Origin of the sequence: Paenibacillus sp. YPG26, from assembly GCF_023704175.1 — a bacterium.
GTDB lineage: Bacteria > Bacillota > Bacilli > Paenibacillales > Paenibacillaceae > Fontibacillus.
Window position 1 is genome coordinate 15,001 of sequence record NZ_CP084530.1, and the last position, 57,671, is coordinate 72,671.

Annotated in this window: 57 protein-coding genes, 2 rRNA genes and 1 riboswitch (2 of these 60 only partly in view); of the genes, 56 read left to right on the top strand and 3 right to left on the bottom strand. The window is 50.3% G+C overall.

Translation table 11 applies throughout. The features are described from left to right. Together LDO05_RS00060 and rrf are read left to right on the top strand one after the other, a co-directional pair. Positions 1-1,840, top strand: a 23S ribosomal RNA gene (locus tag LDO05_RS00060); it begins 1,089 nt to the left of the window's first position. Between the two features lie 99 nt (positions 1,841-1,939). After that, positions 1,940-2,056: ribosomal RNA gene (gene rrf / locus LDO05_RS00065) — 5S ribosomal RNA — on the top strand. A 141-nt stretch (positions 2,057-2,197) separates the two neighbouring features. Here rrf and LDO05_RS00070 read toward each other — a convergent pair. After that, the gene (locus tag LDO05_RS00070) at positions 2,198-2,722 is read right to left on the bottom strand and encodes a hypothetical protein (RefSeq protein ID WP_251376856.1); all 525 of its coding nucleotides are present in this window, start codon (positions 2,720-2,722) and stop codon (positions 2,198-2,200) included. 227 nt (positions 2,723-2,949) lie between these two features. Between LDO05_RS00070 and LDO05_RS00075 the strand changes: the two genes are divergently transcribed. From LDO05_RS00075 to rsmI, 10 genes are all read left to right on the top strand, one after another. Then, on the top strand, positions 2,950-3,135 hold the full coding sequence (locus LDO05_RS00075; RefSeq protein WP_251376858.1) for a sigma factor G inhibitor Gin: 186 nt from the start codon (positions 2,950-2,952) through the stop codon (positions 3,133-3,135). A 150-nt stretch (positions 3,136-3,285) separates the two neighbouring features. Further along, positions 3,286-4,938, top strand: coding sequence for an aminotransferase class I/II-fold pyridoxal phosphate-dependent enzyme (locus tag LDO05_RS00080; protein ID WP_251376860.1), 1,653 nt, complete (start codon positions 3,286-3,288; stop codon positions 4,936-4,938). Beyond that, complete coding sequence (gene tmk, locus LDO05_RS00085; protein WP_251376861.1) at positions 4,935-5,582, top strand: dTMP kinase; 648 nt, start codon at positions 4,935-4,937, stop codon at positions 5,580-5,582. The genes LDO05_RS00080 and tmk overlap by 4 nt, the downstream gene beginning before the upstream one ends. A gap of 109 nt (positions 5,583-5,691) precedes the next feature. Next, positions 5,692-6,021 (top strand): cyclic-di-AMP receptor, encoded by a 330-nt coding sequence (locus LDO05_RS00090; protein WP_251376862.1) that lies wholly within the window; start codon positions 5,692-5,694, stop codon positions 6,019-6,021. Between the two features lie 59 nt (positions 6,022-6,080). Continuing rightward, entirely contained in the window at positions 6,081-6,524 is a 444-nt protein-coding gene (locus LDO05_RS00095) for a YaaR family protein (protein WP_251376864.1), read from the top strand. 33 nt (positions 6,525-6,557) lie between these two features. Continuing rightward, on the top strand, positions 6,558-7,538 hold the full coding sequence (holB, locus tag LDO05_RS00100) for a DNA polymerase III subunit delta' (protein WP_251376866.1): 981 nt from the start codon (positions 6,558-6,560) through the stop codon (positions 7,536-7,538). A gap of 149 nt (positions 7,539-7,687) precedes the next feature. Next, complete coding sequence (locus LDO05_RS00105) at positions 7,688-8,488, top strand: PSP1 domain-containing protein (protein ID WP_251376868.1); 801 nt, start codon at positions 7,688-7,690, stop codon at positions 8,486-8,488. Between the two features lie 77 nt (positions 8,489-8,565). After that, positions 8,566-8,886, top strand: a complete 321-nt coding sequence (locus LDO05_RS00110) for an initiation-control protein YabA (RefSeq protein ID WP_481857034.1) — start codon at positions 8,566-8,568, stop codon at positions 8,884-8,886. Positions 8,887-8,950: 64 nt separating this feature from the next. Further along, positions 8,951-9,706 (top strand): tRNA1(Val) (adenine(37)-N6)-methyltransferase, encoded by a 756-nt coding sequence (locus tag LDO05_RS00115; protein ID WP_251376870.1) that lies wholly within the window; start codon positions 8,951-8,953, stop codon positions 9,704-9,706. Continuing rightward, positions 9,703-10,590: a 16S rRNA (cytidine(1402)-2'-O)-methyltransferase gene (gene rsmI / locus LDO05_RS00120; protein WP_251376872.1), complete on the top strand. Its 888-nt coding sequence runs from the start codon at positions 9,703-9,705 to the stop codon at positions 10,588-10,590. Before LDO05_RS00115 ends, rsmI begins: the two co-directional genes overlap by 4 nt. Positions 10,591-10,729: 139 nt before the next feature. On the opposite strand, the gene LDO05_RS00125 is transcribed toward rsmI, so the two are convergent. Then, complete coding sequence (locus LDO05_RS00125) at positions 10,730-10,984, bottom strand: AbrB/MazE/SpoVT family DNA-binding domain-containing protein (protein WP_251376874.1); 255 nt, start codon at positions 10,982-10,984, stop codon at positions 10,730-10,732. A 305-nt stretch (positions 10,985-11,289) separates the two neighbouring features. Between LDO05_RS00125 and LDO05_RS00130 the strand changes: the two genes are divergently transcribed. The 13 genes from LDO05_RS00130 (at position 11,290) to LDO05_RS00190 (ending at position 23,868) form a co-directional block, all read left to right on the top strand. After that, on the top strand, positions 11,290-12,579 hold the full coding sequence (locus LDO05_RS00130; protein ID WP_251376876.1) for an HD domain-containing protein: 1,290 nt from the start codon (positions 11,290-11,292) through the stop codon (positions 12,577-12,579). A gap of 16 nt (positions 12,580-12,595) precedes the next feature. Beyond that, positions 12,596-13,363, top strand: a complete 768-nt coding sequence (locus LDO05_RS00135) for a TatD family hydrolase (RefSeq protein ID WP_251376877.1) — start codon at positions 12,596-12,598, stop codon at positions 13,361-13,363. Positions 13,364-13,640: 277 nt separating this feature from the next. After that, a riboswitch (cyclic di-AMP (ydaO/yuaA leader) is annotated at positions 13,641-13,845 on the top strand. 257 nt (positions 13,846-14,102) lie between these two features. After that, a complete protein-coding gene (locus LDO05_RS00140; RefSeq protein ID WP_251376878.1) occupies positions 14,103-15,248 on the top strand; it encodes a resuscitation-promoting factor in 1,146 nt (381 codons plus the stop codon). 228 nt (positions 15,249-15,476) lie between these two features. Further along, complete coding sequence (rnmV, locus tag LDO05_RS00145) at positions 15,477-16,022, top strand: ribonuclease M5 (RefSeq protein WP_251376879.1); 546 nt, start codon at positions 15,477-15,479, stop codon at positions 16,020-16,022. Positions 16,023-16,027: 5 nt separating this feature from the next. Continuing rightward, positions 16,028-16,912, top strand: coding sequence for a 16S rRNA (adenine(1518)-N(6)/adenine(1519)-N(6))-dimethyltransferase RsmA (gene rsmA, locus LDO05_RS00150; RefSeq protein WP_276575527.1), 885 nt, complete (start codon positions 16,028-16,030; stop codon positions 16,910-16,912). A 44-nt stretch (positions 16,913-16,956) separates the two neighbouring features. After that, the gene (gene yabG, locus LDO05_RS00155) at positions 16,957-17,877 is read left to right on the top strand and encodes a sporulation peptidase YabG (RefSeq protein WP_251376880.1); all 921 of its coding nucleotides are present in this window, start codon (positions 16,957-16,959) and stop codon (positions 17,875-17,877) included. Positions 17,878-18,126: 249 nt separating this feature from the next. Beyond that, positions 18,127-18,408, top strand: a complete 282-nt coding sequence (gene veg, locus LDO05_RS00160) for a biofilm formation stimulator Veg (RefSeq protein ID WP_251376882.1) — start codon at positions 18,127-18,129, stop codon at positions 18,406-18,408. A 166-nt stretch (positions 18,409-18,574) separates the two neighbouring features. After that, a complete protein-coding gene (locus tag LDO05_RS00165) occupies positions 18,575-18,754 on the top strand; it encodes a small, acid-soluble spore protein, alpha/beta type (RefSeq protein ID WP_068621700.1) in 180 nt (59 codons plus the stop codon). 178 nt (positions 18,755-18,932) lie between these two features. Beyond that, the gene (gene ispE / locus LDO05_RS00170; RefSeq protein ID WP_251376883.1) at positions 18,933-19,787 is read left to right on the top strand and encodes a 4-(cytidine 5'-diphospho)-2-C-methyl-D-erythritol kinase; all 855 of its coding nucleotides are present in this window, start codon (positions 18,933-18,935) and stop codon (positions 19,785-19,787) included. A 138-nt stretch (positions 19,788-19,925) separates the two neighbouring features. After that, positions 19,926-20,765 carry a pur operon repressor gene (purR, locus tag LDO05_RS00175; protein WP_251376885.1) on the top strand — a complete coding sequence of 280 codons (840 nt, stop codon included), beginning with the start codon at positions 19,926-19,928 and terminating at the stop codon, positions 20,763-20,765. A 174-nt stretch (positions 20,766-20,939) separates the two neighbouring features. Further along, positions 20,940-21,233: a septation regulator SpoVG gene (gene spoVG, locus LDO05_RS00180; RefSeq protein ID WP_251376886.1), complete on the top strand. Its 294-nt coding sequence runs from the start codon at positions 20,940-20,942 to the stop codon at positions 21,231-21,233. Between the two features lie 135 nt (positions 21,234-21,368). Beyond that, positions 21,369-22,766, top strand: coding sequence for a bifunctional UDP-N-acetylglucosamine diphosphorylase/glucosamine-1-phosphate N-acetyltransferase GlmU (gene glmU, locus LDO05_RS00185; RefSeq protein WP_276575528.1), 1,398 nt, complete (start codon positions 21,369-21,371; stop codon positions 22,764-22,766). A 148-nt stretch (positions 22,767-22,914) separates the two neighbouring features. Next, positions 22,915-23,868 (top strand): ribose-phosphate diphosphokinase, encoded by a 954-nt coding sequence (locus LDO05_RS00190; protein WP_068621711.1) that lies wholly within the window; start codon positions 22,915-22,917, stop codon positions 23,866-23,868. Between the two features lie 107 nt (positions 23,869-23,975). Here the strand turns inward: LDO05_RS00190 and LDO05_RS00195 are convergent, their stop codons facing one another. After that, entirely contained in the window at positions 23,976-24,176 is a 201-nt protein-coding gene (locus tag LDO05_RS00195; protein WP_251376887.1) for a hypothetical protein, read from the bottom strand. A gap of 186 nt (positions 24,177-24,362) precedes the next feature. Here LDO05_RS00195 and pth point away from each other — a divergent pair, with 186 nt between their 5' ends. The 31 genes from pth to folK all read left to right on the top strand — a co-directional run. Beyond that, positions 24,363-24,923, top strand: a complete 561-nt coding sequence (gene pth / locus LDO05_RS00200; protein WP_251376889.1) for an aminoacyl-tRNA hydrolase — start codon at positions 24,363-24,365, stop codon at positions 24,921-24,923. Between the two features lie 94 nt (positions 24,924-25,017). Then, on the top strand, positions 25,018-25,248 hold the full coding sequence (fin, locus tag LDO05_RS00205; RefSeq protein ID WP_251376890.1) for an anti-sigma-F factor Fin: 231 nt from the start codon (positions 25,018-25,020) through the stop codon (positions 25,246-25,248). A gap of 147 nt (positions 25,249-25,395) precedes the next feature. Beyond that, a complete protein-coding gene (gene mfd / locus LDO05_RS00210; RefSeq protein ID WP_251376893.1) occupies positions 25,396-28,920 on the top strand; it encodes a transcription-repair coupling factor in 3,525 nt (1,174 codons plus the stop codon). After that, positions 28,904-30,034 carry a peptidylprolyl isomerase gene (locus LDO05_RS00215; protein WP_251376895.1) on the top strand — a complete coding sequence of 377 codons (1,131 nt, stop codon included), beginning with the start codon at positions 28,904-28,906 and terminating at the stop codon, positions 30,032-30,034. Before mfd ends, LDO05_RS00215 begins: the two co-directional genes overlap by 17 nt. A gap of 240 nt (positions 30,035-30,274) precedes the next feature. Continuing rightward, the gene (gene spoVT / locus LDO05_RS00220) at positions 30,275-30,817 is read left to right on the top strand and encodes a stage V sporulation protein T (protein WP_251376897.1); all 543 of its coding nucleotides are present in this window, start codon (positions 30,275-30,277) and stop codon (positions 30,815-30,817) included. A gap of 163 nt (positions 30,818-30,980) precedes the next feature. Then, positions 30,981-32,687, top strand: a complete 1,707-nt coding sequence (locus tag LDO05_RS00225) for a putative polysaccharide biosynthesis protein (RefSeq protein WP_251376899.1) — start codon at positions 30,981-30,983, stop codon at positions 32,685-32,687. 301 nt (positions 32,688-32,988) lie between these two features. Further along, positions 32,989-34,497, top strand: coding sequence for a bifunctional methyltransferase/pyrophosphohydrolase YabN (gene yabN / locus LDO05_RS00230; protein WP_251376901.1), 1,509 nt, complete (start codon positions 32,989-32,991; stop codon positions 34,495-34,497). Between the two features lie 192 nt (positions 34,498-34,689). Then, positions 34,690-34,962 (top strand): HU family DNA-binding protein, encoded by a 273-nt coding sequence (locus LDO05_RS00235; protein ID WP_068621727.1) that lies wholly within the window; start codon positions 34,690-34,692, stop codon positions 34,960-34,962. Next, entirely contained in the window at positions 34,962-35,243 is a 282-nt protein-coding gene (locus tag LDO05_RS00240) for an RNA-binding S4 domain-containing protein (protein ID WP_251376903.1), read from the top strand. The genes LDO05_RS00235 and LDO05_RS00240 overlap by 1 nt, the downstream gene beginning before the upstream one ends. Before the next feature lie 156 nt (positions 35,244-35,399). Further along, complete coding sequence (yabP, locus tag LDO05_RS00245) at positions 35,400-35,681, top strand: sporulation protein YabP (protein WP_251376904.1); 282 nt, start codon at positions 35,400-35,402, stop codon at positions 35,679-35,681. After that, positions 35,678-36,247 (top strand): spore cortex biosynthesis protein YabQ, encoded by a 570-nt coding sequence (gene yabQ / locus LDO05_RS00250; protein ID WP_251376905.1) that lies wholly within the window; start codon positions 35,678-35,680, stop codon positions 36,245-36,247. The genes yabP and yabQ overlap by 4 nt, the downstream gene beginning before the upstream one ends. A 21-nt stretch (positions 36,248-36,268) precedes the next feature. After that, positions 36,269-36,616 carry an FtsB family cell division protein gene (locus LDO05_RS00255; RefSeq protein WP_251376906.1) on the top strand — a complete coding sequence of 116 codons (348 nt, stop codon included), beginning with the start codon at positions 36,269-36,271 and terminating at the stop codon, positions 36,614-36,616. A gap of 119 nt (positions 36,617-36,735) precedes the next feature. Continuing rightward, complete coding sequence (locus LDO05_RS00260; RefSeq protein ID WP_251376907.1) at positions 36,736-37,230, top strand: S1 domain-containing RNA-binding protein; 495 nt, start codon at positions 36,736-36,738, stop codon at positions 37,228-37,230. Positions 37,231-37,678: 448 nt separating this feature from the next. Beyond that, the gene (gene spoIIE, locus LDO05_RS00265; protein ID WP_251376908.1) at positions 37,679-40,180 is read left to right on the top strand and encodes a stage II sporulation protein E; all 2,502 of its coding nucleotides are present in this window, start codon (positions 37,679-37,681) and stop codon (positions 40,178-40,180) included. Between the two features lie 226 nt (positions 40,181-40,406). Continuing rightward, entirely contained in the window at positions 40,407-41,147 is a 741-nt protein-coding gene (locus tag LDO05_RS00270) for a vWA domain-containing protein (RefSeq protein ID WP_251376909.1), read from the top strand. Then, on the top strand, positions 41,131-42,060 hold the full coding sequence (locus LDO05_RS00275) for a serine/threonine protein kinase (protein WP_481857035.1): 930 nt from the start codon (positions 41,131-41,133) through the stop codon (positions 42,058-42,060). Before LDO05_RS00270 ends, LDO05_RS00275 begins: the two co-directional genes overlap by 17 nt. Before the next feature lie 55 nt (positions 42,061-42,115). Next, a complete protein-coding gene (gene tilS / locus LDO05_RS00280; protein WP_251376911.1) occupies positions 42,116-43,549 on the top strand; it encodes a tRNA lysidine(34) synthetase TilS in 1,434 nt (477 codons plus the stop codon). Positions 43,550-43,614: 65 nt separating this feature from the next. Then, the gene (hpt, locus tag LDO05_RS00285) at positions 43,615-44,154 is read left to right on the top strand and encodes a hypoxanthine phosphoribosyltransferase (protein ID WP_251376912.1); all 540 of its coding nucleotides are present in this window, start codon (positions 43,615-43,617) and stop codon (positions 44,152-44,154) included. A gap of 100 nt (positions 44,155-44,254) precedes the next feature. Beyond that, positions 44,255-46,366, top strand: a complete 2,112-nt coding sequence (ftsH, locus tag LDO05_RS00290) for an ATP-dependent zinc metalloprotease FtsH (protein WP_251376913.1) — start codon at positions 44,255-44,257, stop codon at positions 46,364-46,366. Positions 46,367-46,608: 242 nt separating this feature from the next. Continuing rightward, positions 46,609-47,547, top strand: a complete 939-nt coding sequence (gene nadA / locus LDO05_RS00295) for a quinolinate synthase NadA (RefSeq protein ID WP_251376914.1) — start codon at positions 46,609-46,611, stop codon at positions 47,545-47,547. Between the two features lie 38 nt (positions 47,548-47,585). Further along, a complete protein-coding gene (gene nadB / locus LDO05_RS00300) occupies positions 47,586-49,202 on the top strand; it encodes an L-aspartate oxidase (protein WP_251378560.1) in 1,617 nt (538 codons plus the stop codon). Continuing rightward, positions 49,192-50,058 (top strand): carboxylating nicotinate-nucleotide diphosphorylase, encoded by an 867-nt coding sequence (gene nadC, locus LDO05_RS00305; RefSeq protein WP_251376915.1) that lies wholly within the window; start codon positions 49,192-49,194, stop codon positions 50,056-50,058. Before nadB ends, nadC begins: the two co-directional genes overlap by 11 nt. A gap of 5 nt (positions 50,059-50,063) precedes the next feature. Continuing rightward, a complete protein-coding gene (locus tag LDO05_RS00310) occupies positions 50,064-50,831 on the top strand; it encodes a type III pantothenate kinase (protein ID WP_251376916.1) in 768 nt (255 codons plus the stop codon). Positions 50,832-50,933: 102 nt separating this feature from the next. Further along, on the top strand, positions 50,934-51,821 hold the full coding sequence (gene hslO / locus LDO05_RS00315) for an Hsp33 family molecular chaperone HslO (RefSeq protein ID WP_251376917.1): 888 nt from the start codon (positions 50,934-50,936) through the stop codon (positions 51,819-51,821). A 270-nt stretch (positions 51,822-52,091) separates the two neighbouring features. Further along, positions 52,092-53,030 (top strand): cysteine synthase A, encoded by a 939-nt coding sequence (gene cysK, locus LDO05_RS00320; RefSeq protein WP_251376918.1) that lies wholly within the window; start codon positions 52,092-52,094, stop codon positions 53,028-53,030. A gap of 193 nt (positions 53,031-53,223) precedes the next feature. Beyond that, positions 53,224-54,810, top strand: coding sequence for an anthranilate synthase component I family protein (locus LDO05_RS00325; protein WP_251376919.1), 1,587 nt, complete (start codon positions 53,224-53,226; stop codon positions 54,808-54,810). Beyond that, the gene (pabA, locus tag LDO05_RS00330) at positions 54,807-55,388 is read left to right on the top strand and encodes an aminodeoxychorismate/anthranilate synthase component II (RefSeq protein ID WP_251376920.1); all 582 of its coding nucleotides are present in this window, start codon (positions 54,807-54,809) and stop codon (positions 55,386-55,388) included. Before LDO05_RS00325 ends, pabA begins: the two co-directional genes overlap by 4 nt. After that, on the top strand, positions 55,385-56,272 hold the full coding sequence (locus LDO05_RS00335; RefSeq protein ID WP_251376921.1) for an aminotransferase class IV: 888 nt from the start codon (positions 55,385-55,387) through the stop codon (positions 56,270-56,272). The genes pabA and LDO05_RS00335 overlap by 4 nt, the downstream gene beginning before the upstream one ends. Then, a complete protein-coding gene (gene folP / locus LDO05_RS00340; RefSeq protein ID WP_251376922.1) occupies positions 56,269-57,138 on the top strand; it encodes a dihydropteroate synthase in 870 nt (289 codons plus the stop codon). Before LDO05_RS00335 ends, folP begins: the two co-directional genes overlap by 4 nt. 5 nt (positions 57,139-57,143) lie before the next feature. After that, positions 57,144-57,506, top strand: a complete 363-nt coding sequence (gene folB / locus LDO05_RS00345) for a dihydroneopterin aldolase (protein WP_251376923.1) — start codon at positions 57,144-57,146, stop codon at positions 57,504-57,506. Positions 57,507-57,515: 9 nt separating this feature from the next. Continuing rightward, positions 57,516-57,671, top strand: the start of a protein-coding gene (gene folK / locus LDO05_RS00350) for a 2-amino-4-hydroxy-6-hydroxymethyldihydropteridine diphosphokinase (protein WP_251376924.1). Its footprint extends 393 nt past the window's final position; the window shows 156 of its 549 coding nt (coding positions 1-156); it begins with the start codon at positions 57,516-57,518; its stop codon lies beyond the right edge, outside the window.

Consider the following 57,671-nt stretch of genomic DNA (forward strand, 5'->3'; position numbering starts at 1 on the left):
TTGCACAGACAACCAGGATGTTGGCTTAGAAGCAGCCACCATTTAAAGAGTGCGTAATAGCTCACTGGTCGAGTGACTCTGCGCCGAAAATGTAACGGGGCTAAACACACCACCGAAGCTATGGCTTGATGCTTTGCATCAGGGGTAGGGGAGCGTTGTATGCAGGTTGAAGGTGTACCGTAAGGAGCGCTGGACAGCATACAAGTGAGAATGCCGGTATGAGTAACGAAAAGATCAGTGAGAATCTGATCCGCCGAAAGCCTAAGGGTTCCTGAGGAAGGTTCGTCCGCTCAGGGTAAGTCGGGACCTAAGGCGAGGCCGAAAGGCGTAGTCGAAGGACAACAGGCCCAGATTCCTGTACCACCGTAATCCGTTATGAGCGATGGGGTGACGCAGCAGGGTAGTGACGCGGACTGATGGATGTCCGTCTAAGCAGTGAGGCTGGTGTGTAGGCAAATCCGCACACCGTTAAGGCTGGGCTGTGATGGGGAGCGAAAATTACAGTAGCGAAGGTCATGATCTCACACTGCCAAGAAAAGCCTCTAGTCAGGAGAAGGTGCCCGTACCGCAAACCGACACAGGTAGGCGAGAAGAGAATTCTAAGGCGCGCGGAAGAACTCTCGTTAAGGAACTCGGCAAAATGACCCCGTAACTTCGGGAGAAGGGGTGCCCCGGTAGTGTGAATAGCACGAGGGGGCCGCAGTGAAAAGGCCCAAGCGACTGTTTAGCAAAAACACAGGTCTGTGCGAAGCCGTAAGGCGAAGTATACGGGCTGACGCCTGCCCGGTGCTGGAAGGTTAAGGGGAGTGGTTAGGGGTAACCCGAAGCTATGAACCGAAGCCCCAGTAAACGGCGGCCGTAACTATAACGGTCCTAAGGTAGCGAAATTCCTTGTCAGGTAAATTCTGACCCGCACGAATGGCGTAACGACTTGGGCGCTGTCTCAACGAGAGATCCGGTGAAATTTTAATACCTGTGAAGATGCAGGTTACCCGCGACAAGACGGAAAGACCCCATGGAGCTTTACTGCAGCTTGATATTGGACTTGGGTACGATTTGTACAGGATAGGTGGGAGCCTAAGAAGCCGGAGCGCCAGCTTCGGTGGAGGCAACGTTGGGATACCACCCTGATCGTATCGGAGTTCTAACCTGGTACCGTGAACCGGTATGGGGACAGTGTCAGGTGGGCAGTTTGACTGGGGCGGTCGCCTCCTAAAGAGTAACGGAGGCGCCCCAAGGTTCCCTCAGAATGGTTGGAAATCATTCGAAGAGTGCAAAGGCATAAGGGAGCTTGACTGCGAGACTGACAAGTCGAGCAGGGACGAAAGTCGGGCTTAGTGATCCGGTGGTACCGCATGGAAGGGCCATCGCTCAACGGATAAAAGCTACCCTGGGGATAACAGGCTTATCTCCCCCAAGAGTCCACATCGACGGGGAGGTTTGGCACCTCGATGTCGGCTCATCGCATCCTGGGGCTGAAGTAGGTCCCAAGGGTTGGGCTGTTCGCCCATTAAAGCGGTACGCGAGCTGGGTTCAGAACGTCGTGAGACAGTTCGGTCCCTATCTGTCGTGGGCGTAGGAAATTTGAGAGGAGCTGTCCTTAGTACGAGAGGACCGGGATGGACGCACCGCTGGTGCACCAGTTGTTCCGCCAGGAGCACAGCTGGGTAGCTACGTGCGGAAGGGATAAGCGCTGAAAGCATCTAAGCGTGAAGCCCCCCTCAAGATGAGATTTCCCAGTATGTAAGACCCCTTGAAGACGACGAGGTAGATAGGCTGGGGGTGGAAGTGCAGCAATGCATGGAGCTGACCAGTACTAATCGGTCGAGGGCTTATCCAAGACAGCTTCACGAAGTGTAACTTCGGAAGCGACACAATCTAACACGCACAATTCGTTTCGTATCTAGCTTTCAGGCGATCAAGCCTGAAGAGAATTCCGTTTGGTGGCGATGGCGGAGGGGTTCCACGCGTACCCATCCCGAACACGACCGTTAAGCCCTCCAGCGCCAATGGTACTTGGACCGCAGGGTCCTGGGAGAGTAGGACGCCGCCAAGCGAAGAACCACTGCCGATCACCGGTGGTGGTTTTTATTTTTACCCAGGTCCTATTTCAGAATAGAAAACTGAATGGATTCAAATATAAGAATGCCCCGTTTCTCACATGAGAGAAACGGGGCATTTATGATGCGTTGTGAAGCTATGGCATGTAGTAAGAGATATCTTGTTCACTAAGTCTGATCAGTCCACCCTCCGGTTGTCTACGAAGTGCAAGGAATCCATAGTAGCGGGGGAGCATGATCCAAAAATGCCAGAATGTCATAGAGATTACAAAGGATAAGGGTGACCACGGAAGTAGAATTGCGATCAAGCACAGTCCTATCCAGGTGGTATGCAGCTGAACTTTACGGAATGTCTGATAGTTAACATGCTGATCCGGCATATAACCCATCCAGGGAAGCTTGACGCTGACTTTCCAGCGCTTACTATAGGATTGAAGGACAATGATAAGTACCGAACGGGAAATGGCCAGATGAAACCAGAGGATTACAGGTAAGGAGAATAAGAATGAGAATACACTGGTCCACATGATAAGAATGATTTCAGCCAGAACACAGAACAGAGGCAATAACAGATATGTAACGACCAGGGGCCTCGGGAATGTAGCCTTCTTAAGAAGCCTGTATTGGTAGAAGGTTGCTTGGCTGTTATTTTCAATAGACATGAATTAGCAAGTCCCCCCTCAGGGAATTCATTTAGTTAGTAAGCCTGATATGTATGTCTTATTAATATATCGGATGGAAATAGTAAAATTTAAGGTTTGCCGGTACAAACACCTAAAGAAAGCGCGCTGCATACATATATAGAAACAAATTGAAAGGGCTATGAAATAGGTTTAAAATAATAGAAACTGTGCCATACTGATAGTAAAAAGATAAGGTGGGATCTTTTATGGACGGGCAGAGCGAAGGAAAATGCATCATTTGCGGCGAGCATAAGCAAGAAGGCATTGTCATTGTCTCTGAATTTATCTGTGACGCATGTGAAGCGGAAATGGTTCACACAGATGTTAAGGATGATAAATACCACTTTTTCATTCACCGAATGAAGCAGATCTGGTTGCAAAATAATGCTTAGGCCTTGATGAAGGGATCCACTTGGATAGAAGGGGGTCCTTTTTTGTTTGATTTTGATTTATCTGTGACAGCAAAGATTATGAATTAGATAGGATACAGGCTTATTATACGATAAAATAGAGATAAACTGCAGGGAAGGACTTCATTTCGTATGTCTAACCAGAATAAATATATAAAAGCTCCTTTGGTGGAGGCGCTTGTGAACTATGCTGAGAGAAAGGATGCTTCTTTTCACGTACCTGGTCATAAGAATGGTCGCGTGTATCAGCGGTTGACTGAGACATATCAGATATTTGGCAGTATAGCGGGTATAGATGCTACAGAGATCTCTGGACTGGATGATCTGCATCATCCGGAGGGAGTCATAGCTGAGGCAGAGGAAAAAGCAGCCCGCTTCTTCGGAGCCGAAGCCACGTACTTCCTGGTGGCCGGGAGCACCGCCGGCAACTTGGCTCTAATTCTCTCGGTGTGTACATCACCGGGAGATGTGCTGCTTGTTCAGCGCAATGTGCATAAATCCGTGATTCACGGACTTATGCTGGCTGGCGCGAACGCGGTGTTCCTTGGGCCGCAGGCTGATACTGCCAGCGGCTTAGTGACCATCCCGTCGGTAGAGACGGTGCGTGAAGCCCTTCGCCGGTATCCCGGCGCCAAGGGGCTTCTGGTAACGCACCCGAATTATTACGGGATGGGCGGCAGTCTTGCTCCGCTTGCCGGGCTCTGTCACTGCAGCGGAATTCCGCTGCTTGTTGATGAGGCGCATGGAGCTCATTTTGGGCTGCACCCTGCACTGCCAAGGAGTGCACTCAGCGAAGGTGCGGATGGCGTCGTACAATCGACGCACAAGATGCTGTCCGGGCTGACAATGAGCGCTATGCTGCACGTACAAGGGGGCCGGATTGACCGCAAGCTGCTTCGCCAGCGGCTGGCTATGATTCAAAGCTCAAGCCCCTCTTATCCAATCATGGCTTCCCTTGACCTTAGCCGGGGACTGCTGGAGGCGGAAGGTCCTTCTATATTTGAAGAAGGACTTCAATACGCTGGCAAGCTTCGCCAAGAGATTATGAGACTAAGACGATTCGGTGTCGTTGATATACAACCTGCTGCGGGCAGTAGGGACCTCGTCGAAGGGGATGAATATCTGTATGGATACACCACTCAGGATCCTTTTAAAGTGGTGATCTATGATAAGTACAACCAGATAAGCGGTTATAAGCTGCAGGAACGTCTGGAACAGGCAGGCTGTATTCCGGAGATGAGCGATTCCCGGTATGTGGTGCTTGCACTCAGCTTGGGTACAAGCCTGCAGGATGTAGAGAGACTGCTAACGGCTTTAGCTGATATGGATGAAGAAGTAATCACCGAGGGGCAGCTTACAAACAGTGAGGGTGTTTGCGAAGCTTCCAACAAGTATGTCACTTCATCCGGTTCAGAGGTGAATCGGGATCACCGAGACAATAGCCCGGGAGAAGCTGTGATTCCTGATCATCAAAAATTTTCCACGTGGAACATTTACAGCGCTTCAGCTATTAGTACGGAGGTGCCTTTTCGCATGACTCCTGTAAGAGAAGAGGAGACGGAGAAGGTGTCCATTTATCACACAGAGGGACGGGTTGCCGCAGAAATGGTCATTCCATATCCACCAGGGATTCCTCTATTATATCCAGGAGAATGGATCACGCCAGACATTGCAGGCCTGCTTACTAAGCTGTATCACGCAGGAGCTAAGTGCCAGGGAACAGCAGACTCAACAATGAGTACTTTGCGCGTATATAAAAATCAGAAAGTTGGAGCAAAACAATGAATGGCAAATGGGGAACATTTATTACTTTTGAGGGAGGGGAGGGGGCAGGGAAGACAACGGTCCTGAGCAGGTTATCTGAACTAATGAAGGAACAGGGCATTCCCTTCTTGATAACCAGGGAGCCAGGGGGAATTGAAATTGCCGAGAAGATCAGAACCATTATTCTGGATCCGCTGAATACGGCGATGGATAGCAGGACTGAGGCACTGCTCTATGCGGCTGCAAGAAGGCAGCACTTAGTAGAGAAGGTTATCCCCGCACTGCAGCAAGGTATACATGTCTTTTGTGACCGATTTATCGATAGCAGCCTGGCTTATCAAGGACACGCACGTGGGCTGGGTATTGAGCATATTTTATCGGTAAATTCCTTTGCAACAGAAGGAAAAATGCCTGACCGAACCTTTTACCTCGATATTGAGCCGGAGAAGGGGCTTGCAAGAATAGAAGCCAATCGGGGCCGCGAGGTGAATCGCCTTGATTTGGAGGAATTAAGCTTTCATCACAGGGTTAGAGAGGGCTATCACCTGCTTGCAGATAGATTTTCTGATCGGATTGTCGTAGTTGATGCAGACAGGGATATAGAAACCGTAGTTAATGACATAAAAGGCTATCTAAGCTTGGCTTTAAAGGGTTTCCGCGAGTAATTGTAGAGTGGTATAATATTTCCTAAGAGAAGATGTTCTTCTCTTATACCGTGTAGGAAAGCCGCCACAAGCAGATGCCTACACCACGAATCGAAGGGGGACTGTGAAGATGAAGCTGATTGTTGCAATTATCCAGGACAAGGACAGTAACCGTCTATCCGCTGCACTAGTGAAATCCAACTTTCGTGCTACCAAGCTGGCCAGTACGGGCGGCTTTCTACGTGCCGGGAACACGACGTTTATGATCGGGGTAGACGACAATCAGGTAGAGACCGTGCTGGGTGTCATTCGAAGCAGTTGTAAGGTTCGTGAGCAGCTAGTCACTCCGGTTACTCCGATGAGTGGAACTACAGATTCATATCTGCCTCTGCCTGTTGAAGTGCAGGTTGGCGGGGCTACCGTGTTCGTACTGCCAGTTGATCGGTTTGAGCATTTCTAACCGGTTAGGGATCAGGCTGAGCATAGTTAATGATTAAACGAGGAATGGCGTGATATAGATTGAAAATTGAACCGGGATATAGACCGCTTACTAGTGGTAGAGGAATTACAGACGGTACCAACAAACCCGTGGCAGCCAAAAGCTTCTCTGATGCGATGCAGCAGCAAGGAGAACAGGCGTCTCAGGAGGAACTAAGCCGCCGGGTAAAGGAAATCCAGCTGCAGGGCGACCGTCTGGCCTATTCCATGACGGTTCGGGAGCTTAAAGCCTACCGTCTTCTGGTCAAACGCTTTCTGGAGGACACCGTTCGGCGCGGTGTCCGAATGAAGGAAGTGAAGGGCTGGGATCGGCGGGGAAGAGGCAAGAAGTATAACCTGATTGATGAGATTGACTCAGCTCTTTTAGGTATGGCAGATGAGCTGCTTGAAAGTGAACAGGGCAAGATTGAACTGCTCCAGAAGATTGGAGAAATACGCGGAATGCTGATTAATCTAAGCTTTTAGGCTAACCCTTCCGCGTAGAGGAAGAGAGGAACTATGTCTTTTAAGGAAATTGCCGGGCAAGATGCGGCCAAGAAGCTGCTGCAGAATGGGCTTCGCCAGAACAAGATATCTCACGCTTATCTATTCAGCGGCCCTGCGGGAAGTGGACAGAAGGAGATGGCATTGTCCTTCGTACAAGCTCTATTCTGTACGGAGGGTGAAGATGATGCTTGCGGGGAATGCCTGGAATGCCGAAAGCTGCTCCATGGTAACCATCCCGACCTGCATGTAATTGAACCTGAAGGAAATTCCATAAAAATTGACCAAATCCGCGATCTGCAGCGGATTTTCTCTTATCGCTCGGAAAGCGGGAATTTGAAGGCGTATATTATACAAGATGCAGAGAAAATGACTGTGCAGGCAGCGAACAGCCTGCTCAAATTCCTGGAGGAGCCCCCTTCTCCAGCGGTTGCAATTCTACTGTCTGATAATGGACGGGCTCTGCTACCCACTATTCAATCCAGATCACAGCTGGTTCCCTTTACAGCGCTAAGTCCGGAACTTATGATGCAGGTATTATCGAGCGGGGATTATTCCGCCGCTCTGATCCGTGCAGCCGTCCATTTAGCGGCAGGTATTGAGGCTTGCCGTGATCTGCTGCAGCAGAATTGGTTTGCAGAAATCAGAAATGTAGTGGTACAATTGGGAAAGGAATCGACGAGCAGAGCGGGTTCTACCCTTATTACAGCTCAGCAGAGCGTAATCAAGGCAGGACTTGGTGATCACTTGGATGTCCTATTCGACCTTTTTCATTTGTGGTTCAAAGATATGATTCATGCCAGTTATCAGAAGCACGATAGTATCGTTTTCATAGATGAGTGGGAGTTTATCTCCAATCATGCCAGAACACGAAGCGCCGAAGAATGGATCTCCTATATGGCGCTGGCCGCAGACAGCAAGAAGAAGCTGCGGTATAATATGAACGGCCAGCTATGCCTGGAGCAGTTCCTGATTGCTTTAATGGAACAGAAATGAAGCCGGTGCTTAATGGACGGGCTAGTAGGACAAACTTTCTCCCACATATATGGATTGAAGCTGAAGGTTCAATTTGTATAGGTTTAGAATTTAGTTACCAGGCGGGTAATTACGCCGGATTAGCACAAGCTATATGAGGGGGTTAGTTTTTGTACACTGTAGTGGGTGTCCGTTTCAAAAAAGCGGGCAAAATATATTACTTCGATCCACTCGAGCTTGCGGTGGAGAAGGAGAATTGCGTCATCGTTGAGACAGCACGAGGGATTGAATATGGCAAAGTGGTCGTCGGCAAGAAGCTGGTAGACGAGACGGATGTGGTGCTTCCACTGAAGAAGGTCATCCGGGTTGCGGATGGATCAGATGCCAAAGTTGTTGAGGAGAATAAGCTTGCGGCCAAGAATGCCTTTGCCACATGTTTAAATAAAATCAAAGATCATGATTTGAAAATGAAGCTGGTCGATGTGGAATTTACTTTTGACCGTAACAAGATCATTTTTTATTTTACGGCCGAGGGTAGAGTGGACTTCCGGGAGCTTGTTAAGGACCTCGCAAGTATCTTCCGAACAAGAATTGAACTTCGTCAAATTGGCGTCAGAGATGAGGCGAAGATGCTGGGCGGGATTGGACCATGCGGACGGGTGCTCTGCTGCTCGTCATGGCTTGGTGATTTCGAGCCTGTATCGATCAAGATGGCCAAGGATCAAAGCCTGTCGTTGAATCCTACGAAGATCTCCGGTCTGTGTGGCCGGTTGATGTGCTGCCTCAAATTTGAGCATGATAATTATGAAAGTACCAAAGAAGAGCTGCCTTCCGTAGGCAAATTGGTCATTACTTCCCTGGGTGAAGGGAAAGTAGTGGGGATCAATGCCGGATCACGGACGGTGCACGTACAGCTTTTTGAAATCGGCAAGGTTAAAGAACTTCCATTGGATGACGTGGTCATCAAGTAAACCATAGAGATGACTCTTGGGGTGGGAACTTGGAGAAAAAAGATATTTATACAAACCTGCTTGATTTGGAAACCAAAATGGAGAGCTTGCACAGCGAGCTTGGCATTCTTAAGCTTGAAGTGAAGAAGCTGCTGGAGGAGAACCAGCGTTATTCTCTTGAGAATGAGCAGCTGCGCAAAGTACTGAAGCGGGAAGCCGAAGCGACTGGCTCTGCGTCCGTAATATCCGATCATCCTGCTGACCTTCATGAGGGCGGGGAGAATATCGATATTGTTGGCGAGGGTTATGACAACCTGGCTCGCCTGTACCATGAAGGCTTCCACATTTGTAATGTGTATTATGGACATCTGCGTACAGAGGGCGACTGCCTGTTCTGTCTGTCTTTTCTTAATAAATAACAAGCCGTAGGAGGTTATTCCTACGGTTTTTTTCAAATTTGAATGAAATGGAAGTAATGGACGAATGCAAACAGTACCGATTTATGATCAAGAGCGGATCGATGATCTGCTTACCCACGACCTGCATATTATTCAAAGCGATGAGGTATTTAGCTTCTCGATGGATGCTGTCCTGCTCGCACGTTTTGCCTCTGTACCCAAACACGGCAGGATTCTGGATCTATGCACGGGGAACGGCGTTGTCCCGCTGCTGCTTACCACAAGAACCGAAGCACAGATTGAAGGCATTGAGATTCAGGAACGACTTGCAGACATGGCGGACCGAAGCGTGCGGATGAATGGCCTGGGAGACCGTATTAAGATTAGGCTCGGGGATCTGAGGGAGCTGGTGAACGAGACGGGACATGGCGTCTATGATGCGATTACGGTTAATCCTCCTTATATGCCGCTTAGAGCAGGAGAGATCAAGCTCAACACCCACCAGGCTATCGCGCGGCATGAGATTCATTGCAGCCTGGAAGAGGTTATCCAAGCTTCAATGCGGCTTCTGCGCAATGGGGGAAAAGTCACCATGGTACATAAGCCACAGCGGCTGGGTGAGATTATATCTCTGCTCAGACAGTACCGGCTTGAACCGAAGGTAATCCGGTTCGTCCATCCACGCAAGCATATGGAGGCTAATATTGTGCTAATTGAGGCATTAAGAGACGGGAAGCCGGATCTGCGTATTCTTCCGCCCTTGATTGTATATCAGGAGGACGGTCAATACTGTCCGGAGATCATGGATATCTATTATGGATCAAATGAGGGAACCAGATGAGTATACACGTACAAAAAAGCTTTCAGTCAGAGGGTGAGCGGCAGATTGGCAAGCTGTTCCTTGTGGCCACACCCATAGGCAATCTGGAGGATATGACCTACCGGGCTGTGCGAACACTCCAAGAGGCTGATATAATCGCTGCCGAGGATACCAGGCAGACCCGCAAGCTGTTATCACACTTTGAAATTTCACCCAAGCGGCTTCTCAGTTATCATGAGCATAACAAGGCGGCAAGCGGACCCGAGCTTGTCAGACTTATAATAGAAGGAAATGATCTGGCGCTCGTTAGTGATGCCGGTCTTCCGGCTATCTCTGACCCTGGGCATGACCTCGTTAAGCTTGCGCTTGAAGAAGGTATCTCCGTCATTCCTATTCCCGGGGCCAATGCGGCACTCTCCGCGCTGATTGTATCAGGGCTTGCGACAGAACGCTTTCAGTTCGCCGGCTTTCTGCCCAGAGATAAGAAGGACAGGGAACGCTATCTTAGCTTGCTGCGGGATTATGAAGGAACTATTCTGCTCTACGAGTCTCCCCACCGGGTCATCAAGACGCTCCAGCATATCCTTGATATATGCGGGGACCGGAATATAGCCATGGCCAGAGAGCTGACAAAGCGATATGAAGAGGTGGCTAGGGGACCTATTAGTGCTTGTCTAGGCTGGCTGGAGGAGCATCCGCCTCTTGGCGAGTACTGTATTGCGATAGAGGGCGCCAAGGAAGAGGAAGTTCAGGAGCGTAAGGGACTGTGGTGGCAGCCGTTAACGATTGAGGATCATGTCACGCACTATGAGCAGGAGGAAGGCCTTGGCAGGAAGGATGCCATGAAAAAGGCGGCGATTGACCGCGGTGTATCCAAGAGGGATATCTACAACGCTCTACTCTAAGCATAGATTCGGGGTAATATAGGTTATTACAAAAAAATGACCTTCTTCAGGCCGGATTCAGGGCCTGGAGAAGGTTCCAAAGGAGATATGAAAAGGTTAGAATTAACAGTTTAAGTAAATCTATTATATAATACTTTTCTTAATTTGTCACAGGTGCAGGAATCTCGGATAGACACTCATGACATACAATTTTGCCCTTGAAGTAAGTAACATGCTCAGCATTACCACAGAAAATGCAAGCGGGTTCGTATTTCTTAAGCATGATGCGTTCACCATCTACATAAATCTCGAGCGCATCCTTCTCGCCAATACCCAGAGTACGGCGTAATTCAATAGGAATAACCACCCGTCCTAGCTCGTCTACTTTTCTTACAATACCTGTTGATTTCATCATAACCGATGATTACCCCTCTCGCTATAATTTTAAAATGCCATAATTCGACACGGTTCTCTGTTTTATGATAATTATAATACCAACGTTTGCCAAAACAGTCAACCTATTTAATGGAGCAGTCTATTTTTTTATTATAGATATAGTCGATAACCCCAAACAGAGCTTTGGATCCACCCGATACATTGCTCGGGGGCATTATTCGACATTTGGAAATTGAGAATATTATTTATACGACATTATTCGACAAAAGTTGTGCTCAACACTCAAAAAATATAAAAATAATTTTTGGATAGGAGCTGGAGATCATGAACCATCCACTTTCTGAAGAAAAGGTATTCAAAGATCCGGTACATAATTATGTTCATGTGCAGGATGACTTGATCTGGTCTCTGATTAATACACCGGAATTTCAGCGTTTGAGAAGGATCCGGCAGTTGGGAACATCTTATTTGACTTTTCACGGGGCAGAGCACAGCCGGTTCTCTCATTCACTAGGGGTCTATGAAATTACGCGCAGGATTATCTCCCAATTTGAGAGATCCTCTTATCCCGATTGGCCCCTGGAGGAGAAGCAGGTTGCCTTGTGCGCGGCTCTTCTGCATGATCTTGGGCATGGCCCGTTCTCTCATTCTATTGAAGAAGCCTTCCATATGAATCACGAGGATTGGACCTGCAAGATTGTGCTTGGGGATACCGAGGTCAATAGGGTGCTTAGAAGGGAAGGGGATGACTTCCCGGAGAAGGTCGCCTCAGTGATACGTAAGGACTATGATAAAGCCATTGTGGTCAATCTGGTGTCGAGCCCGCTTGATGCGGACCGTATGGATTATCTGCTGCGGGATGCTTATTTCACCGGTGTTAACTACGGCACGATAGACATCGACCGGATTTTAAGAATGCTTCGTCCTTTTCAAGGCAGGGTGGTGGTTAAGGAGTCAGGAATGCATGCCGTGGAGGATTATCTGATGTCCAGATATCAAATGTACTGGCAGGTATATTTCCACCCGGTTACCCGGAGCTCCGAAATTATACTGCGTCAGATCTTCCGTAGGGCGAAGGAACTTCATCAGAATGGATTCAGGTTCTCCTTTCTGCCTGACCCTTTGCCAGGCCTCTTTAATCGGGATCTAACCGTAGAAGAATATTTACAGCTTGATGAAGCATTGGTGCAGACCACATTTGTCCAATGGAGACGTGAAGATGATGGGCTGCTAGCAGATCTTTGCTCCCGTTTCATTGATCGGAGGCTGTATAAATATACTGAACTGGAAATGCTAGATATGGAAATGATTGATGGAATGCGCCGTATCTTCCGGGATTTAGGACTTGATCCTAATTACGATTTGGAGATTGATTTTCCGACGGATCTTCCCTATGATGTGTTCCGGCCTGAAGATGACTCCAAGAAACAAATTTTGCTGCTAGACCGCCAAGACAGGCTGCGTGAAATTTCGGAGGTATCTGACATTGTTCGTTCCATCAGCGGAATTCACCGTGGTAAATACCACATGTACTACCCGGAAGATAAGCTGCGTGCAGTAGCTCATCTGCTGCCTGAAGAAACAGTCCGATTATTTAATTTGCAGATAAGCTAAAGGAGGTTATTTCACCATGCTATTTGACACACACACCCATTTGGATGCTCCGCAGTTCGACGAGGATCGCGAAGAGGTAATTGCCCGCGCAGTGGAGCAGGGGGTGACCCGGATGGTTAATGTCGGATTTAATCGGGAGACGATTCCTTCCACCATGAAGCTGGCTGAAGCTTATGAGTTCATCTACGCTGCCGTTGGATGGCATCCACAGGATGCAATAACGATGAAGGATGGAGATCTGGAATGGATAGCAGAGCTCTGTGGACATAAGAAGGTCGTGGCTATCGGAGAGATTGGGCTGGATTATTATTGGGATACCTCACCGAAGGATGTCCAGCACGCTGTATTCCGCAAGCAAATTGGACTTGCCCGCAGTCTGAACATGCCCATCGTTATTCATAACCGGGATGCGCACGAGGATGTGGTTCGAATCCTGAGGGAGGAAAAGGCCAGTGAGGTTGGCGGTATTATGCATTCGTTCTCGGGCAGCTGGGAGACGGCCAAGATGTGTCTGGATATGGGATTCCATATTTCCTTCGGGGGGCCTGTTACTTTCAAGAATGCCAAACAGCCGAAGGAAGTATTAGTACAGATTCCGGATGACCGTCTGCTGGTCGAGACCGACTCTCCCTACCTGACTCCGCATCCATTCCGGGGCAAGAGAAATGAGTCGGCCCATGTGCGGCTTGTAGCGGAAATGGCAGCTGAGCTTAAAGGCATTTCTCTGGAGGAATTAGCTGATATAACAACCAAAAATGCGCTGGAACTATTTGGTATTCGCTGAAATCGGGAGTAAAAGTGGTGAAATAAAGAGTATTTCGGAAAGATTAATTGTTTTTAATCAATAAAAGGGTGATTATTACAAAATATTAACCAAATATTTAAAAAAACTAGTTGATTCCTGCTTTACAACATGCATATAAACAGGATAGAATCTTTTCAGTAATTGATTTGTTAAGTTTGTAAAGCGGCGTGATTTTGCTAGCTAAGTGAATTTCACTAAGAATTGGATTCATTTACATGGCTTTAGCCCGCTTACACAGTCAATTACAAGGTTCCAAGAACCAGTCTCGCTGAATCTCCCTCACCGGAGAACGGGGGAACCAATACGGTTATTCTGAAGAATGAATGTTCCGTATTTGATTTCTTTACGGGTCTTTGGGGTGAATTCAAGGTCATTGCGCCATGAGCGGATGAACTAAGATAGGGCAGCTCTCTACGCCCGAACCCGACAGCTAACCTCGTAAGCGTATGAAGAGAGAGGCATACTCGTGCATCCTACATTCCTTTAGTCAGCCGGAAGCCACGAAAGAGATCCTCTTAAACTCTTTCTCTAGGCTTCTTTTTGTTTTGAATAAAGGTGATAGGACGGTCATACAGTGGTATGACAGGAGGAGCCTAACAGGCTGGAGCAGGATGCGGAATGCGGGTATTTCAGCATTTCGTAAAAAACGGTATATAGTCGCGTCAAATTCTATATGAGTCGATCTTAGACGGCGGGGCTATGAAGGAGGACGTAAGAAGTGGGCTTTTTCGGACCTAAAGAAACTACCCATGGTTCACGATCATCCAGCATGTCTTACGCGTTGCGATGGAAGCAAGAGAACAAGCGTCAAATTATAGTTGGAGGCATCATCACCGTCGCATTGCTTGTCAGCGTAATGGCTTGGTTCTACATCCAGGCTGACAAGAGCATCTACTTGGTTGCAGATGGCACAACGCAGTCTGCCGGCACGCCGGAGACGAAGCCAGATCAAGTGCTGGAACAGCAAGAAGCTAACCTGAATGTCGGAGAGAACGGTTCACCATCCCTTAGCAGTACTTTTCAAGATGGGAATCAGCTCTTCATCGACCGTGTGGTTCCGGTTAAAGTCACAGCGGATGGCGTGACTAATCAACACCTTACTACAGCGGACAATGTTCAGGAGGCTATCTCCAAGCTGGGCGTATCTGTATCAAGCGAAGATAAGGTGTATCCTTCCTTGAACAGTCCGATTCAATCGGATCTGCATATTCGTATCGTCAGGGTTGATAAGCATATCCTGAAGAGAACAGAGAGCATTCCTTACACCTTCGTCAAGACTTCGGATCCCTCCTTGGAGAAGGGCAAGACCAAGCTGGTTCAGAAGGGCCGCACGGGTGTTGTGGTTCACGAAATTGAGAAGGTATATCAAGATGGTGAGTTCGTATCGAAACGGTTGGTTAATAAGTCCGTTGAGAAGCAGCCATCCACAAAAGTATTGGCTGTAGGCACGAAGCCAAAGACCCAAGTTCTAGCAGCGAGCATTGACCGTTCCTCCCAGGCTGTGAAGATCAGCCAGAACAACAGTATCAAAAAGGGCGGCGTGCAGTTTAAATATAAAAAGGTGCTGAAGAACGTATCCTTAACTGCTTACTCTTCTGAAGAGGACGGTATTGGTACCAGGACAGCTTCTGGAACCCGCGTAAGCGAAGGAAGAACCATTGCGGTAGATACCAAAGTGATTCCAATGGGCTGGTGGGTCTATATTGAAGGTGTGGGCTTCCGCAGAGCGGAGGATACAGGCGGCGCCATTAAAGGCAACAAAATTGATGTGTATTATGATAGTTTGAAGGCTGCCAATAACTTTGGCCGCAAGAAGGGACGCACGGTCTACGTGATTGGTCCTGTCAAACCGGAATTGAACTAATCCAATCTGTACTGACATTTACTTTGGACGTGGAATAAGGTACCATTACAGATGGTTAATATGTATATGATAAGAAGAGGAGCCTTCCTCTTCTTTTTGTTATTCTGATACTTAATATATCGGAAATACAGACAGTTTGATTAAGCAGTCGGACGAAGTGAACAAGAGAACAGGCGCCTAAGGGTGCTTTTCTTTTATTATAAAGCTGTGGTGGAAAGGGTGGCGTCCATGATCAAGGAGGTCATTGTAGTAGAAGGCCGGGACGATACGGTTGCCGTCAAGAGAGCGGTAGAGGCCGATACGATTGAGACTGGCGGGTCAGCCATTGGTCCGGCTGTCATTAGAAAGATCAAGCTCGCACAAGAGCGCAGGGGTGTTATTATTCTAACAGACCCGGATCATGCCGGAGAGCGGATCCGCAAGATTGTGGCTGCGAAGGTGCCCGGATGCAAGCATGCCTTCCTGACAGAGGCGGAGGCGACCTACCGGGGAGATATCGGGGTGGAGAACGCCTCACCTGAGACGATCCGTGAGGCGCTGTCCCGGGTACGCAGTGAGTATACGGGAGATGAGACGCTTATTGAATTCAGTGACCTCATTGAGGCGGGGTTAATTGTGCATCCTAATGCTGCCGCAAGACGCCACTTCATGGGTGAGCTGCTGGGAATAGGTTACTGTAACGGGAAGCAGTTCTTTAAGCGCCTGCGTATCTTTCAGATCAGCAGGGAGGAATTCGCTGCAGCCCTTCATCAATTAGAGAACAAAGGAGTATAACAAGAATGAGCAGGATGGAAGAGATATCAACCCCGAAGCGGACGAAGGAAATTATTCAGCGGCACGGATTCTCATTCAAGAAGAGTCTGGGTCAGAACTTTCTTATCGATCAGAATATCCTGTCCAAAATTGTGGGAGCTGCTGAGCTGGACGAGACCAAGGGAGCGCTTGAGATCGGTCCGGGTATTGGCGCACTGACGCAGAAGCTGGCTGAAGCTGCAGGCAGGGTCACGGCCGTAGAGATCGATCAGAGGCTTATTCCGATTCTGAAGGAAGTGCTTGAGCCTTACTCGAATATCAAAGTTGTGCATGGGGATGTTCTGAAGCTGGACCTCCGGACCTTAATCGAGGCGGAGTATAAAGATCAGACCGGGCTCAGTGTAGTGGCCAACCTCCCTTACTATGTAACGACACCGATAATTATGAAGCTGCTGGAAGAGCATCTGCCGCTTGAGAACATTGTTGTGATGATTCAGAAGGAAGTGGCAGAGCGTATGGCTGCAGCTCCAGGGGGCAAGGAATATGGAAGCCTTAGTATTGCGGTTCAGTACTATTGTGAGCCTGAGCTGGTCTGTATCGTTCCGCACACCGTCTTTATCCCGCAGCCGAATGTGGATTCAGCGGTCATCCGTCTGAAGGTCCGCAAGGAGCCTCCGGTTCTGGTGGATAACGAGAAATTCTTTTTTGAAGTCGTCCAAGCCTCTTTTGCGCAGCGGAGAAAGACGATTGCCAATAACCTCAAGACCCGTTTCTTCGCAAAAGAAGGCCGTGAGGAGCTGGAGAGACTGCTGCAGGAAGCAGAGATTATTCCGTCAAGACGGGCGGAGACGTTAAGCCTCGATGAATTTGGAAGGCTTAGCAACGTGCTGCTCCGGGCTGGACTGAGCTAGTCTGCCCGGGTGGAGAGGAACCAAATTCCACATTTGCCCATACGATGAGTCTAGAGGTGATGGACTTGACGAATCTGGGAGACTTGGTTGTACGTAAATCTTACGGAGGAGATGTTACCTTCCGTGTGGAATCCATGACACGCAGCCAAGCAATCATTAAAGGAACTGAATTCCGATTATTGGCGGATGCCCCGCTTACGGATTTGGTTAGAGTGGATCGCCCGGTACCCTCCGAGAAGTCCCAGCGGGCCAGAGTGAAGGCCACGGAATCGCTGGAGCGGCTGCAGAAGGACCGGAAGGACCAGGATGAGCGGAATCAGGCGGAGCTGATGCAGGAGCTGCATTCGCTAAGTGGGCCAGCTTACTTCGAGGTGCCAGGGAAGGTGCTTCATCTGGACGGGGACCCGGCTTATCTGAAGAAAAGCCTGGATCTCTATGAGAGGCTGCGTGTACCTGCAGATGGTTACTATGTCCAGGAGCCCGCGATGGCGGATGCGCTGCGGAGTCTGCTGCCCCGGCTGCGGCCCGATATCCTGGTCATTACGGGACATGATGGGGTTCTCAAGAGCCTGATTAACCATGACTTGTACAACCTGAACAGCTACAAGAACTCGCGGAGCTTCGTAGAGGCTGTTCAGGTGGCTCGTCAGTATGAGCGCGGCTTTGATTCTCTGACGATTGTCGCGGGGGCCTGTCAGTCTCACTTTGAGGCGCTGCTGCAGGCGGGAGCCAACTTCGCAAGCTCGCCGGCCCGCATTCTCATTCATGCGCTGGACCCGGTGTATGTGGCTGCTAAGGCTTCTTTTACACCGATTCGAAGTACAATTCATATTACAGATGTGCTTAATCATACAATCAGCGGTCTTCAGGGTGTAGGGGGAATCGAAACCCGGGGCAGCTATCGCGTAGGTCTGCCAAGATTTCGGGATCTCTCGACATTAAAAGTGGTCCCCTCAGCCAACTAACTTCATCTTAGCCTTAGGTCCCGGTTGCGGGGCCTGTTTGTTTTTACAGTGAGCTAATTTAAAATCCGGCAATTTTACATAAGCTAAATAGTAACCAGGTTTAATTTTTCCCGTCACAATAAGGGTCTGGACAGGCCGCTAAAAATAATCGTTGACAATCGATTTTGACCCTTGATATAATTATTTATTTTGATTTGACAAATTGGTTGGTTGGAAGTATAATGGACAAGAAAGAGGTGGTCATAGGTAATGGCGAAAAATGCGCTGTCGGAAATTAAGAACAATCTCGAAGCTCACGTTGGACAGAAGATTCTGCTGCGTGCGAACGGGGGTCGCCGTAAGACCGTTGAACGCACGGGTGTTCTAGAGGAGACCTATCCCTCTGTCTTTATTGTCAAGCTCGATCAAGAGCAGCAGACATTCAAGCGTGTATCCTACAGTTATGCCGATATACTAACCGAATCCGTTGAAGTAACGATCTGTGATGATAACGCAGACAGCGAGCTGAGGATTTCGTATATGAAACCCTAGAACATTATGTTATACCGTCTACAAGCGGTCTTGGCGCTCACGTCAGGCTGCTTTTTTTATTGAATTGATTCTGTACGAAATTGGCTGCGGACATGGTGAATGAGATCCTGCAGGCGCGTCATACTAACAAGGTTCCTTACTCATAGATCTTAAAGGAGGGCCTCTCATGTCGCGCAGAAGACGCAGTGTCATGTCGGAAGACCTGAAAGTGGAGCTTGCCAAGGATCTGGGCTTCTACGATACCGTACAAAAAGAGGGATGGGGCGGAATTAAGGCCAAGGACGCAGGAAATATGATCAAAAGGGCTATACAACTCGCGGAACAGTCCGCATCCCGCAATTCCTGAACAGTAAAGGCTCCTCCACTCTGATGGAGGGGTCTTTTGTCTCTATTCCACTGCATAATTAAGACTTCATATAAAGTTTTTGTTATAATGAACAAAATAACCATGTAAGGGTTGTGGAATGAGCTCTGAACCCAGGTCCAGGCCATCCTAGACGGAAACTTAAGAGTAGGTGAACGCCTTGAAGATTTACGAGAAAGCTCCAGCCAAAATCAATCTGATGCTGGATGTTCTACATAAACGCCCTGACGGCTATCACGAAGTGGAAATGATTATGACCATGGTCGACTTGGCTGACCGCCTGGAGATGAAGGAGCTGCCCAGAGACACAATTATTATCTCCAGCCAGGCGGGTTACATCCCGCTTGATGAGAAGAATCTGGCGTTCCAGGCGGCCAAACTCATCAAAGAGCGGTATCATGTAACCAAAGGAGTCTACATTCATCTGGATAAAAAGATACCTGTAGCTGCTGGTCTTGCCGGGGGCAGCAGCGATGCGGCCGCTACGCTTAGAGGACTGAACCGCTTGTGGAATCTGAACATCCCGCTGGAAGAGCTGCAGGTCCTTGGGGCCGAGCTTGGCTCTGACGTTCCCTTCTGCGTAACTGGGGGGACTGCACTGGCTACAGGCCGCGGAGAGCGGCTAACCCCGCTTCCGTGTCCCCCGCAGTGCTGGGTGATTCTCGCCAAGCTGCCGATTAATGTGTCCACCGCCGAGGTGTATGGACGCCTGCGGAGCGAGAAGATCGAGAGGCACCCTTCGGCCCGGCGGATGCAGGCGGCCATTGAGCAGGGATCCTTCCCTGGGGTATGCAGCGAGCTTGGCAATGTGCTTGAGGACGTTACGCTGCAGATGCACCCGGAGGTTGCCCAGCTCAGAGAGACAATGATCAGGCTGGGTGCGGACGGCGTGCTGATGTCAGGCAGCGGACCCACGGTATTTGGTCTGGTGTCCAAGGAATCCAAAGTTGCCCGCATATATAACGGCCTTCGTGGCTTCTGTAAAGAAGTGTATGCCGTGCGCCTGCTGACTTGATTCAAGGCGGATCGGCAACATTTTTTGGACAAACCCGTACAAAGATGGTATATTTTCATTAAAATATTCGGATTTTATATAGTAAGAACTCGGGACTAGATCTAATCCGGGTTCTATCTATTTAGCGAGGGGTCTTTCGTGAAAAAATTAAAAAGAAGCGCCAGATTGGTGGAAATGACCCAGTATCTGTTACTCCGCCCCCATCACCTGATTCCGCTAACGACATTTGCTGAACGATATGGAGCTGCGAAGTCATCCATTAGTGAGGACTTGTCCATTATTAAAGAAGTGTTTGAAGAAGAGGGTATGGGAGATCTGCTGACTCTTGCCGGGGCAGCGGGAGGCGTAAAGTTCATTCCTAAAGTGGGACAGTCGCAGGCACAGGAATTCATTGATCAGCTGTGCGGCATGTTATCCGACCGGAATCGCATACTGCCAGGCGGCTATTTGTATATGTCAGACTTGCTGGGTCTTCCGAATCTGATGAACGAAGCCGGGAAGCTGTTCGCTACCGTGTTCGCCAATCAGAATATTGATGTCATTATGACCGTCGAGACGAAGGGCATTCCGCTTGCATATGCCACAGGAGCTCAGCTCAATCTCCCGGTTGTACTGGTACGAAGGGACCATCAGGTAACGGAGGGGTCCGCCGTAAGTATTAACTATGTATCGGGCTCCCATAAGAGTCTGCATACAATGACGTTGTCGCGCCGGGCACTGAAGGAGAATTCCCGCGTTCTGATTGTGGATGATTTCATGAAGGCGGGAGGCACCATTCAAGGCATGGTGGATCTGCTGGCTGAATTCAATGCTACTGTAGCGGGTGTAGGGGTGCTTGTGGAGTCCGGGGAAGTGGAGTCCGAGCAGCGCCTGCTTCATGACTATGTATCCTTAGCCACGTTAACGGCTGTTGATCCTAAGGAGAAAGAAATTCTGGTTCAACCAGGCAATTACTTCAGCAGAATTGAAGCCAACTAGATTTTGTCGAAAGCTTTAGAGTTCTTAGCAGATTCTCACGAATTTAGTCGAAAAGGTAGTCTTACAAAAAAAATTCCTTAATTTAGGGATTTTTGTTCGCTGAAAAAAGAGGATTTCCGTATGCAATGTGGAATATTACACCAAGTCTCTGATGGAAAAAGGTGGTGAACACATATGCAAATTACGGATGTAAGACTTCGCCGTGTAAGCTCAGAAGGCAGGATGAAAGCAATCGCATCCATTACCATCGACAACGAATTCGTTGTTCATGATATTCGCGTCATCGACGGGAACAATGGAATGTTTGTCGCCATGCCTAGCAAGCGTACGCCGGATGGTGAGTTCCGGGACATCGCTCATCCAATCTCTTCCGGTACCCGCGAGAAGATTCAAGCTGCAGTTCTGGCTGAGTATGATCGTGCTGCGGTTGAGGAAGAGGAAGAAGAAGCCATTGTTGAAGGGGCTTAAGATTCAATCTGTTTAGGAGTTATGTCTTATCTTATTGGGGTTCAAGAATAGAGGGCCATGTACTGTGGCTCTCTTTTCTTTTTGCGCAGAATAAGATATATTCAGTATTGAGTTCAAGAGAGGGAGGCCGTGGCCTTGAAAAGATTAGCAATTGTTCTAGCTGCAGGACAGGGAAAACGCATGAAATCAAAGCTATACAAAGTGCTGCATCCTGTATGTGGCAAACCGATGGTTGGACATGTTCTAGACACCGTGAAAAAAGTCAATTGTGAACGCAGTATCGTGGTCGTAGGTCATGGTGCAGAAGCCGTCCAGTCTTATCTTGGAACATCAGCAGAGTACGTACTGCAGGCACAGCAGCTCGGTACGGGTCATGCTGTGAAGCAGGCCAAGGAACTGCTGGGTAGTGAAGAGGGAACCACTATTGTCATTTGCGGAGATACTCCTCTTGTTACACCAGAGACGCTGGAAGAGCTGATGAAGGTTCACCAAAGCAAGGGCGCAGCCGCCACGGTGCTATCCGCTGTGATGGACAACCCTAAGGGGTATGGACGTATCATTAGACGGGAAGATGGTGCTGTTGTTCAGATCGTTGAACAGAAGGACTGCACGCCGGAGCAGGATGCTGTGAAGGAAATTAATACAGGCACTTATTGTTTTGATAACGCAAAATTATTTGCCGCGCTTGAGAAGGTTACTAATAATAACGCTCAGCAGGAATATTATTTAACGGATGTAATCGGCATTTTTGTAGGGGAAGGTGAGGTTGTTAGCGCTTACGTGACAGATGACCTTGCAGAATCTATTGGCGTAAATGACCGTGTTGCCCTATCCGAAGCTGAAGGCTTCATGCGTCAGCGGATCGTTAAGAAGCATATGTTGAACGGAGTTACGATTATCGACCCAAGCTCGACTTATATCGGAGCTGACGTAGTAATCGGTTCAGATACCGTGATCTACCCGGGAACGACCATTTCCGGAAATACAATAATCGGGGAACAATGTGTAATAGGCCCTATTACAGAGATTGCAGACAGCAATCTTCAAGATGGTGTAACTGTTAAGCATTCCGTCCTCCATCAGGCGGAAGCCGGCAGTGGAACAACGGTCGGACCTTTCGCTTATTTGCGTCCGGGCACCAAGCTGGGGCAGAATGTAAAAGTAGGCGATTTCGTAGAGATCAAGAATGCCTCGCTGGATGACGGTTCCAAAGTATCTCATTTGAGCTATATTGGGGATGCCAGGGTCGGTAAGAATGTAAATATCGGCTGTGGGGCGATTACGGTAAATTATGATGGTTATAATAAGTCAATTACCGAAATCGAAGACGATGCCTTCATTGGCAGCAATGTCAATCTGATTGCACCTGTCAAAGTAGGTAAAGGAGCATATGTGGTTGCAGGCTCCACCATTACACAATCGGTATCAGATAATGATCTGGCCATTGCAAGACAGCGCCAGGAGAACAAATCCGGTTACGCGGAGAAGATCCGGGCCCGTGCACAAGCGAAGCAGCAAAGAGAACAGGATTAGACCACGCACCAAGATCTGCACGAATATTTCAATGACCATACTAGTATGGAATGAACTAAATTTAGTGATCAATCCGTATGGATTGAGCTAAAGCCTGGTCATCGATATTCTTTAGTTCAATCTATTTAGCACGGAGGGTTTTAATTTTATGACTTATTGCGATTCCAAACTAAAGATTTTCACATGTAACTCCAACCCTAAGCTTGCCCATCAAATTGCAGATTACATCGGTATTCCCATGGGTGATTCGGAGACAACGAGCTTTAGTGACGGGGAAATTCAAGTGAAGCTGTCCGAAAGTGTCCGCGGTTCTCATGTATATGTTGTTCAATCCACATGTGGACCTGTCAATGATAACCTGATGGAGCTATTGGTCATGGTGGATGCGCTCAAACGGGCTTCTGCCAAGAGCATTAACGTTGTTATTCCTTACTATGGATACGCGCGCCAAGACCGTAAGGCCCGTTCCCGTGACCCGATCACAGCCAAGCTGGTAGCGAACCTGATTGAGAAAGCTGGAGCTCACCGCGTGATTACGATGGACCTGCATGCTATGCAGATTCAGGGATTCTTCGATATCCCTGTGGATCATATGCTGGGAGTTCCGATCCTGGCTCAATATTTCCGCTCCAAGCAAATTGAGAACCCGGTTGTCGTCTCGCCTGACCACGGCGGTGTTGTCAGAGCCCGTAAATTGGCTGACTTCCTGAATGCGCCGCTTGCGATCATCGACAAGCGCCGTCCGGAGCCCAATGTCAGTGAAGTGATGAACATTATCGGGAATATTGAAGGTAAGACCGCTATCCTGGTGGATGATATTATTGATACGGCTGGAACGATCGTGCTGGGTGCGAATGCGCTTAAAGAAGGCGGAGTTAAGGAAGTGTATGCATGCTGTACACATCCGGTTCTATCCGGTCCAGCTATGGAACGACTAGAGAACTCCCCGCTTAAGGAAGTTATCGTAACCGATACGATTCCGATTACACATCCGAATCCTACAAGCAAGCTTAAGGTGTTATCGGTGGCTCCCCTAATGGGTGAAGCCATTATCCGTGTACACGAGGAGTTATCGATCAGCAAACTGTTTGAAATCGAGTAAGAAGGACTTCTGGAAATGCAGAGGGGTTACCTCTCCCGTTGGGGAGAGGTAACCCCTATCGGCGTATACACGCTAAGGCTGTAAAGCACGGAGAGCCCGGGCACGGGCTAATAGCCAGGCCGGGATATGAAGCTGTAAGCTGTTCTTCTGTACAGCGTGTCACCTACAAGAACCGCATACTCATCAAAGTCCTTGATCCTGCCTATATCGACATGAATGCCGTGACGGTAGATCTGGACAGGGATGGCATGCTCCAAGTGGTCCTGGAAGTGGGAATCCTGTGTAAGTTCTGAGCCAAATGCATGCAAAGATGTCTCACCTTCTAACGAGATAGTGGTTAGTGGTTGCTGTAGAATGAGGGTAATATAGACTCATGTCATTTATTTTAATCAATAATGGCCAAAATGAGAACGATTACTTTTGCAGAGGACACAAACCCTTGATTTCACGGGAAAAGAAAGGGTATGAACATAGAAAAGGGGTAAGCGCAGAGGATGAAATGGATTGTGGGGCTTGGCAACCCAGGCCCAAACTATGAGAAAACAAGACATAATATCGGGTTCATGGCACTGGATGCTTTGGCGGCCAGGCATGGCATTGCCATCAGGACGAACAAGTGCAAAGCGGTCATAGGGGAAGGGAATATCCTGGGGACCAAGGTTGCTCTGATCAAACCGATGACTTATATGAATCTTTCAGGCGAGTCGGTCCGGGCATTCATGGATTATTATAAAGTGCCCTTAGAAGATCTAATTGTGGTCTATGATGATCTGGATACGGAGATTGGACGGAATCGCCTGCGCTATCAGGGAAGCGCGGGAGGCCATAACGGGATCAAGTCCATTATTCAGCACACGGGAACTCAGGTATTCAACCGGATCAGAATGGGCATTTCACGTCCACAGCCCGGGTATCCCATTGTTGATTATGTGCTGGCGCCTTTTCCGAAGAAGGAGGCAGAGCTGCTTCAGCAATCAATAGATGAGGCGGCGGACGCGATTGAATTCGCGCTGACCCACACGTTTGAGCAGACGATGGCTAAGTTCAACAAGTGAATAGAATAATAGGCTTTCAAGGCACCGGGAAGGGCTAAGCGTGGTGGATTCGGGACATACTGTAAGGTATAATTCACCTTCTGGAGGCATAACAATGGCAGTAAACTATGTATGCCGGCACTGCCGGACCTTTATTGGAAGAATTGACTCTGAGCTTGTATCCGAATCCAGGTTAGGCTTCCATTTCTTGACCCCCGATGAGCGGAGAGATATAATAGCGTATGATTCGAACGGGGAAATGACCGTTAGAGTAACCTGCGACTATTGCAGGGAAGCACTCGAGAATCATCCGGAGCTGACCCTCCTGTCGAACCCGCTTCAGTAGCAAGCGGCAATATTTTCGGTGGTTCTACCGAAGACGTACTGTACTGTAGAGCCTTGGCACGAATGCTGAGGCTTATTTTTGGTTATTTGCAGCCTGCTGTCTATAATTGACGGCAAAGGCTTAGTAAGCATAAGAGAGGTGCAACTCTTGTTACAAGCACTTATAGAAGCATTTTCTAAAGACCCGGATTTCGAGTCTCTAAGCACCGGTGTATCAGCCGGCATGAAGGAACAGCTCATCTCCGGTCTATCAGGCTCCTCCAGACAGGTCATGCTGGCAGCTCTGCATGAACAAATTCAGCGGCCGATTCTGGTAGTCACGCATAATATGTTCTCCGCCCAAAAGATTGCCGAGGATCTGCAGGAGGCGCTGTCGCCTGAGCAGGTTCTCTTATATCCGGCAAATGAGCTGGTGGCTGCTGAAGCTGCGGTATCGAGTCCCGAGACTCTCGCTCAGAGAATAGAAGTACTGCTCAAATGCTCGCAGGGGTTCCGCGGGATTGTTGTCGTGCCTTTCTCCGGGGTGCGCAGGTATGTACCCGTGCCCGAGATGCTTGCCAACGCTGAGCTGAAGCTTGAACTAGGCGGCACGATTGAGCTGGATTCCTTCCTGACACAATTGGTCGAACTGGGTTACGAACGGGTTCAGCGTGTCGAGAACCGGGGGGAGATGAGCGTTCGCGGAGGCATTATAGATATTTATCCGCTAACGTCGAAGCTTGCCTACCGGATTGAGTTATTTGACGATGAGATTGATTCCATTCGTACGTTCGATCCCGCCGACCAAAGGTCAGTGGATCAGGTCAAGCAGGTGTTCCTCCCTCCAAGCAAGGAGCTTATCGCTACAGGGGAGCGTCTGGACCGGGCGGCTGAGGCCGTGAGTGCGAGGCTTGCGGATCAGATGGAGAAGATGACCGACCGCCAAGCGAAGATCAAGCTGAAGGAAGAGATTTCCCGCGAGATAGAGCTTCTGAAGGAGCACGTTAGTTTCCCGGAAATCTATAAATATATTTCTCTGATTTATCCCGAGAACAAGACCTTATACGATTATATGCCGAAGGATACCCTGCTGATTATAGACGAGCCGGCAAGGCTGCTGGAGACAGGCAAGCAGCTTGAGCGGGATGAGGCGGAGTGGCATCTTCATTTGTTCCAGAACGGGAAGAGCCTTCCGGGACTTCCTCTGTCGGTTGAGAGTGACAAGGTTGTCTATGAGCGTCCATTCCAGACCCTCTTCATGTCGCTATTTCTGCGTCAGGTGCCGCATATACAGCCTCAGAATATCCTGAATTTCACCAGCAGGGCGATGCAGGATTTCCATGGACAGATGAATGTGCTGAAGTCAGAGATGGACCGCTGGAAAAAGAGCGGCGCGCAGGTGCTCATGCTGGCCAGCAATGAGGAACGCCTTGAACGTATGCGGCGTGTTCTCCAGGATTACGATATTGACGAGCCGACCTTGCTGCAGGGCAATCTGCAGACCGGCTTTGAGCTGCCTTCCATTCACCTTGTAGTCATTACTGAGGGAGAGATGTTCTCACAGAAGCAGCGCAAAGCCCGCAAGGTTGGACGCAGCATGGATAATGCTGAACGGATCAAGAGCTATACGGAACTGAAAGTCGGCGATTATGTTGTTCATCAGAACCACGGAATCGGGAAATACATTGGCATCGGCACCCTTGAGGTTGGCGGAATTCACAAGGATTACCTGCATATTATGTATGCCGGGGGTGACAAGCTGTCCGTACCGATTGACCAGATTGACCTTATCCAGAAGTATGTAGGGTCTGAAGACAAGGAGCCCAAGGTCTATAAGCTGGGCGGCACGGAATGGACCCGGGTTAAGAGCAAGGTCCAGTCCTCGGTACAGGATATTGCCGACGAATTGATCAAGCTGTATGCCGAGCGTCAGGCATCCCCGGGTTACGGGTTCGAGAAGGATACGCCGGAGCAGCAGGAATTCGAGGCGATGTTCCCGTATGATGAGACCCGTGATCAGATGCGGGCCATCGAAGAGATCAAGAAGGATATGGAGCGGAGCCGTCCGATGGATCGCCTGCTCTGCGGTGACGTGGGCTACGGCAAGACCGAGGTCGCAATCCGGGCAGCATTCAAGTGTGCGATTGAGGGCAAGCAGGTGGCTGTACTTGTGCCGACAACGATTCTGGCACAGCAGCACTATGAGACCTTCCGTGAGCGGTTCTCGGGCTATCCGATCAATATTCAGGTGCTCAGCCGATTCCGCAGCCGGAAGGAACAGAATGAGACGGCCAAGGGAATCAAGCAGGGAACGGTCGATATTGTGATCGGCACCCATCGCCTGCTGTCACAGGACCTGGTGTTCAAGGACCTCGGACTGCTGATTGTGGACGAGGAACAGCGGTTCGGCGTCACGCACAAGGAGAAGCTCAAGCGCCTCAAGGTGAATGTCGATGTCCTTACGCTGACGGCAACGCCTATTCCGCGGACACTTCATATGTCGATGCTGGGTGTAAGGGACTTATCCGTCATCGAGACGCCTCCCGAGAACCGCTTCCCGGTACAAACGTATGTGGTGGAACACAGTCAGGCACTTGTGCGGGAGGCGATTGAGCGAGAGCTTGCCCGCGGAGGCCAGGTATACTATCTGTACAACCGGGTTCAGGGGATCCAGGAGATGGCCGCCCAAATCTCCATGCTCGTGCCGGAGGCCAAGGTAGGGATTGGGCATGGACAGATGTCGGAGCAGGAGCTGGAGAAGACCATTCTGAATTTCCTGGACGGAGAATATGATGTGCTCGTAAGTACGAGCATTATTGAGACCGGGGTAGATATTCCGAACGTGAATACACTGATTGTGCATGATGCGGACAAAATGGGCCTTTCCCAGCTGTATCAGCTGCGGGGACGGGTCGGCCGTTCCAATCGGATCGCCTATGCCTACTTCACATATCAGCGCGATAAATCGCTCACGGAAGTGGCGGAGAAGCGGCTGCAATCTATCAAGGAGTTCACGGAGCTTGGCTCCGGCTTCAAGATTGCCATGCGGGACCTCTCTATCCGCGGAGCGGGGAATCTGCTTGGTGCGGAGCAGCATGGGTTCATCGCTTCGGTCGGCTTCGATCTGTATTCCCAGATGCTTGCGGAAGAGATTCAGAAGCGCAAGGTGACTCTCCTCGGAGAAGAGCCGCCGGAGAAGCACGAGTGGAATACTGTGCTTGATTTGAGCATTGATGCCTATTTACCGCCTGAATATATCTATGATAGTATTCAAAAAATTGAGATCTATAAAAAGGCAGCCACGCTTACGACACTTGAAGAGGTATCCGAGCTTGGAGACGAGCTTCTCGACCGTTTCGGAGAACCGCCTGAGGCTGTGGAGAATCTGCTTGCTGCGGCCAGGCTGAAGATTTATGCGAAGCAGTATGGAATTGAGTCGGTTACACGTCGTGGTGATGAAGTCCTGCTGAAGTTCCACGAAGGCCGGGAGAAGGCCTTAATCCCAGCTAAATTTGCCGAAGTTGGAAATCAATTCGGAAGACGTGTACAATTTAATCAAGGGACGGGCATCCTGATTCAGATTAAAATTAAAGGTTTGAGTGACAAAGAGATGATGGGTCTGCTGGAACAGTTCCTTGAATCCCTTAAGGATGCATTCAAATCGAAGGGAGAATTACATGATGTTGCGAAATAATAGCAGGTCCTGGAAGACACTGCTGGTAGCTTTGATAGCGGTGCTGACCTTCTCCATACTGGCCGGTTGCGGGAAGAAATCAGAGACAACCCCGGCCGATAACACCAAGAACACAGCCGCCGAGACCAAGAAGGATACAAGCAAGGTCGTGGCTACCTATGAAGGCGGCGAGATTACAGCGAATGAGTTCGATCTGGAGCAGCGTATTATGCTGCTGCTGCAGCCGGAGATGGAACAGCTCGCACAAATGGATGAGTTCCGTGATTATCTCATCAAGCAGGAGATTGCCTACGCCTACTTGAGCTCCAAAGCGGATGACAAGTCTAAGGATGAAGGCAAGAAGAAGGCGGACGAGCAGGTCAACCAGATGAAGAAACAGCTGGGGGACGAGCAGTTCAAGAAGATGCTGGATAGCAAAAAGGTAACCGAAGCTGACCTCAAAAATTATATGGTTAAAGTCTTCACGGTCATTGAAAGTGAGACTTCCAAAGTAACTGAGGATGAGATCAAGAAGGAGTTTGAGACGAAGAAGGGTGACTTTAGCGTAGTTACCGTCCGTCACATTCTCATCGGTCTGACTGATGCTAGCGGCAAGGAACGCAAGCAGGCAGCTGCTCTCAAGCTGGCGAAGGAAGTTAAGGCCAAGCTGGATAAAGGCGCTGACTTTGCAGAGCAAGCGAAGAAATATTCCGAAGACCCGGGTTCCAAGGATCAAGGAGGTCTCTACAAAGACGCAACTGCGGGCGAGTGGGTACCACAGTTCAAGGAGAAGGCACTGACACTGCCGCTGAACAAGATCAGTGATCCGGTCGAGACCGATTATGGATACCATATCATGCGTGTGGAGGCTCGTACGGAGAAGACCCTTAACGATCTGACCCCGGAACAGAAGGATTCCCTGAAGACGAACGTGGCTTCAGCCAAGCTGGATGATTTCATGCAGAACGGCCTTACCAAGATCATCAAGAAGATCGAGCTGCCTAAGGTGGAGACCAAGAAGGAAGATGCTGCAGATTCTTCCAAGAGTGGATCAGCAACGACACCATCCGGCACCACAGATAAGGGGACTTCAACTAACGAAGCAACAACACCTGGTACAGACACAGGTAAATAGCAGTAATTTTATTGGTTCGGGCAGCGCGGGATCCTCGCGCTGCTTTTTGTCCCCCGTCCTGGTGCGAAAGTTAAAGGATAAGGTTAATGTATAAGGAATTGGGAGCAGCCTAATACTATGGTCAAGAACTAAGTGATATGGATTTAACTGAATCAGTCCATATGGATTGGACCCTTCTCTATTCATAATAAAAGCTACAGTAGTTCAATAACTTCTTTAGAAAGCGGGGCAACATGTGAAATGAAAGCTACTGGAATTGTACGTCGTATTGATGATTTGGGCAGGGTTGTAATCCCTAAAGAAATCCGCCGGACTTTGCGTATTCGCGAAGGTGATCCGCTTGAGATCTTTGTGGATCGTGACGGGGAAGTTATATTGAAGAAGTACTCACCAATCGGGGAGCTTGGCGATTTCGCCAAAGAATATGCGGAATCCTTATATGAGAGTACAGGACATATTACACTCATCTCGGACCGGGATACCATTATTGCGGTAGCGGGAGCCTCCAAGAAGGAATATCTGGACAAGCAGGTCAGCCTGCTGCTGGAGAACAGTATGGATAACCGCAAAATTATTGTTGAAGCGAATACCGGCACCTATGAACTTATTAAGGATCATGCGGAGACGATTTCGACCTTCGTTATTGCACCTATAATTGCAGGCGGCGATCCCATCGGCTCAGTGACCCTTGTGAACAAGGATGAATCGGTGAAGATGTCCCAGCTTGAATCCAAGATGGCCGAGACGGCTGCAGGATTCCTTGGCAAACAAATGGAGCAATAAGCCTAAATAAATTTATTTACTTGCAAGTAAAACTCCCACTGCCTACTCTTTGGCCTACACAGCCGGCAAGCAGAGGGGGTTTTTTTGTGATCATTTCCATGAGGGGAGGACAAGGATTATAATAGTTAAGATTAAGTATTGTTAATGTAAAGTGGGGAACCTCATGAAAGAAACCACAGCAGCCGGAAAAATGCTTAGAGGAGCAGTGCTGCTAAGTCTGGCGGCAATTGTGACCAAGCTGCTAGGGACACTGCAGAAGATCCCTCTGCAAAATATCGGAGGAGATGGGGTCTTCGGCATTTATAATACCGTCTACCCCTTTTATACACTGCTGCTGACGCTCGCTACCGCGGGCTTCCCGGTGGCTGTATCCAGGTTCGTAGCTGAGCGTGAAGCCGCCGGCAATCGGGCGGGGGCCGCCGAGGTGCTTCGGCTGTCAGGCATGGTCATGCTGACCCTGGGCTGTGCGGGGGGGCTCGGAATGTACTTCGGGGCGCCGCTGCTAGCGCATTGGATTGGCAATCAGCAGCTTGTACCCGCCCTGCGGTGTGCGGCGCCGGCGCTCTTCTTCGTACCGGCTTCGGCTGCGCTGCGCGGGTATTTCCAAGGCTTGCAGGATATGATGCCGACCGCGGTGTCACAGGTTATGGAGCAGGCCATAAGAGTTGGCGTTATGATTGTGCTGCTGCTTACTTATACGGCTGCAGGCGCTTCTGACAGTACCGTGGCTGCGGGAGCGATGATCGGATCGGCAGCCGGGGGCCTCGCCGGGCTTGGGGTCATGCTGCTGTACTGGCAGAAGCACCGCAGAAGCACTGAGGTCATCTCTTGGGAGAGAGACCGAAGCGGGTGGAGGGATAGTCAGGAGGATACGCTGTCTAAGCCCATAGCTGGAGGGCGAAGGCAGAGTGAAGGAGAACCGCGGGATGTGGAAGCGCGTGGGGGCAGACTGCTGAAGCAGCTGCTGGCCTATGCCATTCCGATCTGTCTGGCTGCCTTGGCTGTGCCTCTGATGGGCCTTGTGGATACCTTCACGCTGCCTCGTCTATTGAAGCAGGGAGGATGGGATGAGCTCGGTTCCATGATTCAGGTGGGCATCTATAACCGGGGGATCCCGCTTGTCCAGCTTGTGACGATGCTGGCGTCCTCCCTATCCGTTCTGTTCATTCCCGCCATGGCGGAATTCAAATTCCGGGGAGACCAGGGGAGCATTGAATCCCACTCGCGCCTGGCCCTGCGCTGGTTCTGGCTGATCGGTCTTGCGGCATCCGCCGGGCTTGCCGTGCTGGCGGAGCCTATCAACATCATGCTCTACAAGGATGCTGCCGGAACAGACGCGATGCAGTGGATCGCCCTCACAGCAGCACCGGGCACGATGCTGGCCTTGACGGCCGCCCTGCTGCAAGGGCTGGGCACCGTCCGGGCACCGGCCCTGTACCTGGCAGGGGCCGCGGCACTCAAGATCGTGCTCAACCTGCTGCTCGTACCGCAGCTTGGCATCACCGGGGCCGCCATCGCAGGCGTGGCGGCCTACAGCCTTGCCGCAGCGCTCAGCCTCGCGCTGCTGGTGAAGACCACAGCGCTGCGGCTGCGCCTGGCAGACGCTGTGCTGAAGCCAGCGCTGCTGGTGGCCGCGCTGGCCCTGGCCGTGCTCGCCCTGCGCTGGCTCGCGGACGCAGCCGGCCTAGGGCCGGGCCGCGCCATCGCTGCCGCCGAGAGTCTGCTCGGCGTCTTCCTGGGCGCGGCGGTCTTCGCGGCCGGCGTAGTGCGGCTGCGCCTGATGACAGGGCCGGAGATCGAGGCCCTGCCGGGGATCGGTCCGAAGCTCGCGAGGCTGCTTCGGAAGATCCGCCTGCTGCCGCCGCGGTAGCAGGCGGGCTGGGAGCGGGTTGAACTGGACGATGAGAACCTATTTAACATAGATAGAACGGCTATCGCTAGGATCGCACTGTTGGTGAATCGGGTCCATTTAAACGGTTCGTCAGTTCTGTTAATCTGAGAATCGGCTACGCAACAACAGATGCTGCGATGCGTCAGGTATCGTCGAAATTACCAGTACCGGGCTTAAGTATCAGGTCTTGTTGTTCAATACTAAAGCACAGGGCACCTAAATTAATGAAAGTCAGCTATTAAAACCCCGCCCATAGCGGGAATTCAGGAGTGTGATACATGTGAGTGCGGCGATTGTTGTTATTGGTCTTGGATCAGGGGATCCGGACAAGCTGACCCTGGGAAGCCTGAAGAAACTCCAGCAGGCGGAGCTCCGGTATGTCCGGACTCTGGATCACCCGGTCATTAGCTGGCTGGATGAGACAGGGGTATCCTTCCAGTCATTTGACGGGGTATATGAAGCGAAGGATGATTTCCCGTCCGTCTATGATGAAATTGCGAATCAACTGCTTGACGCAGCCTCAGAGCTGCCGCCGGACAAGGAAGTGATCTATGCGGTCCCTGGGCATCCTATGGTGGCTGAGTCAACCGTCAAGCTGCTGCGCGAACGCTGTACAGACCGGGGGATCCGGCTTGAGATCACAGGCGGGGAGAGCTTTCTGGATGTGGCCTTCACCCGCCTCGGCTTTGACCCGATTGAAGGGTTTCAGCTGCTGGATGCGTCGGAGCTTGCAGCATCGCTCGTAGAACCAAGGGTACATACGTTGATTGGGCAGGTCTACGACAGCTTTACGGCTTCCGATGTGAAGCTGAGCCTTATGGAGACTTACCCGGACGACTATCCGGTTACGGTGGGACATGCTCTTGGTGTAGCCGGGCAGGAGGAGATCAGACAGATTCCCCTACATGAGCTCGACCGGGTTGAAGGATACGGCAACCTGTCCTTAATCTACATTCCACGGGACGATAATGAGATGCTGCGGCAGCGCAGCTTCGAGAGACTGCATGAGATTGTAACGATCCTTCGCAGTCCCGAAGGCTGCCCATGGGATAGGGAACAGACCCACCAGTCCATTCGCAAGAACCTGATTGAGGAGACTTATGAGGTTATTGAAACCATTGATGAGGATGATCCGGATCATATGCAGGAAGAGCTCGGGGACCTGCTGCTTCAGGTTATGCTGCATTCCCAGATGGAAGAAGAGACCGGGATGTTCTCGGTCTATGATGTGATCGGCAGTCTGAACGACAAGCTCGTCTTCCGCCATCCACATGTATTTGGAGACTTATCCGCTGAGGATACGGAGGAAGCTCTGAACAACTGGGAGGGGATGAAGGCTGAAGAGAAGAGAAGAAAGGGGATTGCGCCTGAGAAGCAGTCTGCTCTGAGCGGAGTTCCCCGTGATCTTCCAGCACTCATGAAGGCCTACAAGCTCCAGAAGAAGGCTTCCAAGGCAGGGTTCGACTGGGAGAATGTCGAAGGTGCCCTGAGCAAGATTGATGAGGAGCTGGCTGAGCTTAGACAGGCTGTACAAGAAGGGCACACGGCATCAGAGCAGGCTTTGGAGCTCGGCGATGTGTTGTTCACCGTGGTGAATGTCGCCAGGTTCATTGGAGCAGATCCTGAGGAAGCGCTCAGTCTGGTGAACTGCAAATTCACTTCCCGCTTCGAGTATGTGGAGAGCAGACTGCAGGAAGCCGGCAGAACGTTGGCGGAGAGCAGTCTCGAGGAGATGGACCGCCTGTGGGACGAAGCCAAGAAGATAGAGCGTTCCAGCCGTGATGTATAATGAAAAAGGGATATTATTGTCCAATTCACGGCTTTTTTGAAGATTACGAAGAATTTAATGAGTTCGAAGCAGGAATTCGTTATTGAAGCAAGAATAACCATAAGGATCACCCCGCGGTTGATTTTCGGCTTATCCAGCCTGTTTACCACCGCATATACTTTATTTTTTTGAATATTGGGAGGCTTTTAATTTATGAACAAGACAGATCTCATCAACAACATCTCGAGCAAAAGCGGTTTGACAAAAAGAGACGTTGAAGTCGTGCTTAACGGTTTTCTTGGCGAAATCACGGATGCTCTTTCCAGTGGTGACAAGGTTCAACTGATCGGCTTCGGCACTTTCGAGACCCGCAAGCGCTCCGGGCGTACAGGCCGCAACCCGCAGACTGGCAAGACCATTGAAATTCCAGAATCCAACGTTCCTGCATTCAAAGCGGGCAACAAGCTTAAAGAAGCGGTAAAATAATGCGACTTGATAAATTCCTGAAGGTCTCCAGGCTGATTAAGCGGCGCACCGTAGCGAAGGACGTCTCCGAACAAGGTAGAGTGCTGATTAATGACCGGGAAGCCAAGCCGAGCAGTTCCGTCAAAGTGGGCGATGAAATCACCGTTCAATTTGGGCAGAAGCTGGTTACGGTTAGGGTAGAGCGGCTTGCCGAGAACACCCGCAAGGAAGAAGCATCAAGCCTATATACATTAGTAAAAGAAGAGCCGATAGCCAAGGAGCAGGGTCTGGACTGGACTTAGTGACTTGAGTATATCCTCTTGCAAGGGCTGTTCCCTGGCAGATCATCTGCCCTCGGGAACAGCCCTTTAAGTTTTTATGGAGCTGAGGAGGACATCCAGTTCTAAAGGCTGTATTCCGCCCATAAGATGATTACTGTAAAGGGAGGGGTACATGCCATGAATGATCAAGGTAGAGGAAAGCTGCAGGAAGTGCACATGCATAACCGCAAGCTGCTTGAAATATCCGGCGTGAACAACGTGGAGAGCTTCGACAGTGAGGAGTTCCTGCTCCAGACGGAGCTCGGGCATCTTACTATCCGCGGGCAGAACCTGCATATCAAGAATCTCAATCTGGAGCAGGGGCTTGTTGCTATTGAGGGAGTTGTGAATTCCTTATCGTATTTAAACCCCGGATCACAGCCCAAAACCAAGGGTTTCATCGGGAAGCTGTTTAAATGAATTTGCAGGTGCAGTGGGTGACCCTGTTATGGATGTTTTTGTCCGGGGGAATACTGGGGGTTGCCTTTGACAGTTACCGTGTTGTATCGGGTCAGCTCCGCTTTCCGCGTTGGACGGTTCATGCCCTTGATCTGCTCTACTGGGCGGCTGCTTCCATCTTCGTATTCAGGGTGCTGTATCAGAGCAATCAGGGCCAACTCCGGTTCTATGTGTTCCTGGGTTTGTTTGTAGGCGTTTGGATATATTTTTTATTCTTAAGTGTTCTAACTGAGCGTTTTGTGGTAATGTTAATGGTGGTAACCAAGCGGATTTATGCCCTGGTGGTGCGATTAATAGAGCTGCTTATCCTTGCTCCTATTCGTATTCTGCTGAAGGGCATCAAGCTGTGCTTAGGCTTCGGGTGGGTCGTTGTTCTCTTTCTAGGACGTATCTCCCTGCTGCCGATATGGAGAATCTTAAGATGGATGCTCATGCCTCTGTTGAGACGCTTCCATATTCCTGAGCGGGCTGACAAGCTAAGACTATGGGTGGTTCAGCTCTGGAACCGTTGGTTCACCAAGAATTAGAGGTTTTGGGGGTGAGATATTTTGCGCGTTGTATCCGGGAATGGGAACAAGAATAGTGAACCTGCTGCTGTCAAGAATGCGGGTGCCCGCAGGCGTTACAGGCTGTGGCTTGCTTTCATTGTCATCTTTATAGGATGGGCAGGGTATACGTTCATCTCCCAGGCCAGCCAGATTGGGGCGGGCTCGCGTGAACTATCCGAGAAGCAGGACTCCAAAGCTAAGAGTAACCAAGCCTTGAACCAGCTCAAAACTGAAATAGAACGTCTGAAGGATCCTGAGTACATTGGCCAGATCGCCATGAAGAAATACGGGCTTTATAGGCCTGGAGAAGTGCCAATTCGTGTACCGGCTTCCGAGGACGAGAAATAGATAAACTCATACAGGACATACGTCTGTTGACCTTGTATGACTCATTCGGTATAATCAAATCACCGAAGCCAAGATCATGATATCTTGGTGACATTTTTAAGGGAGGATCATTTTATTTTATGGCAATAGAAGTGGGCACCAAGTTAGAAGGCAAGGTGACAGGCATCACGCACTTTGGAGCATTTGTGGATCTATCAGGAGGTGTCACCGGTCTCGTACACATCTCGGAGATCGCCGATAACTACGTCAAGGATGTGAACGATCATCTTAAGATCAACGATGTGGTGACTGTTAAGGTCATTAACGTTGATAAGGACGGTAAGATCGGGCTTTCGATCAAGCAGACTGTAGATAAGCCTGTAGAAGCACCAAGACCTCCACGTGCACCAAGACCAGATCGCCCAAGTGGCGGCGGCAGAGACGGAGATCGTCCTGGTGGTGGCGGAGGCGGTTTCAACCGGGATCGCGGAGGGCGCTCATTCAAACCTCCAGTGGGCAAAGCTTCTTTTGAAGATAAAATGTCACGCTTCCTCAAGGATAGTGAAGAACGTATCTCGTCGCTGAAGAAGAACACCGAAGGCAAACGCGGTGGACGCGGCGCGAAGCGCGTATAATTCATCTTTAATATTGAATACAACAGACCGTAAGCCCAGCGCTTACGGTTTTTTTGTCGTCCTGATTTGTCGCTGGGGAGCGTATTCCATTTTTTTGCCGACAGCATCCAACGGTTTTCCGTAAGTCTCAGGGCAAATCGCTAAGAACGCCGGGCGAACGTAATGAGGAAGGGGAACATCCGAGGGCGAACATAGATTTGGCTTGCGCGCTCTAATTCAAGTGGTGGCAAGGGGCCAAGGGCAAAATGTAAGCCCTCTCAATTTGTCGGAAACTTTTTTGCGGCGTACCCCGCCTTCTGACAAACTTTCCAAAGACAGACTTCTATAATGAGACATACCTCACTATGCAGGTTGAGCTAAAGACAACAGGAGTCCATTACTCCAGGTGGGAATGAATGACGTTCATCTCTTTAGCTCAATCTGTATAAAATCCATAGAAGGTGGTGCCATGATGGAGAAATGGAATGTGATTGCTTTTCCGGGAATGAAGAAGGCGAAGGAGGAGAGCGGGGAGAAGTGGTGGCTGAAATGGAGACAGACCTCGGCCGCCATGAAGACAGGCCGCTTTGTAGCTGCGAACAAATGGGCTTTTCTTCTGACTATAATGGGATTCCTGCTGGGTAAGGCTACGATCCTGAATGAGCTATCGCCTTTCGCTGTTGCCTACTTTGCCGTGATCACTTTCATGCGCCGGGACCTTCTGCTGCCGGTCTTCGTCTCCGTTGTAGCAGGTGCCCTGTTCGCCCCACATCAACACTTTCTCTCGGTAGTCTGGGAGCTGATTATCATCTTCCTGATGCAGAAAGGCCTTGAATCGTTCGAGAGGTCGGAAGTTTCCTATGCTCCAATTATGGTGTTCACCTCAGCATTTCTGGTGAATCTGTTCGGAGCACTTCTCGGGCCTCCCCTTTCCTGGTATCCCTTAACCATGGCGGTCATGGATGCGGTGCTCAGCTTCGTTCTAACACTGGTATTTCTGCAGGCTGTCCCCATCTTCACCTATAGGAAGAAAAACTATAATCTGCGCAATGAGGAAATTCTGTGCCTGATCATACTGCTCGCTTCTGTCATGACGGGTGCGGTCGGATGGGAGATTAGCGGGATGTCGGTGGAGCATATTCTGTCCCGGTACCTTATTCTCTTGTTCGCTCTGGTAGGCGGTGCACCGTTGGGTGCCTCGGTAGGTGTCATCACGGGGCTTATCTTAAGCCTTGCCGATATGTCAGCCATCTACCAAATGAGCCTGCTGGCGTTCTCGGGTATGCTTGCCGGCATGCTGCGTGAGGGCAGGAAATGGTCAGTAGGGCTGGGGATGCTGCTGGGTTCATCCATTCTCTCGATCTATCTGACAGGTCCCGGTGATGTCATGACTTCTACCTGGGAGACTTGCGCTGCCGTAGTGCTGTTTATGCTGACCCCTAAGACGGTGATCGGATTTATAGCCAAATATGTGCCTGGAACCAAGGACTATACGGAATCCCAGCATGAGTATGCCAAGCGGATCCGGGATATTACCGCAGAGCGGGTTACACAGTTCTCTCATGTCTTCAAGCAGCTGTCCCGCAGCTTCGGACAAGTATCCAGCTCGGGTGAAATTGCCAGACGGGGCGAGGAAATGGACCATTTCATGAATGCGGCCACCGAGGGGGCTTGCGGCACCTGTTTTCGCAAAAATCACTGCTGGGACGGAAACTTCTATCAGACTTATAAGTTTATGACCGAAATGATGACTACTATAGAAGAGAATCCGGAGGTTCGGCATGATGAGCTCCCGGTCAAATGGGGAAAAGTGTGCAAAAAGACGGACCAGGTCCTGAATATTATGAAGCGGGAATATGACCTCTACCAGAATGATATGCACTGGAAGCGGCAAATATACGACAGCCGGCAGCTGGTAGCCGAGCAGCTCTCCGGGGTGTCCCAGGTGATGGAGGACTTGGCCAGGGAGATCAAGAGAGAGAGTCAGACGATGTACCGACAGGAGGAGCAGATTAGGGAGGCGTTGGAAATTATGGGGTTGTCCATTCATAGCGTGGATATTATCTGTCTGGACCATGGCAATGTCGAGATTGAGATCACCCATGCGTATACCCGCGGTTATGATGAGTGCCGCAAGATTATAGCGCCTCTATTATCGGATATTCTGGATGAGCACATCGCGGTAATGAATGAATCGGTCCCATCGGGCAAAGAGGGGCTTGCGAATGTTACCTTTGGTTCAGCGAAGTCTTATGAGATCTCCACCGGAGTCGCTGGAACCGCCAAAGGGGGTGACCTTCTGTCTGGAGACAGCTTCAGTGCAGCCGAGCTTGGCAACGGGACCTTTGCGGTAGCCCTGAGTGACGGGATGGGAAATGGGGAGCGGGCGAGGCTGGAGAGCAGCACAGCCCTGAATATTCTAGAGCAGCTGCTCCAGTCAGGTATGGATGAGACCTTGGCTATCAAATCCGTGAACTCGGTGCTGATGCTCCGGTCACCGGATGAAATCTACGCAACCGTGGATATGGCGCTCATTGATGAGCATTCAGCACGGACAACTTTTATGAAGATTGGCTCCTCACCCAGCTTCATTAAGAGAGGAAATGAGGTAATCTCCGTCTCGGCCAGCAATCTTCCGATTGGGATTATCCAGGATATTGAGGTGGACCTGGTTACTTTACAGCTGCTTCCAGGCGATATATTAATCATGATGACTGATGGTATTTACGATGCACCGGGATATGCGGTGAATAAGGAGCTGTGGATCAAGCGTCTCATTCAGGAGATTACAACCGAAGAGCCTCAGGCTATTGCCGATTGTCTGCTCGATGCAGTCATCCGATATCAAGGGAACCAGATTAATGATGATATGACCGTGGCAGTAGCCAAAGTGGATCATCGTCGTCCAGAGTGGTCTACGCTTCATATTCCGGGAGTAGACCGCTTGGAGCGGCCAAGAACGGTTAGCTGATCTGCTGCAGCCTGTGTATGCCGTTATGAATTGTGGGTCTCATTCAGGAAATTGTGATAGAGGACACCAGGCTATTGCCGGTTCTCTGTAAGAGTATGCATTGCCCGGGAAATGGGAGCTGCCGTCCATTCCCTCTCATTCTTCCAATCTCTTAGGTTTGAACCTGTGACCAGTGGGAAATACTAGAGACAAGGAATCTGGAATCGGGAAGGGACGGCGATTACAAATGAAGCAAATTCTATTAATAACAGATGGATGCTCTAATGTAGGGCAGAGCCCGGTTATGACCGCATCATTGGCACGTCAGGAAGGAATCACCGTGAATGTGATCGGAATCGTAGATTATGGAACAATTGGAGAGCTTGGCGGCTTGGAGATCAAGGAGATTGCCAAAGCGGGCGGCGGAATGAGCCGTTTATCTGGAACGGGGCAGCTGGCCCAGACGATGCAGATGATGACTAGGAAGACAGTGGTTCAGACAATTCAGCAGGCGGTTAATAAAGAACTGAGACAAATTTTAGGAAAAACATCGGTTGAAGACCTTCCTCCCGACAAGCGGTCTGAAGTCGTACAGGTGGTCGATGAGCTTACCGAGACAACACCCCTTGATGTTGTGCTGCTCATTGACGCCAGTGCAAGCATGAAGCCGAAGCTTGCCGCGGTAGAGGAAGCGATTCGGGATTTGATGATTAGCTTGAGCGCACGGGAAGGCATGAGCCGAATAGCCGTTTTTCATTTTCCCGGCCGGCACGGGGGAGAAGATGCGGTGCTCGATCAGGACTGGACTTCAGATCTCGGCGGGGTGCGGAGCCTGTTCCAGCGTCTGGTGATGCGGGGGGCTACTCCAACCGGACCGGCGATCCTTAAGGTGATTGATTTCTTCCGATATGGTACAATAAATGGAAATCAGACTAGGCCGGAGGATAAAGATGAAAGAGAAGGGATGCTCGGTGACTACGTCGTATAGAACCGGCATCCCGGCCGGGACGCTTGTAACGGGGCGCTGGCGCGGAGGACGATATGTGGTTCAGCGGCTTCTCGGTCAGGGCGCGAATGGAATTGTATATCTTGTTCAGCAAGCTGGAACTCGTGATCTATATGCCCTGAAGATGGGGTACGACGCCTTGGATCTGCAGTCGGAGATCAATGTGCTGAAGGCACTGCAGCGGCAGGCTCAGTCTAACACGGAGGATCGGGATCTTTCTTATCTGGTAGAGGTGGATGATTACACCTTGGGGGATAGAGAGATTCCTTTCTATGTTATGCGCTATGTGAAAGGGGAACCGCTGAGTAAATTCCTTACCCGCCGGGGAGCACAGTGGCTGGATCTGGCCGGACTTAATCTGCTGAAGCAGCTGGCGGCCCTGCATAAGGGGGGCTGGGTATTCGGTGACCTGAAGCCTGACAATGTCCTGGTATCCGCTTATGGAGACGTGGAGCTTATTGATTATGGCGGTGTAAGCCAGAATGGACGAAGTGTGAAGCAGTTCACCGAATGGTATGACCGCGGCTTCTGGAATGCGGGAGGCCGGACGGCTGATCCGGCGTATGACTGGTTTTCTTTTGCCGTGGTATGTATCCATATGCTGTCGGAGAGCCGTCTGAAGTCGGCTGCGAATCAGCTTCCGCAGACCCGGAGTGCCGCTGATCTGGTTCAGATTCTGAATCAAGAGCCGCGTCTTCGTCCTTATTCCCATTGGCTGAAGAAGGCAATCAGCGGCGGGTTCGCACACACGGATGAGGCTTATGAGGCCTGGAAAAGAATGATATCGCGGAAGCCCGTGCGGCAATCGGTCCGCAGAACACCAGGCTGGCTTAAGAGCGCGTTTGCCATTTCATTGTGTATGCTTGTCTGCGCCATCTATCTGACACTTCGTTAGAAGTGCTAATCGTTCACATCTGTTGACTTGGCAGACGTAGCAAGGGGAGAATTGCATGGAAGACATGAATCAGCTTGTAACTTATGTGCGCAGCATAGCGCGCAAATATGACTTATGGTCTGCTCATGACTGTATTGTAGTCGCAGTATCCGGCGGTCCGGATTCTGTGGCTCTTTTGCATGCTCTCCATCATATAGCATCAGAGCCGGATTCCTCGCTTCGCCTTGTCTGCGCTCATGTGAACCATGGATTTCGCGGAGCGGAGTCCGATGCGGAGGCTGAATTCGTTCGGGAGACTGCAGGCAGGCTCGGTATTCCCTTCGAGCTGGGCAATTATGATGTACCGGCTTTTATAGACGAGACCGGGATGAGCCTGCAGACGGCCGCCAGAGAGAAGCGGTATGAATTCCTTCACAGCGTCGCGGATCAATACCGCGCTTCGGCTATCGCATTGGCCCATCACGGGGATGATCAGGCTGAGACGGTCATGCTCCGGCTCCTGAGGGGGACCGGGATGACGGGACTCGCCGGCATGAGGATCAAGCGGCGCGAAAAAAATGTGGAACTTATCAGACCCCTGCTGCGTATATACAAGACAGACTTGATCCGGGTGTGTCATAATTGTGGTTTGGCGTATGTAACTGACAGCAGTAATCTGAGTAATAAATATGCCCGTAATGCTGTACGCTTGGATGTGCTGCCTTTTTTGGGGCAATATAATGGTCAGTTGGCTGAATCGCTGAGTCGCCTGGCTGAAGTTGCTGGTGAGGAAGACGATTACATGCATCAAGCGGCCGAGGAGGCCTATGCCCGGCTCGCCAGGTCATCTGGAGGCGGAATTGCCTTCTCAGCACGAGATTTCGGCCGCTTACATGTCGCTTTACAACGGAGGTTGATTAAACTAATATTGAATTATCTGCCTCTGAACGCGGTTGACTTGGACTTTCTGAAGGTTGAGGTCATACGCGAGCGTGTTCTGCAGGATATCCCCTCCAATTGGAGTCTTGACTTAGGCGGGGGCCTGCAATGCATTAGAGAGTACGATGAGGTAACCATTTTACCGGAGAATGCGGATAAGGTTAAGCTGGAATATACATATCGTCTGGAGAAAGTTCCCGCAAGATTACCGATACCCGAAACCGGAAGAGAATTAAGATTTACTTTACGGCCGCTTGGCGCACAGTCTGGGGAATCAGACTGGAAGGCATCCGGTAACGATGAGGCCTTGTTCGATGCGGATAAGATCAACTATCCGCTGATCATACGTTCCCGTCAGCCGGGAGATGTCATGAAAGTCATGGGATTAAACGGAAGCAAAAAGGTTAAAGATATTTTCATTGATCAGAAAATACCTCCATCTATCCGCTGGGCCATTCCCGTTATAACAGATGCAACCGGCCGAATATTATGGCTGCCCGGTGTCCGCAGGTCATCTCACGCTGCCGTAGGGAGTCATACCTCGTCCATTCTGCGCGTGCAGATAACATGAAGGCGGAAGGTAACCGGTTATCGCCATAGTCAGGCTTTCATAGTATAACTTAGGAGGTTCTTGCATTGCAGAACGATATTCAAGAAGTGCTTATCAGCCGGGAACAGCTGCAGGAGAAAGTGGCGGAGCTCGGCCAGATCCTCAGTCAGGAATATGAGGGTCGCAATCCGCTGGTTATTTGCATCCTCAAAGGAGCCTTTATTTTCATGGCCGATTTGGTTAAAGAGATAACAGTACCTTTGGAGCTGGACTTTATGGCTGTCTCCAGTTACGGTGCATCCACGAAGTCATCAGGCGTGGTGAAGATTATCAAGGATCTTGATACTTCAGTAGAAGGACGTGACGTGCTAATCGTCGAAGATATTATAGATAGCGGGCTTACGCTGAGTTATCTGGTCGATGTGCTGCAGCGCCGAAATGCGAAATCCACTACTATAGTCACCCTGTTCGACAAACCGGCACGCCGGACGGTAGATCTGCAAGCGGATTACACCGGGTTTGTCCTTCCCGATGAGTTCGTGGTCGGGTATGGTCTGGATTATGCCGAGAAGTACCGCAACCTCCCTTACATCGGGATTCTGAAGCCTGAGATCTACACCAGCTAAGACAGCACTCGCAAGTGCCTAGTGCCTCCCCTGAGCCATTGTTGAGATGGCAAGACAGGCTATGGTAAAATAACTTAAGTGTTTTGAGAGGAGGTAGGGGATGAATCGGTTCATCCGGAATTCTGGTTTTTATTTAATTCTTTTCTTAGTCGTGGTGGGCATCGTCCAATTCCTCAGCGGTGGGAGCGAAGCGGCCGACACCCCTAGATATGACCAATTGCGCCAGCAGCTTCAGGCGAACAATGTCAAGGAATTGACAGGTCAATTTGACGGTTATGCATATCGGGTGACCGGTAAATACAAGAACAAGGTCGATAACAAAGAAAGCTTTCAGACCTATGTTCCATATGATACTAATGTAGTCGCTGAACTTACTGATTACAGCGAGAAGAACAAAATAAGCTACAGTTGGGACAAAATGGAGGGCGACAGCATTTGGCTTACGCTCCTGACCTCGATCGTTCCGCTCGCTATTATGTTCATTCTGTTCTTCTTCCTCTTTAACCAGGCTCAAGGCGGCGGCGGCAAGGTTATGAACTTTGGCAAGAGCCGGGCCCGGTTATACAATGAAGAGAAGAAGAAGGTTACCTTTGAAGACGTAGCCGGTGCGGATGAAGAGAAGCAGGAGCTCGTTGAAGTCGTTGAGTTCTTGAAGGATCCCCGCAAATTCGCGGCTGTCGGAGCCCGTATTCCTAAAGGGGTACTTCTGGTGGGCCCTCCAGGTACAGGTAAGACTTTGCTTGCCCGTGCAGTAGCTGGTGAAGCAGGCGTTCCGTTCTTCAGTATTTCAGGTTCGGACTTTGTGGAAATGTTCGTCGGTGTCGGCGCGTCCCGTGTCCGTGACTTGTTCGAGAATGCGAAGAAGAACGCTCCTTGTATCATTTTCATTGACGAGATTGACGCGGTAGGTCGTCAGCGCGGTGCCGGACTCGGCGGCGGACATGACGAACGTGAGCAGACGCTCAACCAATTGCTTGTAGAAATGGACGGATTCGGAGGCAACGAGGGCATTATTATCGTAGCTGCAACGAACCGTGCGGATATTCTTGACCCTGCACTTCTTCGTCCGGGACGTTTTGACCGTCAGATTACGGTTGACCGCCCAGATGTGAAGGGCCGTGAAGCTGTACTTAAGGTGCATGCGCGTAATAAGCCTCTGACCAAGGATGTTCGCATGGATGTTATCGCTAAGCGTACAACCGGATTCACTGGCGCAGACCTGGAGAACTTGCTTAACGAAGCGGCATTGCTTGCCGCACGCCGTAACCGCAAGGATATCTCCATGCGTGAAGTAGATGAAGCCATCGACCGTGTTATCGTGGGTACTGAGAAGCGCAGCCGCGTGGTCAGTGACCGTGAGAAGCGTATAGTGGCTTTCCATGAAGCGGGTCATACGATTGTGGGTTACTTCCTTGAACATGCGGATATGGTTCACAAGGTTACTATTATTCCACGTGGCCGTGCTGGTGGATATGTAATTATGATGCCTAAGGAAGACCGCATGCTGGTCACCAAGCAGGAGCTGCTTGATAAGGTTACCGGCCTTCTAGGGGGACGTGTAGCTGAGGAGCTGTTCATCGGAGAAATCGGAACAGGTGCCTACAGTGACTTCCAACAGGCTACCAGCATTGTTCGCAGCATGATTGTTGAGTATGGTATGAGTGAGAAGCTGGGTCCAATGCAGTTCGGAACATCCCAAGGTCAAGTGTTCCTGGGCCGTGATATTGGGCACGAGCAGAACTATAGTGATGCCATTGCTTATGAGATCGATCAGGAAATGCAGCGTTTCATCAGTGAAAGCTATGAACGTTGTAAGCAGCTGTTGATGAAACATTCCAAAGAGGTTCACCTCATTGCTGAAACACTCCTTGAGGTGGAGACACTCGAACTGGATCAAATCAAACAGTTGATCGAGACAGGCAAGCTAACTCCGGATCCGGATGGAGACGGAAGTGGATCGTCGGAATCTGGCGCCCCGATTGTAGATACAATTGGAGATGTGAATGTACGCATTCAAGCTAGAGATGAGGAAGCTCAGCCGCAAGGTCCAAGCGGAGATATCCCGAATGATGTTCCGGGAAGCTCAGCAAATGACATCCGCGGCGATCATCCAGTGGATACACCTGAGGGAACCGTGAAGGATGCCCCTACAACACCACCGCAGCCGAAGGATCAAGATGGAAGCGGAAATGGTGGCAGCACGCCGCTGTAATTAGCAACTTTCTGACGGATCAACAAAGGTATATAGGAAGCAATTGTCTAAGCAAACCGGAAAACACTTGGTGTTTTCCGGTTTTTTTGCGGACTGCGGCTGATTGACAGCAGAACTCACGTTGTGTAAATTAATTGTTAAACAATGCACAAAGTTTTGGATTGTCCGGATAGACATAGAGACCGGATGGGAGAGGCTTAATTTAATCCATATTGCTGTTAAGATACAGGGGAGGATGTCTGGTGGAGGCACTAGCTTTGGAACGCAAAGCCGAGCAGAACCGCGAACTTCGGGAGCGGCTTGCACAGCTTAAGAAAGAACGGAATGCCATTATTTTAGCTCATTACTATCAGAGAGATGAAATCCAGGAGGTCGCCGATTTTCGCGGAGACTCTTTCTTGCTGGCCCAGAAAGCGGCACAGACCGATGCTGAGGTCATTGTATTCTGCGGAGTGCACTTTATGGGAGAAAGCGCCAAGATCCTGGCTCCGAACAAGACAGTCCTTATTCCTGACGAGCGGGCAGGCTGCCCAATGGCGGATATGGTGAATGTGGACGGACTAAGAAAGGTGAAGGCCGAGCATCCGAATGCCAAGGTCGTTACTTATATTAACTCTTCAGCAGAGATCAAGGCAGAGACAGATATCTGCTGCACCTCGTCTAACGCGGTGAAAGTGATTAATTCTGTAGATGCGGACGAAATCATCTGGGTACCGGACAAGAATCTGGGTGCCTATGTTCAGCAGCATACCGATAAGAAGATGATCATCTGGGAAGGGTACTGCAACACCCATGACATGCTGACGGTCAAAGACGTGGTTGAAATGAGGGCTAAGTATCCGGAGGCCCAGTTCGTGGTTCATCCCGAGTGCCGTCCTGAGGTCGTTGAGATGGGAGACTTTGTAGGCAGCACTACAGCCATTCTTGATTACTGTAAGCAATCCGAATGCAAGCAGTTCATTGTCGGGACAGAAGACGGTACAGGTTATCAGCTCAGATTGGATAGTCCGGATAAAGAGTTCTTTTTTGCTACCAAGTTTCTGGTATGTCCGAATATGAAAGTAAATAATCTGAAGAAGCTGGTTAAATGTCTGGAGACTATGCAGCCACAAGTGTATGTACCTCCGGCTGTTGCAGACAAAGCCAGAGCATCCCTAGAGCGCATGTTACAAGTTAAGTAGCATGCGCTACTCTCTTGCCCTAAAGACAGGTGAACGAAATGATACCTAAATACTTAGTGGATTTTGATCTGGGAGAAATTCCGGTACGCGAGACAGAAGTGATTGTTATTGGTACGGGGATTGCGGGCTTATTCACAGCAATTAAGGCAAGTGAAGACCGCCGTGTTGTCCTGATTACGAAGAACGGTTTAATGGAGAGCAATACACGTTATGCTCAGGGGGGAATCGCGGCCGTAATTTCGGAGGAGGACTCTCCTGAGTCGCACCGGGATGATACGCTTTTTGCAGGGGCTGACTTCTGTCTGCGTCCTGCGGTGGATGTGCTGGTCCATGAGGGCTCTGAAGGAGTAAGAGACCTTATAAGGATGGGAGCTGCCTTTGATCAGGAGGACGGCGAATTAGCATTGACTCAGGAAGCTGCCCACAGCCATCGGCGTATTCTTCATGCGAATGGGGATGCTACCGGATATGAGATTGTGCGTGCGCTGTCCCAAAAGGTCCGTGAGAGCCAGAATATTGAGATACTGGAACATCATTATGTCATTGACTTGATTACAGAAAATGAGGAATGCTTGGGTGCGTTGCTCCAGGGTCCTGATGGTGGAAGGTACTTCTTGCGTGCAGATGCGACAGTATTGTGCAGCGGAGGAGCCGGGCAGCTATACCGCTACACTACAAACCCGGAGGTAGCTACGGGGGATGGAGTAGCGATTGCTTACCGTGCCGGAGCGCTTATCCGCGATATGGAATTTATCCAGTTCCATCCTACCGCCCTAAGCTATTCCGGAGCTCCGCGGTTTCTGATCTCGGAAGCGGTTAGAGGAGAGGGAGCAGTTCTCCGTAACATTCATGGAGACCGGTTCATGGAGAAGTATGATCCTCAGCTGGAGCTCGCTCCGCGGGATATTGTGGCCCGGGCGATTGTCAGTGAGATGGAAGCCACGAAGTCCACTTTTGTCTATTTGGATATTACACACAAGTCCCCAGAGATGGTGATGAATCGTTTTCCCACCATATATGAGACCTGCATTCGGTACGGGCTTGATATTACCAGTGACTGGATTCCAGTTGCTCCTGCTGCACACTATATGATGGGCGGGGTAATGACGAATCTGCAGGGAGAGACTTCGGTCGCACGGCTGTACGCTTGCGGCGAGGTATCTTCAACAGGTATTCATGGAGCTAACCGATTGGCCAGCAACTCCTTAACCGAGGCGATTGTGTTCGGCCGCCGGATTGTGGAACGGATCCGGGAGCTTGTTCCCTTGAAGACAGCTGGGGAGAATATCTCTTACCAGGCTCAGCGGTCGGGCCCGGCCAGCTTCAAGATTAGCGAGCGTAGACTGAAGCTTCAGAAGGCGATGGTTCGGCATGCGGGAGTCAGACGGACTGAGGACTCGCTCAAGAAGGTTCTCCAGGAATTGGAGCAGCAGACCGATATCTTTGGATTCGAGCTGCGGCGCAGTGAGGAACTGGAGTATGCGAATATGCTGACTTGTGCGCTGCTCATAACGGAATCTGCACTTGCCCGGCAAGAAAGCCGCGGTGGACATTACCGGGAGGATTATCCGGAACGCAGAGACACCGACTGGCTGAAGCGCATTGTTCACCACCATCAAAAAGGAATGTTGGAGGCTGGGATCAATGATATTTAATGGATATAATGAAGGCCTGATTGAATCCGTCCGTAGCTGGCTAAGAGAAGATGTCGGTTCTGGAGACGTAACCACATCGGTAACTATTCCATTCGGGCATGAATCCAAGGGAATTATCCATGCCAAGGACGATGGAATTATCGCGGGAATCCCTGTCGCCCAGCTTGTATTCGAAGTCGTGGATCCTATGCTTACATTTAAGGCTCATGCCGAGGAAGGGCAGTATGCCGCCAAGGGAACCGTCTTGATTGAAGTGGAGGGCAGCACACACAGCATTCTCACCGGGGAACGACTCGCCTTGAATCTGCTGCAGCGCTTATCAGGGATTGCAACGCGCACGCGCGCGTATGTAGATGCTCTGGAAGGGCTCGATGTGAGACTGGTCGATACGCGCAAGACAACTCCGGGTCACCGGATGCTGGAGAAGTATGCCGTACGCATGGGTGGAGGTGCGAACCACCGGTTTGGCTTGTATGATGCCGTTATGATTAAGGACAATCATATCAAGGGAGCAGGCGGTATCGCTCAGGCTGTCGGCCGGGCACGGGCGAATATTCCGCACACGATGACAATCGAAGTCGAGACCGAGAATATGGAGCAGGTCGAGGAGGCGCTTGCGGCCGGAGCAGACATTATCATGCTCGATAATATGCAGCCGGAATTAATGAAGCAGGCGGTTCAGCGGATCAAATCATCGGCTCCCCATGTTACGGTGGAGGCTTCGGGGAATGTATCGCTGGCTACCTTAAGGGGAATTGCGGAAAGCGGAGTAGATGTAATTTCTGTAGGCAGGCTAACTTACTCTTTTGAAAGTCTGGACATCAGTCTGGATTTGAATGACAAGAAAGTGAGGTGAGAGCCATGATCCTTGTGGTTGACGTGGGCAATACGAACATTGTACTCGGAATCTACAAGAACCGTGAGCTGCTGCACCATTTCAGGTTGGGAACCAACCGGCAGTCTACGGGGGATGAATATGGCGTTTTGATACATAATCTGTTTCAAATGTCGCATATTGATGTACGGGATATAGAAGGTGTGATTATATCTTCCGTCGTTCCTCCGCTGATGCATGTGCTGGAGCAGATGTGTGAGACTTATTTGAAGAAAGCCCCGCTTATCGTGGGCCCGGGGATCAAGACAGGGCTTAATTTGCGGTATGAGAATCCGCGGGAGGTCGGTGCCGACCGGATTGTCAATGCGGTGGCAGCTGTAGAGCTGTATGGCGGCGGCCCTTTGGTCGTGGTTGATTTCGGTACGGCGACGACTTTCGATTGTATAGATGAAAAAGGCAATTATTTGGGCGGCGCTATTGTGCCGGGCCTTGGCATTGCCACTGAAGCGCTCTATCAGCGCGCGTCGAAGCTGCCGCGCATTGAGCTGGAGAAGCCCAAAAAGGTGATAGGACGCAATACGATTCATGCCATGCAGGCGGGTATTATTTTTGGATATGCGGGTCAGGTGGATGGAATTGTTGGAAGAATACGCAGCGAGATGAACACGAAGCCTAAAGTAGTAGCCACGGGTGGACTGGCGGGCCTTATTGCCAGCGAGACAAGCAGCATTGAAGAGGTCAATCCGCTGCTCACCCTAGAAGGACTAAGACTGATTTATGAACGGAATTGTTAATCGGAGGGTGGAACGTACAGGACCTCTTCCGGGACATGAAGCCGGACTATCTCCATATACTAAGCTGGTACATCTGAGAACTATGAGGAGGCGTAACGGAATATGAGCCAAGAGAAGGATCGTTTGATAAGAGGAACGGCAATGGATGGGAAAGTGCGTGCCTTTGCTGTAAGAACCACCCAGCTCGTGGATGAGCTGCGCCGCCGGCATGACACTTATCCGACCGCAACGGCCGCCCTTGGGCGTACTCTTACGGCGGCAGCCATGATGGGTTCGATGATGAAGGGCAATGAGAAATTAACCGTCCAGGTGAAGGGCGATGGTCCAATCGGTCAGATTGTCGTTGATGCGAATGCCAATGGGCAGGTCCGCGGTTACGTGAATGATCCGCATGTCCATCTTCCGAGCAACAGCCTGGGCAAGTTGGATGTGGCTGGGGCCGTTGGAACAAGCGGATTCATCCATGTCATCAAGGATCTTGGACTTAAGGAGCCTTATCGCGGAAGTGTGCCTATTATCTCTGGCGAGCTTGGAGAGGATTTCACCTATTATTTCGCTGTATCCGAGCAGACACCATCTGCGGTGGGACTCGGCGTGCTTGTAGACAGTGATTCGTCGGTCATTGTGGCCGGGGGGTTCATTATTCAGCTGCTTCCGGGTCTCGATGATAAAGAGATTGCGGCCATCGAACAGGCGATAGGACAGCTCCCTCCGGTTACTTCTCTGCTTGATCAAGGCTTGGAGCTTGAAGAAATGCTGAAATGGATTATCCCGGACGTCAGGGTATTGGATGAAATGGATATTACCTTCGCCTGCACCTGCTCAAGAGAACGGGTTGAGAAGACTTTGATCAGCCTTGGGGAGAGCGAGCTTAACCAGCTGATGGAGGAAGATGAGCAGACCGAAGTGGTATGCGATTTCTGCCGTGAATCTTATGTATTCAAGCGTGAGGAATTGCGCGATCTGCTGGAACAGGCAAAAAGTAAATAGTATACAATCAAAATACTTTGCTGCACGGGTTCGGACTTTTGACACGAATAGCAAAGTATTTTTGTCGTCTATTATTGACAACTCCCAGTGGGTATTGATAAGATAAGACTAGTGGAAAACCTACTTATTTACTCGGATATCATGACGGCCAGGATATAGATTTTAGAGAGATTCATTCCTGTGCTTGTTCAATATACAGCTTGAGTTTCTTCAGACTAATTTTCATATGGAAATGTGAATGGGTTTACTATTCAGGGGAGGGTTTATATCATGGCTAAAGTCGTAAATAATGTAACAGAACTGATTGGTGGAACACCTTTGGTGCGCCTGCAGCGCATTGTACCGGAAGACAGTGCGGAGATCTATGCAAAGCTTGAGTATCAGAACCCGGGCTCAAGCGTTAAGGATCGTATCGCGATCAGTATTGTTGAAGAAGCTGAGAAGCAGGGCCTTCTTAAGCCAGGGGGTACAATCATTGAAGCTACAAGTGGTAACACAGGGATCGGTCTTGCCCTGGTAGCCGCCGCTAAGGGATACAAAGTGGTGATTGTTATGCCTGAGACGATGAGTATTGAGCGCCGCAACCTGCTTCGTGCCTATGGCGCTGAGCTGGTACTGACTCCTGGATCCGAGGGCATGAACGGAGCCGTTAAGAAGGCGGAAGAGATTCTTGCCGCTAACCCGGACTATTTCCTTGCTGATCAATTCAGAAACCAGGCTAACGTGAAGATTCACCGCGAGACCACAGGCCCTGAGATCGTGGAAGCGATCGAGTCCCTGGACGGTAAGCTGGATGCATTCGTAGCGGGTATCGGTACAGGCGGAACGATCTCTGGCGCGGGTGAAGTGCTGAAGAAGCGTTTCCCTGATATCAAGATCGTGGCTGTTGAGCCAGCGGCCTCCCCAATCTTGGCGGGCGGGAAGCCAGGTCCTCACAAAATCCAGGGTCTGGGTGCGAACTTTATCCCGGAAATTCTGAACCGTGAGATCTTTGATGAAATCATTCATATTGAGAACGAAGAGGCTTTCGAGCAGGCTCGTAAAGTAGCCAAAGAAGAAGGTATCCTTTCGGGTATCTCCTCTGGTGCAGCTGTACTGGCAGCTCTAAAAGTAGCCAAAGAGCTTGGCAAGGGCAAGCGCGTAGTTGTGGTTATTCCAAGTAATGGCGAACGCTACCTGAGCACACCTCTTTATAACTTTGAAGGTTAATACGAAGCCCGGACTTTTTATATAACAAGATGATACGGCCCCTGTGAATTCCTATGCGGAGTTTATGGGGGCTGTTTCGCTATGTCCAGCTTAAGTCCATCCCTACCGGACAAGATTGGGGCTTTCATCAGAACGGAACCTTTAGTATACTAGCAAACAATAGACAGGCTTTTGAGCAGGAGGGTGAGGGTGGATGAAAGTACTAACCGCATTGGAGCATTGGCAGCAGTGGGCAGGCGAGGCGTATACTCTGCTTCCGCTGGCTGTACGCATCAGTAGTGGAGAGAATCTGCCCCTTTCATGGAAGCAGGCATGGGAATATGCTTCTTCTTACTCCTTTGTGCTGGAGAGCGGTAAGGACGGTAAATATACGTTTCTCGGGCTGAACCCGGTCTCTGTCATTCGCGGCAAAGGGAACCGGGCGGAGATCAGTGATCTATCTACAGGGGAGCGCAGCTGTCTTCAGGGAGCCCCCCTGGACATGATCAGACGGTGGATGGCACCGTACAAGGCGCCATTACTTGAAGGTCTTCCCAAATTTAGTGGAGGCTGTGTCGGATTTCTGGGCTATGATGTTGCCCGTTCCCTGGAGAACTTGCCCGAGAAGGCAATAGATGATCTGAAGCTGGATGATTATGTCTGGATGCGGTTGGAAGAGCTGTGGATTGTGGATCAGGAGGAGCAGGAAATCTATGCGGTTGTTCATGTTCCGCTTGAAGGGATCAAGAGTAATGAAGGCCGGGTTCATCCGGACAAGCTGAGCGATCTATACCAGGCTGCCTGTCAGCGTGCGGTGAAGATGTGTGATCAGTGGGAGAACATCAAGAACTGGGGAAGCTCAGGCGAACCAGCGCAAGAAATTGAGCGGAGAAGGTTGAGAACTCAGGAGGCCCAGGAGGCGGGACAATGGCCGGAGAGTGGCCTTAGCACTTCTTTTGAGCAAAAGGACTTCGAGAATGCGGTTACCCGAATCCAGCAGTACATCTCGGCCGGCGATGTGTTCCAGGCGAATCTGTCGCTGCGTCAGCAGCGGAAGCTCAGCTCCACACCCGAAGAGATCTATGAATGGCTGCGCTATCTGAATCCTTCACCTTACATGGGCCTGCTCAGGTTCCCGGAGTACCAGCTTGTATCAGGCTCCCCTGAGCTGCTGGTGAAGCTGGAACAGGGGGAGATGAGCGCAAGACCCATCGCCGGTACAAGGCGCCGGGGAAGGACAGCCGAGGAAGATCGGCAGATGGCAGAGGAACTCCGCAGCAGCGAGAAGGAACGTGCCGAACACATTATGCTGGTTGATCTGGAACGCAATGATCTTGGCCGGGTTGCGGCCTATGGATCGGTGAAGGTGAGTGAGCTGCTTACCGTTGAGTATTATTCGCATGTTATGCATTTGGTCTCCGAGGTGAAGGGTCAGTTGGCCGCAGGGCGAAGCTTATATGAAGTGATTGCCGCCAAGTTCCCCGGGGGAACGATTACAGGCGCACCCAAGGTTAGGACGATGGAGATTATTGAAGAGCTTGAGCCTGTAACCCGGGGGCCCTATACCGGCTCCATGGGCTGGATTGACTATCGTGGTAATATGGAATTGAACATCATCATTAGGACGTTAGTGGTGAAGGATGAAGTCGGTTATATTCAGACCGGAGCAGGAATTGTGATTGATTCGGATCCATATCGTGAATATAGGGAATGTCATAACAAGGCCCGGGCGATGGCACTCGCGGTGGAGCTTAGTGAAGAAGCAGTCCAAATCTACCGAGGACAGGAGATGTTGACATGATTTTAGTTATAGATAACTATGATTCGTTCACTTATAACCTAGTACAGTATCTTGGCGAGCTTGGAGAAGAAGTTACCGTTCGGCGGAATGATGAGATTGATATTAATGGAATTAAGCAGCTTGCCCCTGATCATATTCTGATCTCTCCAGGTCCTTGCACCCCTAATGAGGCGGGCATCAGCCTGGAGGTCATTGAGAATTTCAAAGGCGTGATTCCAATCTTTGGCGTATGTCTGGGGCATCAGGCTATTGGCCAGTCGTTCGGAGGCAATGTGATTCGGGCAGAGCGTCTTATGCACGGCAAAACCTCGCCCATTCTTCATCAGGGGGCTTCCGTGTTCGAGGGACTTCCGACGCCCTTCACCGCGACCCGGTATCACTCGCTCCTCGTTGAGCGGGATACCCTGCCGGACTGCCTTGAGATTACGGCAGAGACGGAAGAAGGCGAGATTATGGGACTTCGTCACAAAGAATACGATGTAGAAGGTGTCCAGTTCCACCCCGAGTCCATTATTACCGATCACGGCCATCAAATTCTGCGTAATTTTCTAAGTCGTAAAGCGGGAGCCAGAGCTTGAACTTCATCGGGATAGGTGGAACAATCGTACCTGCAGATAAAGCCGTGATCTCCGTTATGGATCACGGCTTTATGTACGGACTCGGTTTATTTGAGACGTTTCGGACCTATAATGGGGTTCCTTCCCTGCTTCTTCGTCACCTGGATCGGTTGACTCAAGGCTGTGAGTCTTTAGGTTTTCATTACCAACCTGATATTTACAAGCTGAAGAACCATATATCCGAATTGCTTGCCGTATCTAATCTAACCGAAGCTTATATACGCTATACCCTTACGGCAGGGGAAGGCGGGCTGGGTCTCCCTACGGGTGATTATGAGTCACCGCAGGAGATTATCTATGTGAAGCCGCTCCCGGAGCCACCGGTCTCGCTTTATACCCAGGGAAGGCCGCTTAGATTACTGAACACCAGACGGAATACGCCGGAAGGGCCCGTCCGTCTAAAATCCCTGCATTATATGAATAATATATTAGCTAAGAGAGAACTGGCAGGCTGCCTGAATCCGGGGAGCGGGCCGGTAGAAGGGCTTCTTTTAACAGCTGAAGGCTATATCTCGGAGGGGATTGTAAGCAATCTGTTCTTCGTGAAAGACGGGCGGCTCTATACTCCGGCTATCCAGACCGGCATCCTGCCAGGGATTACCCGAGGCTGCGTCCTTGAAGCGGCGGGCGAGCTGGGTCTGACCTGTGAAGAGGGCTTGTATACCTGGGAACAGCTTCTGGAGGCGGATGAGATTTTCACCACGAACTCTATTCAGGAACTGGTGCCAGTCAATGCTCTGTATGATACGGAAGATAGACAGAAGATCGTTGGAGCCGGGCAATGCGGTGATCTGACGGCAGTGTTATTGCAGGCTTACCGGGAGAAAGCGAGGAATCTGACGTGAGACCACAATTCTATAAGCGCAGCTATCGCTGCGGAGAGGTCACCCTGACACTTGGACACAGGACCTTGATTATGGGCATCCTGAATGTAACCCCTGACTCATTCTCGGACGGAGGGAGATATATAGATCCGGATGCGGCGGTCAAGCATGCCCTGCAGATGGTAACGGATGGCGCGGATATTATTGATATTGGCGGAGAGTCGACGCGTCCCGGACACGAGCCGGTGAGCCAGGAGGAAGAACTGAACCGGGTCATCCCTGTGATTAGGGCTATTCACCAGGCTGCACCCCAGATTGTAATCTCCATAGATACGTATAAAGCTGAGGTTGCCAGGCAGGCCGTTCTGGCGGGAGCACATATCATCAATGATGTGTGGGGGGCCAAAGCCGACCCGCAGATGGCGGGCGTTGCCGCCGAATTGGGATGTCCAATCATCCTTATGCATAACCGTCAGAACCGGGATTACAGCAGCTTTATTGAAGATGTTGTAAGGGATCTGCAGGAGAGTATCGCCATAGCGGTTCGCGCGGGTGTTGCTGAAGAGAACATCATTTTGGATCCGGGCGTGGGCTTCGCGAAGGACCATGATGAGAATTTACGCATCATGCGTTCCCTGGACCGCTTAACGGAGCTGGGATTCCCCGTGCTGCTTGCGACCTCCCGCAAAAAGTTCATTCGAACCACATTGGATCTGCCAGCTGATGACGTCGTCGAGGGAACGGCAGCCACAGCTGCACTGGGCATTGCGCAGGGCTGTCAGATTATCCGGGTGCATGACATCGCGCCCCTGAAACGTACGATAGACATGTGCGATGCTGTCATGTACAGCCCTGAGCACATTACTGAACTTGATGGAGAGGCGTGAAATATATGGATAAAATGATACTGACACGTATGGAGTATTACGGCTACCATGGTGTATTTGAAGAGGAGCGCAAGCTGGGCCAGCGCTTCTATATAGATCTGGAGCTGCGGCTGGACCTGCATCAGGCGGGCATCCATGACGATTTGACCCGGACGGTGAATTATGCGGAAGTCCATGAACTCGTCAAAAAAATCGTAGAAAGTAGAAGCTTCCAATTGATCGAAGCTCTTGCTGAGTGTATTGCATCCGAGATACTCGGCACTTATACTGTTATAGATGAATTGATCGTTAAGGTTACCAAGCCTCATCCGCCTTTTGATATTCATTTCGGGGGCGTTACCGTGGAACTGTTAAGATCAAGAAAGTGAGAATCTGTTATGAATTCACATTCCACCTCTGAAGGATCAGAGGCTTATATTGCTTTGGGGGCTAATTTGGGTGAGCGTGAAGCAACGCTGCTGGAAGCTATTGACCGCCTGAATCAGCACCCCTATATTACGGTGCTTCGCTGTTCCAGTCTGTACGAGACCGAT

Excerpts from the sequence above, each read along its gene's own strand:
- LDO05_RS00070 (WP_251376856.1), bottom strand. The coding sequence starts at position 2,722 with ATGTCTATTGAAAATAACAGCCAAGCAACCTTCTACCAATACAGGCTT.
- LDO05_RS00075 (WP_251376858.1), top strand. The coding sequence starts at position 2,950 with ATGGACGGGCAGAGCGAAGGAAAATGCATCATTTGCGGCGAGCATAAG.
- LDO05_RS00080 (WP_251376860.1), top strand. The coding sequence starts at position 3,286 with ATGTCTAACCAGAATAAATATATAAAAGCTCCTTTGGTGGAGGCGCTT.
- tmk (WP_251376861.1), top strand. The coding sequence starts at position 4,935 with ATGAATGGCAAATGGGGAACATTTATTACTTTTGAGGGAGGGGAGGGG.
- LDO05_RS00090 (WP_251376862.1), top strand. The coding sequence starts at position 5,692 with ATGAAGCTGATTGTTGCAATTATCCAGGACAAGGACAGTAACCGTCTA.
- holB (WP_251376866.1), top strand. The coding sequence starts at position 6,558 with ATGTCTTTTAAGGAAATTGCCGGGCAAGATGCGGCCAAGAAGCTGCTG.
- LDO05_RS00110 (WP_481857034.1), top strand. The coding sequence starts at position 8,566 with ATGGAGAGCTTGCACAGCGAGCTTGGCATTCTTAAGCTTGAAGTGAAG.
- LDO05_RS00115 (WP_251376870.1), top strand. The coding sequence starts at position 8,951 with ATGCAAACAGTACCGATTTATGATCAAGAGCGGATCGATGATCTGCTT.
- rsmI (WP_251376872.1), top strand. The coding sequence starts at position 9,703 with ATGAGTATACACGTACAAAAAAGCTTTCAGTCAGAGGGTGAGCGGCAG.
- LDO05_RS00125 (WP_251376874.1), bottom strand. The coding sequence starts at position 10,984 with ATGATGAAATCAACAGGTATTGTAAGAAAAGTAGACGAGCTAGGACGG.
- LDO05_RS00130 (WP_251376876.1), top strand. The coding sequence starts at position 11,290 with ATGAACCATCCACTTTCTGAAGAAAAGGTATTCAAAGATCCGGTACAT.
- LDO05_RS00135 (WP_251376877.1), top strand. The coding sequence starts at position 12,596 with ATGCTATTTGACACACACACCCATTTGGATGCTCCGCAGTTCGACGAG.
- rnmV (WP_251376879.1), top strand. The coding sequence starts at position 15,477 with ATGATCAAGGAGGTCATTGTAGTAGAAGGCCGGGACGATACGGTTGCC.
- rsmA (WP_276575527.1), top strand. The coding sequence starts at position 16,028 with ATGAGCAGGATGGAAGAGATATCAACCCCGAAGCGGACGAAGGAAATT.
- yabG (WP_251376880.1), top strand. The coding sequence starts at position 16,957 with ATGAGTCTAGAGGTGATGGACTTGACGAATCTGGGAGACTTGGTTGTA.
- veg (WP_251376882.1), top strand. The coding sequence starts at position 18,127 with ATGGCGAAAAATGCGCTGTCGGAAATTAAGAACAATCTCGAAGCTCAC.
- LDO05_RS00165 (WP_068621700.1), top strand. The coding sequence starts at position 18,575 with ATGTCGCGCAGAAGACGCAGTGTCATGTCGGAAGACCTGAAAGTGGAG.
- spoVG (WP_251376886.1), top strand. The coding sequence starts at position 20,940 with ATGCAAATTACGGATGTAAGACTTCGCCGTGTAAGCTCAGAAGGCAGG.
- LDO05_RS00190 (WP_068621711.1), top strand. The coding sequence starts at position 22,915 with ATGACTTATTGCGATTCCAAACTAAAGATTTTCACATGTAACTCCAAC.
- pth (WP_251376889.1), top strand. The coding sequence starts at position 24,363 with ATGAAATGGATTGTGGGGCTTGGCAACCCAGGCCCAAACTATGAGAAA.
- fin (WP_251376890.1), top strand. The coding sequence starts at position 25,018 with ATGGCAGTAAACTATGTATGCCGGCACTGCCGGACCTTTATTGGAAGA.
- LDO05_RS00215 (WP_251376895.1), top strand. The coding sequence starts at position 28,904 with ATGATGTTGCGAAATAATAGCAGGTCCTGGAAGACACTGCTGGTAGCT.
- spoVT (WP_251376897.1), top strand. The coding sequence starts at position 30,275 with ATGAAAGCTACTGGAATTGTACGTCGTATTGATGATTTGGGCAGGGTT.
- LDO05_RS00225 (WP_251376899.1), top strand. The coding sequence starts at position 30,981 with ATGAAAGAAACCACAGCAGCCGGAAAAATGCTTAGAGGAGCAGTGCTG.
- LDO05_RS00235 (WP_068621727.1), top strand. The coding sequence starts at position 34,690 with ATGAACAAGACAGATCTCATCAACAACATCTCGAGCAAAAGCGGTTTG.
- LDO05_RS00240 (WP_251376903.1), top strand. The coding sequence starts at position 34,962 with ATGCGACTTGATAAATTCCTGAAGGTCTCCAGGCTGATTAAGCGGCGC.
- yabP (WP_251376904.1), top strand. The coding sequence starts at position 35,400 with ATGAATGATCAAGGTAGAGGAAAGCTGCAGGAAGTGCACATGCATAAC.
- yabQ (WP_251376905.1), top strand. The coding sequence starts at position 35,678 with ATGAATTTGCAGGTGCAGTGGGTGACCCTGTTATGGATGTTTTTGTCC.
- LDO05_RS00260 (WP_251376907.1), top strand. The coding sequence starts at position 36,736 with ATGGCAATAGAAGTGGGCACCAAGTTAGAAGGCAAGGTGACAGGCATC.
- spoIIE (WP_251376908.1), top strand. The coding sequence starts at position 37,679 with ATGATGGAGAAATGGAATGTGATTGCTTTTCCGGGAATGAAGAAGGCG.
- LDO05_RS00270 (WP_251376909.1), top strand. The coding sequence starts at position 40,407 with ATGAAGCAAATTCTATTAATAACAGATGGATGCTCTAATGTAGGGCAG.
- tilS (WP_251376911.1), top strand. The coding sequence starts at position 42,116 with ATGGAAGACATGAATCAGCTTGTAACTTATGTGCGCAGCATAGCGCGC.
- ftsH (WP_251376913.1), top strand. The coding sequence starts at position 44,255 with ATGAATCGGTTCATCCGGAATTCTGGTTTTTATTTAATTCTTTTCTTA.
- nadB (WP_251378560.1), top strand. The coding sequence starts at position 47,586 with ATGATACCTAAATACTTAGTGGATTTTGATCTGGGAGAAATTCCGGTA.
- nadC (WP_251376915.1), top strand. The coding sequence starts at position 49,192 with ATGATATTTAATGGATATAATGAAGGCCTGATTGAATCCGTCCGTAGC.
- LDO05_RS00310 (WP_251376916.1), top strand. The coding sequence starts at position 50,064 with ATGATCCTTGTGGTTGACGTGGGCAATACGAACATTGTACTCGGAATC.
- hslO (WP_251376917.1), top strand. The coding sequence starts at position 50,934 with ATGAGCCAAGAGAAGGATCGTTTGATAAGAGGAACGGCAATGGATGGG.
- cysK (WP_251376918.1), top strand. The coding sequence starts at position 52,092 with ATGGCTAAAGTCGTAAATAATGTAACAGAACTGATTGGTGGAACACCT.
- LDO05_RS00325 (WP_251376919.1), top strand. The coding sequence starts at position 53,224 with ATGAAAGTACTAACCGCATTGGAGCATTGGCAGCAGTGGGCAGGCGAG.
- pabA (WP_251376920.1), top strand. The coding sequence starts at position 54,807 with ATGATTTTAGTTATAGATAACTATGATTCGTTCACTTATAACCTAGTA.
- folB (WP_251376923.1), top strand. The coding sequence starts at position 57,144 with ATGGATAAAATGATACTGACACGTATGGAGTATTACGGCTACCATGGT.